The sequence below is a fragment of the Bacillota bacterium genome (assembly GCA_040754315.1).
Classification (GTDB): Bacteria; Bacillota; Sulfobacillia; order DUSP01; family JBFMCS01; genus JBFMCS01.
This window is the reverse complement of the sequence record JBFMCS010000015.1, coordinates 1,823-44,488: the sequence shown is the minus strand read 5'-3', so window position 1 is coordinate 44,488 and position 42,666 is coordinate 1,823. Positions and strand designations below refer to the sequence as shown.

Sequence of the window (42,666 nt, the reverse complement as noted above, 5' to 3'; positions counted from 1 at the left end):
GGGTGCACGACAATTCTGTGAGTAAATAAATGACAGGAATAGGCCCTGCTGAGGCTTGAGACAATACCGGGGCTGGGCAAGAGAACAGCGGAGCTCGTGTTGTAGGCCTACTCCTCATCTTGGAGGCGAGTTGGGGCCGGGGTTGAAATGGGCGAGCGGCAATACCTCCCCACCGAATCCTGCACAGCGGGTTGGGGGTCGTTGCTATTAGCAAAGACTTATGATAGAAGAGCTTTGCGAGTGCCCATGTAGTTGTTGGCCCTGAAGCGGGCCCAGAAATCATCGAATGTATTGCTGAACAGGCTACAGCGCAGGGCGATTATGGCGTTGGCTCCCTTCAGGCTCCAGAACATGCCCGATCTTTTGAGGCGCTGGGTGATGACCACCTTGCAGCCGGATTCCACCACGCCGGAACCCACGCAGAGGCCGAGGGATCGAAAGTAGTCATATCGCATCCGTTGGCGGTTATTGCTGAAGTACTCGAACTCCCTTGAGGCCATGGAACCGATGTCTCCATCGTGTGTATTCTGACAGTGGATTGCCTGTAAGAGGGCATCGAGGTTCCCAGACTCCAGTTCATGATGGCGATCAGCCGCCCACTTCCTGGCCAGGTCGGTGTCGACACCGAAGATGCTGCTGGCGAGTTGGCTGAGGTGCTCCTTGGCGTGGTACAAGTCGACGATCTGGATGGCCTCCGGGACGATCATGGAAGCGAGGTTCCAGATCCATGGGGCCCCGTCGCCGATGAAGACCTGGCGCCGGGCGAGGAAGAAACCGCGCCTCTTCAATTCCCGTTCGACCCGAAGGGCGAAAGGCGGGGTGTTTTTGCAGGTGTTATCCCAGGCGCAGCTTTCTATGGCGGCTGAATAGCTCACCGATCCCGGGTCGCGCACCGGATTGTCCTCGTCGTCCCGATCATCGGCGGTCCAGACAACGCACTGCTTGACCTCCCTGGTCTTCGATGACCCGTCGGCCTGCTTGCCGGGTCTGTCGGCCACCTCGTTCGGGCGCATAGGGATACCGGTTCCGTCCACCCCGGCGTACATGATATCGCTCGGGTTCGGTTTTTCCTCGACGACGGCCACCTCATCGGCGGCAATGGTGACGCCGAGTTTTTTGGCTGTGCGTTCAACCTGCTTGGCGCCAACGAAGATCCCGGCCAATTCGGCCAGGAGTCTGGAGCCCTCCAGGAAAGAGCCTGCCGACGCTACCAGGGCGATCATGCGGGTCACCCCCGGTGACAATGAAGAATCACTGAAGCCCAGTGCCCAATCTCTCGGGCACCAACCGTTACCGCAGGCGGGGCAGTAGTAGTAGGAACGGGCGAGGATGATGTCGCCCAAAGTGGTAGTGAAGGTCTTGGGCCGCCGCTCAATGTGGCGGGCATCCTGACCACAAAAAATGCAGGGTATCCTCTCCCCTGCATGGTCTGAATGATCGTTGTTAAGTTTATCTTCCAGGAATCTAGCGGCGGTGCGGAGAGCAATTCTCCTCGCCTCAGTCTCTAGGTTTTCCAGGTCGAGCCCGCTAGCGATGGCCGGACTCAAGAGGGTGTTGAGTTCCCTGGTGACCTCAGCTTCGATCTCGTTTTCGATGCCCCCTTTTTGGCCGTTGCCCCCGCTTCGGCCTTGGCTTCCGCAAGTTTGGTATCACATAGTTTATCGCTGACTTCTATGAGTTCACGGCTCAACTTACGAAATCGCTTAAACTCCGATAACTGTTGTTTTGTGGTCTCCACGGCAGCATCTGAGGGAATGATCTTAGTGACTGTCTTACCCTTTACTTCCCTGGTCAACGACCAGCTTGGCCCATGTCCTGTCGATCCCTCCCTTGCACAGTGGCAGGTCGGTTTCCCGCACTTGCGAAAGCGGGGAATAAGTGAACCGGGACGCATGTCGCCAATCTTGGCGATTTCGGCTTTAAGATGGTCTCTGTGATGGGTCAGTCTTTCGATTTCAGATAGGTCTTCCAGGGCGCTCACCTCCTGACAGTCCTAACCGCTGTCAGCAGCATAACAAAAAAGCAACTCCCTGTCAAGAAATCCTTGAAATCCACAATGGTGTCGTGCACCCGGTGCCAACAGCAAGTGAGGCAAGTATCGGGCTCGTGAACAACTAAGAACCTAAGACATCCTTACCTGTTCTGGCTCGGGGTCTTTGCTCTTCTGTCTGGGTTTCTTGAGTACAACCGTTGATGATGCTGGAGGTGTCTGGGCTCTGTTCACACATAGATGTAACCGCTGCATCTCCACAACCTGCCTAATCCGCTCCTCAGCCGCATCGAAGTACTCCTGGTCTATCTCAATACCAAGAAACCTACGGCCCAACTCTAAAGCAGCAACTCCCGTTGAACCTACGCCCATGAATGGATCAAAGACAAGATCGCCAGGATTAGACGCAATCTCTATTATCTTCTTCAGGACTTTCACGGGCTTCTGCGTGGGGTGTGTTGGTTTCTTCAATCTTTCCTTGCCCATGCATATAGGTGTTTCCACGAAATTGTGCATCTCGCCTTGCCTGGTGAAATTCCATGTGTGACCTTTGTTCCACATACACACAATCAGCTCGCAACTGTTTAGGAAACCGGCACGCCGGACTTTAGGAGCAGGGTTAGTCTTATGCCATACCATGTACTGAAACGTGTCAAACTTGGGATCGAATGCCTCATGCCATTTTCCAATAAGATTGTAGGTGCAGAACGCAAATATGTTGCCAGTAGGTTTCAATATGCGCATAAACTCATCAAGCAAGTTGGCGGGGTTGAATGCTACTTGGTCCCATCCTGCCAAGTCATTGTTTATGGTCTTGCGCCATTGAAAATGCATGTTACCTGTGGAGTATTGACTAAGATTATATGGAGGGTCTGTGAGTATTAGGTCGATTGAATTATTGGGTATCTCTTTGGCAAATTCGAAGTAATCGCCTCGAACGGTCTCGTAATGCACCATCTCATTCACGCATGAATCAGCCAAAATAGACCTCCTCAATCCAGGTAAATCCTGTAGTAACGGCGCGCACTCTCTCTGTGCGTCGACAAGGCTAATGGTGATAATCTTTGATAATCAGACTAGTGCCTTCTCTCGCATAGCAACATCAAATTAGAAAAGAAGAGTTAAACTTTGATGCTGGAGCTGGCGAAGGGACTTGAACCCATAACCTGCTGATTACAAAACTCAACATAGCCATCCCGTCTCGTCCCACCCTCTCCCTTGGGGCAATTCTCCGTTGGGTTGGGCAGGTCCTTCTTGGGCGGGCTCATCACACTCAATCACTCTCCGTATAATGTTCTCCCCTCTGCGTTGCCACCGGGTTGCCACCAAACCGGGGCGCAGAGGAACATGAAATTCAAGAGGGGAATTTGGTTGTACGACGCTTGACATGCAAACATTATAAGTTATAATTCTCATTAGAGGGTTCGTTATAAGGGCTTGGGAGGTGTCGGCCGTGATTGATCTGGCGCAACTGCGGAAAACTCGGGGGCTGACCCAGCAGGATCTGGCCCAACGGGTGGGCATAAGCCAACCTTTCCTATCTCAGCTAGAACGGGGGCAACAGAAACTGAGCGGGAAGTCGGCCCAAAAGCTCGGGGCCATTTTCGGCATCGAACCTGACGCGCTGATGAGGAACCACGAGGAGTTCAGGGTACTAGCGATGTGGATTGACATCCTAGTGGATGTTGCCGCCTACGACCCGGAGGATTGGGCCTTCGAACTCTTCCACGCGGAATATTCCCCTGCGTTGGGTGCCCTTCACGCGGCGCTGGAGGCTGCCGGCGGCGATGAGAAGGCTCATCCCAGGCTGGAGTGGGCAGTTCGCCGAATCAAGGAGAATCTCGGGGTCGTGTTCAGGTGGGCACGGCTCTTGAGGGTTCCAGGCCACGAGGTGCCCCCCGAGGAATTAAAGAGGAAGAGAGACGCCCTATCAAAGCAAGCGATTGTTCATCTTAGAAAGCAGATCAAAGAAAGTCGGGAGCACAAGCTCGAGGAGATCCGGGCGCGTTTCACCGAGTGCTTCAAGGAACCCAGCGGGGAGTAATGTGGGATGATGGAGCAGCGCGACACCAGGGGGCTCTTGCTCACAATACCGGAGATGGCCAAAATCCTTCGCATTTCCCGGAATCATGCCTACGCTTTGGCACACCGGAAGGATGGCCCTCCTGTGCTTTGCCTTGGCCGTGCTCTCAGGGTTCCAACAGTAGGGCTTGAACGCTGGATTGAGGCCGAAGCCGAAAAACGGGTTTTAAAGTAGCAGCCCGGTCTGCACGCCGGGCTAGGGGGGCGGGAGATATTGCTTCCTCAATGCCAGATTACCATATTTGAGGCGGTCAAGCAAGTTGGACTCCATGACGTGATCTCCTTCTATGCACCCACTCTGGGCCTTCGGAGGCGCGGTTCTCGGTGGTCTGGCGTTTGCCCTTTCCACCCTGAACAAGCGCCTTCCTTCGTGGTGTTCGAGGACAAGCGCTTTCATTGTTTTGGGTGTCAGGCCCACGGAGATGCCGTGGACTTCGTTTCGACTCTCCTGGGCATCTCTTCCCTGGAGGCGGCCAAGCGGATAGGCGTGGACTTCGGCCTCTTGCGGTCCTCCGGGAGGACCCGACACCGGCCTAACCCGGCGGTCCTGGAGGAACAGCAATTGGCGCGGGCTTTCAAGGACAAGGCGAACGCTGTCTACCAGGACCTCTGCCTTCTCTTTCGGGCACTCCACCGAATACGTCCGCACAACATGAAAGAAGTCCCAGGTCTTGTTGCCGATGTGGGTTTCATCGAGCATGTCTTGGACCTCTTGTCCTCCCGCGACCCCGAGGAACAGGTTCATGGCTGGCGGCTTTCCCGGAGGTGGTTGCCTTGGTAGTAAGTAAGTTGCTGACCGCCGAAGAGAAGGCCCTACTGGAAGTGGGCCTGGAGGAGTGTGCCCCTGTCACTAATGAAGAAGAGAAGCTGAACCAGGCCCAGATCCTGATCAGGTTGGCCGAGGGCGTGGGGTTCATTTGCACCCCCAAGGGAGAGGTGTTCGCCGCTATGCCCGTGGGCGGCCACCGCGAAGTCTGGCCTCTAAGGGGCAAGACATTTAGGCGTTGGCTGATACGAAGGTTCGCCGATGCCCACGACAAGCCCCCCGGAGGGCAAGCCCTGCAGGATGCACTTGGCCTCATCGAAGCCCGAGCGGAGGTGGCAGGTAAACAAGAAGAAGTCTATACCCGCTTGGCCGAACAGGACGGCACCATATATCTGGATTTGGCCAATGCCGCTTGGCAGGTGATTGAAGTTACCGCTACGGGCTGGCGCATATCTGAAAGCCCGCCCGTGTACTTCCGCCGGCCACGGGGGATGCTGCCCCTGCCAGTTCCTGTCGGGGGGGGTTCGGTGAACGATCTCCGGGGCTTCGTGAATTTGGAACAGGACCGGGACTGGCTCCTGCTGGTGTCATGGCTGGTAGCGGCCTTGAGGCCTACTGGCCCCTACCCCGTCCTGGTCCTCCAGGGCGAACAGGGAAGCGGGAAGTCCACGGTGGCCCGCATACTGAAATGCCTGTTGGACCCGGCGGCGGTGAACGTTCGGACCCCCCCCAGGGAGGAGCGGGACCTGATGATCGCGGCCACGAATAACTGGGCGTTGGCCTTCGACAACCTAAGTGGGTTAAGATTTTGGCTGTCCGACGCCCTTTGCAGGCTGGCCACAGGGGGTGGCTTTGGAACCCGGGAGCTGTACAGTGATGCCGACGAGATCCTTTTCGATGCACAGCGGCCCGTCATAGCGAACGGCATCGAAGACATAATTACCCGCGGCGACCTCATGGACCGTTCCATCATTCTGCACCTGCCGCCCATAGCGAAGGAGGAGCGCAAGCCCGAAGCAGACTTATGGAATGACTTCAAAAAGGCCAGTCCGCGTATCCTGGGGGCGCTCCTGGAGGCTGTTTGCGTGGCCCTACGGGAATTGCCCGGCGTGAATCTGCCCGCGTTACCCCGCATGGCAGACTTCGCCGAATGGGTCACCGCTGCGGAGGGGACGCTTCCTTGGCCAAAGGGTGCCTTCCTGGCCGCTTACAGTGACAACCGGGCAGGCGCAGTGGAGAGCATCTTCGAGGCCGATACGGTAGCAAGCGCAGTGCGGGAGATGATGGAGATGCGGTCTGAGTGGGCCGGGACGGCTACCGAGTTACTGGAAGTCCTGGAGGGGTATGTTCCTGAGAAAATGCGGAAGACAAAACATTGGCCCAATGGGCCGCGGCAAATGGCGAATCGGCTAAGGCGTGCGGCTTCCTGTCTAAGGCAGGCGGGGGTGGAGGTAGTCTTTGGTGAACGCGAGCCGGCGTCTAGAAGGCGGCTAATTAGAATAGAGTCATTTTCTTTGGGTCCGATAGGTCCGATGGGTCCGGACGAGGAAGACGGGCCACCTACGCTGGGCATTAGCAGGGAAGAGGGCGGGACTAAAGGCGGACCTAAAGGCCTGGAAGAAAATGGGATGGGTCCGGACATGGTCCCGACAAAGCCGCAGGTAGGCGGGTTTCGGACCCAACGGACCCAACGGGACCAAAGAAAACACCTTTATTCTAATGACGAGATCGATGATTCCTGGCCGGAGGACAGCGTGGAGGAAGAACCCCCCGAGGAGGACGTTGGGACGGTTGGGCCGTTTCTGGGAGGTAGGATCCCAACTACTTCCGGCAGATATTCACGTGGCCCCGTTCCGGCCTCTGGTAACCTGGTGTGCCCGGACGACGCTGATGTGCTCTTCTGAGGGGGGGGAGGGAACCCCGATGCATTACCACTTCACCGATAAGGAGCGCGAGGAGCTGGCCTCCTCACTAACCGTGCTCCATGACACCAGGGAGCAGGAGAACGGCCACATCCTTGCCTGGCTGGATGGCCAGGGGATACCCCACCACCGGCGCAGCCTCGAAACCGGGGACTACTCCATCATGCTCCCGGCATGCCCGGGGCTGGGGTTTTTCCGCAAGACCTACTTCGCGGCGGCCATCGAGAGAAAGGGCAGCGTTGATGAGCTGGTGGAGACCCTGAAGGACAGGACCCGGTTCGAGAATGAATGTATCCGTGGCCGGCAGCTGGACTTTTTCGCACTCCTGGTGGAGGATGCTGACGGTTTCGGCAAGATAGTGCGCGGCGACTACCGTTCCCAGTATAACCCAAAGGCACTCCTGGCAAGCCTTACGGCCTTCTCACACAGGTATGGCTTCCCGGTGATCTACCTTGCCCCAGACCTGTCGGCGCGGTGGATACATGAGAATCTCTACCGCCACGCCCTGGAGGGCCTGCGGCATCCCCATAAGGAGTGCGCCAGTGGTTAAAGACCTGTTCACGTCGAAGATTGGGAGGTGATGCGCCGGTGAGGATACGGCCTATTGCTGTGCTGGCCGGCTTCATGGGTCTACTTTGCGGGCTGCTGGTCCGGGGGTAAAGTCTTTCTTCGAAGGTGAGAGGAGTGGTGGGAAATGGCCATGGGTGTTCTGGGGTTACAGGGTTGGCAGAAGCAGCAAGCGGCAAGCCGGGGCCGGATGGATGTTGAGCCCGAGTGGAAGCGCAAGCAGAAAGCGGTGTCGGGGCCTGGGCCTGCGGGATATACAGGCCGGGCGGAGACTATACCGTCAACGCCTACGGGGAAGAACCTGATTAAGACTCCCCCGCCCGTTGTGACCACGCCGACGCCAACACCACCGGCATCTCCATCCCCAACCGGAGTGAAGCAGGGGGCCGGGGCCGGGGTAGATCGCTGGGCTGGGGTAGACCCCCGGGCAAAGATCGAGAGGGACCTCCGCCAGATGCTCCACGGCATACCCCCCGCAGGGCAGCCCATATCAACGCCCGGCGCTGGAGCCGGGGTTGGTACAGGCGAGGCAAGCCCGCTTCTTGAGCGTGGCCCTGCGAAGGCCGGGCCGGGTGGAACCGGGGTAGCTGGAGGCTATACGGACGACATGGCGGGGCGCAGGGCGATAATAGACCAGGCATGGCAGCAGGAACAGATGCGGTACGGCGCCCAGGATGGCGCGGCGGGCCAGCCGTTTGACTATGAAGCGGCAATCTGGAGCGGCGTTAAGGCAGCCCAACAAATCAGCTCGCAAGCCACGACCCCGAGCCTCCAAATGTTTGCGATGAAGTATCTTGATCAGACCCTGGCGGCTTTTGACCAAGCCGAATCCCGGATGATGTCCATGTTCCAGCAGGCCATGGGCGGTATGGACCCGGCAACGCAGAATGCCCTGGCCCTGCTCCGTGAATCCATCGGCGTGGAGAGGGAACGGCTCCAGGCAGACCTCAACCGCCGGGGCCTCCTCCAGTCCGGCATAGCCTTGGAAGTGGAGCAGCGGTTCAGGACGGGAGCCCTTCTCGCTGAAGAGGCGGTAATCGCCGAGCAATTCAGGGGCCTCCAGACCCAGATGTTCAACGCCATGATGGGCTTTGCCCAGCAGAGGTTGAGTGCCATACAGCAGTTTGGCACCCTGGGGGTCCAGGCGGGACTTGGCGAGGCCCAGATGAGGCAGCAGGCTGAGATGGGCGCCATGCAGTACGGCCTCCAGGCGGCGGGCCTGGGGATGCAGCAGCAACAGTTCGGCCAGCAGTTCGGGCTCGAACAGCAAAGGTTCGGCGCCCAGCAGCAGCAGTTCAGCCAGCAGTTCGGCTTGGCGCAGCAGCAAGCCCAGTGGGAACAGGACTACCGGCAGGCCCAGCTGGGCCTCCAGCAGCAGCAAGTGGCCCTTGCGGGCCGGGTTACGCCGCAGCAGGTGTTGGCTAACCAGGCCTACCAGAAGTTGCAGCAGGGGTACACCATGAGCCAGTTGACCGAGGGCGAACGGCTTGCGGTGGGCCAGTATATGCAGCCGCAGCCGGTGGACATGACCTCCATTTACCAGAATGCCACAGCCATGGCCCAGGAGGATGTCCGGGTTCTCACGGGACAGGCCCCGTTGAACCAGGTGATCCAGGAGTACGTGGACTACCTCCAAGGCCGGTTTGGAGCCCAAAGGGGAGGGACGCCGCCTCTTGGTGGGCAACAGGCGAACTACTGGCCGGGGATCTGGAACCAGTATGGCCTCATGAGCCAACAACCGCTGGCACCGTGGATGAGGTGATGCGCCTTGGCAATGTTGCCTGATGCAGTTCAAAAGCACAGGAAGAACGTCATAGCCCAGTTCAGTAGTGAGTTGTGTGTTGAGGACGGTTTCTTACGTCAGAAACCCTGTGGGAGTGGGCAACCAGCATCAGTTTGCGCCAGGGGGGGACCCGGCCCTGGAGGAGAAGCCTCGGGTTGTCGAGCTGAGAGGCAGGGTTAGGCTGGAGTTCTACCGGGAACAGAAAGCACTGAGGATGTATACCTATTGGTATGAGCCGGCGGTTGACGAAGAGCGGCGCGGCAAACCGGTAATCCTATACGCTGAGGAGATCGCCGGGTCCGAGGAGTGCTGGAGGCTACTAGAGGAGTTCGTGGGGAAGGCCCGCCCTAAGGAGCAGGTGGCAACAGTGAAAAAGGAGGCTAAGGCCGTGGCTGAACCCGCAAGGCAGAAACCTTACTCAGAACCTTCTTATTGGGAGCAGGAGGCCGGTGAAGAGGTCCGGACGGGCCGTGTGTACCTGGCCTACTTCGAGAAGGCCGGGAAACTCCAGGTTGGCCATCTCTGGTACGACCATGCGAGCGGGGACCTTAAGCGCAAGAAGGCCACTGTGCTTGACCTGGAGGAACTGCGAAAACATCCCCAGGCGGTGGCCCTTCTCAAGAAGGTGCTGAAGGCCATTGGCTAGTCCAGAGGACATAAGCCCAGTGTCTATCGAAAAACTGTGAGGTGGTGGAGTATGCCCTACAAGGACAAGGCAAAACACCGTGAATATGCCCGTGAGTGGGCGCGGCAAAAGAAGGTTCAAGTGGGTTCAAAGGATGGAAAGGCCAGCGTCACCAGCCGTTTTCCAAACTCAATTCGATTGAAAACCGCCGAGGATGTGCTGGATTTGCTTCGCCAGGCCATCTATGATGTGCAGGCCTCTGACGCCGATGCGCTCCAGAGGGCCCGGTGTCTCGCTTATGTTGCTTCTACGGCTTTGCGGGCCGTGGAGGTTGCAGATCTTGAGGGCCGGGTGGAGGCCCTGGAGAAGCAGGTCAAGGCCGCCGTCATGCGGGGGGTGAGTTGAAGTGGTACTTAAGGGCCGTATACGTTGGCTTGAGGACAAGTTCAGCCCGGATGACAGCGAGGCGCTGCTTGTCCTGGTCTACGCGGGAGTCGAGGGTGGCGGCGCGAAGCTTACCCGGCGTTCCGAACGCCTGCTGGCCGAGGCGCGGGAGCGTGACCCGTTCGTGGGAGTGATAAGATTCCACTTCCATGAGATGCCAGCCGAAATCCAGGCTGAAGAGATCGCCGAGGAGCCGGGCTTGGCGCGGTTCCTGCATCCCCCGGTGGCGGCGGGAGACCGGTGGCCTGCATAGACCAACCATCGTGGGGTTCAACGAGTTGCCGCGATTCTCCTGCGGAATTTTTCCGGGAGCCGCTAAGAAAAACCTTAGGCGCATGCGTGAGGGGGGGTTCTTTCCAAGGCCCCCCGGGGGGGCCGGGCTGCCCACGTCGAACCGGGGCGGCCACCGGCGCCGCGGCATGATGGCCCCGCCACCGAGGAGTGGGCGTAGCCGCCAGGCGATACCCCCTCTCAGGAGATGGCCGCTAAGCTCCGGGAGACACCACTCTTCGGTCGCTCTGAAGGGGTCCGTGGGGGCAGTGAATACCCTAACATGGCCCCGGGAGGAATGCCCCTCCAGGGCTCTAGAAGGGGGCGCCATTGAAAAGTACCTGCTGGCGAGGCTCCTTTAAGTGCCCCCACAACCTCAGCGCCGGACAGGTTCTTGCGCCTCAGGGCGCGCCCTTCCCCTCCTCCGGGAGCCTTAACCTCATGACTACATATCACTTCACCCACGGGATGTTCCTGCTAGATGGCCTGTTTTGGGGGCCGGTGGCAACGGTGCGACAACGGGGCTGGCTTCTGACAAGCTTTCTTGGCACAATACAACATATGGTGTCCTTGCATGTCCTTGCAAGCCGTGGTATAATATGGGTAGGGCAGGGCAGCCCATACCACATGAAAGGAGTCAATTGGAATGGCTAAGACTGATGCCGCGAAGAAGCTGGCTGAGAGGCTCTATGTTGAGCGTACGGGGGTGGCACTGGACCGCCTGGAGGCAACCGATCCCGAATACCAGGAGGAAAAGGGGAAATGCGTTGAACTGGGCCATCTCTTGAAGGGGGCGCTCAATGCTGACGGGTACCGGGTCGTTCTCAATCTGGATAACACATACGCTGCTCTTGCGGTCAAGGAGAGCGAGGCCTTCTACCTACAAGGCCTAATTGACGGGATGGAGCTGGCCGAGCTGATGGCCAAGGGAGAATTTTGCGTGGACCGGGGAGAGACGCTTATTCAGACAGGACCGGCATTGGACAAGGTGCTGGGACAATTCGCCCTGGAGGATATGGAGGAGCCTTCCCACTACATAGCTCGGATCAAGGAAGACCTCAGGAGGCTTATGCCTGGTGTGCGATTCGAAGACGAGGAGGAGGACGCCTCCGCCAGCTAAGGAGAAGCGCCCTCCAGTACCGAGCAAGACCCATAGGGCTTGCCCTGCCCTTTCATTATAGCACACAGTGAAGGAGCGGAACGGCATGAAGGACCAGCAGTTGATGACACTCAAAGAAGTGGCACGATACCTGCGCCTGTCGGAGAGACACTTGAGGCGTTACCTGGCCGATGGAAAGATCAAGGGCATCAAACTGGATTATGCCTGGCGTTTCCGGCCAAGTGATGTGGAGGCTTTCCTGAGGAAGCGAGAGAGAGGGGGCCCCGGACATGGGGAAGAGGAGTAACGGCGAAGGCAGTATCTACCGGCGGCCCAACGGGTCATGGGCAGGCCGTCTCACTACCGGCAGGGACTCGGAAACAGGCAAGTTGAAGAGGGCCAGCTTCTCTGGCAAAACCCGCAAAGAGGTTCAGGAGAAGATGGCCAAGACCCAGGTCGATCTCCAGGCCGGCAATTTCACAGCGCCCACCAAGACAACCGTTGGCGAGTGGATTGACATCTGGCTCCATGAGTACAAGAGGCCAGACCTTCGCCCCACCACGTGGGACAGCTACGCGTATCTTGTCAGGGTCCACCTGAAGCCGGCAATCGGACACATCCCCCTAAAGGCCCTGCGGCCCGAGATGGTCCAACGCCTGTACAACGAGAAGCGGGCAGAGGGCCTCTCTTCTAGAACAGTCAGGTACATCCATGCGGTTCTTCACGGTGCCCTGAAGCAGGCTGTCAGGAATAACCTGCTGGCCAGGAACGTCACCGAGGCCACCACCAGGCCCAAGGAGGAGAAGAAGGAGATCAGGCCGCTTTCCCAGGAGGAGGCGAGGCAGTTCCTCTCAGTGGTTGAAGGGGACAGGCTCTCCGCTGCCTTTCTCCTTGCATTGGGGACAGGCCTGCGCTTAGGTGAGCTGCTGGCCCTTCGCTGGGACGACCTGGACCTCAAGGCAGGCACCCTCACGGTGAGACGGGGGCTTTGCCGGGTGTACGACCAGGAGGACGGCGAGAGGAAGACCCGGCTTGTCTTCCAGGAACCCAAGAGTGCCCGTTCAAGGAGGACAATCCCCATGCCCTCCAACATCCTGGCGGCCTTAAAGAAACACAAGATCCGCCAGAACGAGGAACGCCTTCTTGTGGGTGCGGCCTACGGGGACCAGGGCCTTGTATTCTGTACGCCCATTGGCACGCCCATTGACCCCAGGAACATGGCCAGGCACTTCGACGGGTGTCTCAGGAAGGCAGGTCTCCCCCATGTCAGGTTTCACGACTTGAGGCACACCTTCGCTACCCTGATGCTGGAGCTTGGCCAGTCTCCCAAAACGGTTCAGGAGATCCTTGGCCATAGCACCATCTCAATCACCTTGGATACCTACACCCACGTGGGCATGGATCTTAAAACTCAGGCCATGGAGAAGATGAACGCCGCCCTTCAAGGCTTGAAGGAGGGTCCTTGAAGGAAGAGCGACCGAGAATGAAGGTTGACCATCAAGGAGGCAAACAGGGATGAAAGCGAGAGGGGGCCTGTGGTATCCTATAGTCTGTTGTCTGGCAGTAATCCTTGCCATAATGTTTCGTTGGTCTGCCGTCACAGTCCCGGCCGCTCCTGCTCCCATGTATTTCAAGGTTGACCGATGGACGGGGATGACTTGGGCCGTGTCCGCTTGGCGCGAGGCACCGGCACCTCGGCCGTGGCAAGGGGAACCACCATTGGAGGCGGTGTTGCAGTTTCGAAGTGAGCTGGAGTCAGGCCGGCTTGATGTCGAGATGGTCACCGACAAAGGATGGGAAGCGCTGAAGCAGCTTGATGAATACGAGGCTTGGCCTAAGAGAGCATGGACAGTGCGAAACCTCGCCACCTTCACAGGCTACGCAGCCCTGGGGGGTGCATTATTCTGGCTGTATTCAGCATGGCGAAAACAGCAAAGGGCGGACATGCAGACTACCAATGCTTCGCCACCATCTGAAGATGATGGGCTAAATCACTAACAGGAAAGAGCCTGGGTTTGAGAAGAAACAGGCAAAGAAGGCCCTCTCATAGCGGGGGGCCTTCTACTCTGCGTTGCCACACGGTTGCCACATTTGAGGGGTCTCGCGATGGAGACCCCTTCTTGATTTGCGGTTTATGCTGGAGCTGGCGAAGGGACTTGAACCCATAACCTGCTGATTACAAATCAGCTGCTCTGCCGTTGAGCTACGCCAGCGCTCGCTACGATAGTGTACGATGGCAGATGGGGAGAATCAAGTGCGGTTACTCTCCAGGTCCGTATCGACCAGGGCATCTTCGCAGAGATTCCTGTTATCCAGGTAGCGCTCTAGCTTCCTCTTGACGCGCTGTAGCGCATTGTCAATGGACTTGACATGCCTGGACAGGTCTCCCGCAATCTCCTGGTACGACTTGCCGTCGAGGTATGACATGAGAACCTTCCACTCGAGGTCGCTCAGGAGTTCCCCCATCTTCTCCTCAATGTCCCCGAACTCTTCCCGGTTAATGATAAGCTCCTCTGGGTCGGTGATCTTGGACCCAGAGATCACGTCCAGGAGCGTCCTGTCAGAGTCCTCGTCATAGATGGGCTTGTTCAAGGATACATAGGAGTTCAAGGGGATATGCTTTTGGCGAGTCGCCGTCTTTATGGCCGTTATGATCTGCCGGGTAATGCAAAGCTCGGCGAAGGCACGGAAGGATGAGAGCTTGTCGCTTCGAAAGTCCCTGATAGCCTTGTACAAACCTATCATGCCCTCTTGAATGATGTCCTCGCGGTCAGCTCCTATGAGGAAGTAACTCCTCGCCTTGGCGCGTACGAAGTTCTTATACTTGTTTATCAGGTATTCGAGGGCCTGATTAGACCCCTCCCTGGCCTGCTCCACTATCTCTTCGTCCACGAGCGCCTCGAAAGGGTGGTAGATATCCCTCTGCGGAGCTATACTCACGGGCATCGCCTCCGTCCTCATAGGGGCTTTGTCCATCTATACCATTATAACCACAGACGGGCTAGGAATCAAGAAGTGCATGCCTGCGCTGACGCAGGACCTCATATAACATCACGGCCGTAGCAGCAGACACATTCAACGAACCCACATGACCCTTCATGGGAATGCTCACGGTGAAGTCACACTTGTCCACCACAAGACGACCTAGCCCTGAATGCTCTCCGCCCACAACTATGCCCAGGGGAATATTGAGATCCGTCTCCCATAAGACATTAGATGCCTGGGGTGACGCTCCTATGACCCAGATCCCACGATCCTTTAGGCTATCCATGGCTCTGGGCAGGTTCGTCACCCTGCATATCGCCAGGTGCTCGGAGGCCCCGGCAGAGGCCTTTACAGTTCCGGGAGAGACGTCAGCTGACCGTCTTTTGGGCAGGATTAGGCCGTGAACCCCAGCGGCCTCGGCAGTACGAATTATAGCTCCCAGGTTCTGCGGGTCCTGAACACTGTCCGCCAAGAGCACCAGGGGCATTTCTCCCTGGTCCTTGGCCACTTCAAGGATGTCTTCAATGTCAACGTAGTCCCTTGCCTGAACCATGGCCAATACGCCCTGGTGCATCTTGGAGCCCAGGAGCCTGTCCAGTTCCTTCCTGGCCGTACGCTCCACACTCACTCCCCTAATCCTGGCCGCCTTCAGGATGGGCTCCACTCCAGGGTCGGGTATGCCCTCAGCCAAGAGAATACGGGACACCGGCCTGCCGGATACAAGTACCTCCATCACAGCCCGCCTACCGGCAATCTTCTGGTCCATTGAGGGACACACCGGCCTTTCGCGTCCTCTCCAGTCTACCGCAGGACATGTTCCCCTCTGGGCAGTAGCCCTGCGTGGCACAGGTAGGCCCGCAATCATTGAACAGCACAGGCGCCACCCGGCAGGCCTCCCTCAGCATCCGGTAGGCCAGTGCCCTTATCTCCCACTGGGCCCTGCCGCAGCACCTAAGCCTGAAGAAGTTGATGAGGCTCCTTGCGTTCATTGTGACGATGATGGCAGAGTGGCAGGCGTTAGGCAGGAGATACCTAGCGTCCTCCCGGGTTACCCCCACCCTAATCAAGGAGGCGTAGGCTCTACGGGAGGCCTCCACCGCCTCGTGATAGATACGGGCGGCTTCCGGGCTTCTCTCCACCTTTGGGGGGGTAACGTATTCGAAGGCCTCCTCGGAGACATACCGTTGAGAACGCTGGGAGTACGAGGCAAGCCTGTGCCTTACCAGCTGGTGTGTGAGCGCACGGCTGACCCTCGATATAGAAAAGGAAAAGGTTGCGTGTTCGAAGGGGGACTCGTGGCCCAGGGCCCTCAGTCTCTCTATGAGCCTGGCTGTGGCCTCCGGGGTGAGCCTCTCAGCGAGGTCCTCTGGCAATTCTTCAGCATAGCACAGCCTAGCCGCCAGGGCCACCGCGCCTTCGGGATCAGGGGTGTGTCTCAAGATGGTGACCTTCATAGCTATCTCCTCTTCCACCTGGTCCCGGTGCCTGTGTCTTCAAGATGGATCCCCATCTCCAGGAGGCGATCCCGGATAAGGTCAGCCAGGGCCCATTCCTTCTGGTCCCTTAGCCTACCTCGCACCTCCACAAGGGTTTCGAGTAGTCCTTGGGAGATATCGTCCAGGGATGAGGTATCAGAAGCGGCACCCAAGAGGCCCAGCACCCCTCCCAGTTCCCGGTAGACCTCCAGCGCTGCCGCCTGGTCATCAGGGTGCAATGGACCCCGGGAAATAGCGGTATTCACGTCCCTAGTTAGGTCAAATAGGGAAGCCAGCGCATCGGCAGTGTTGAAGTCATCATCCATGGAGTTCCTGAAGTCGCTCCTGGCCCGGGAGACAGCGCTTTCCATGAAGGGATCCCGCTGGCCCTCCTGCAGCGGTGCCGCCTCCAGTGCAGACACGGCATTGTAGAGGCGGTCCAGGCTGCTCTCCACCGATTGGAGCAGTTCAGGGCTGAAAGCCAGTGGACTGCGGTAATGAGCGGATAGCAGGAAGAACCGTATGGCCTCGGGCCTGTGGATCTTGGCGAGGGCTTCCAGGGTGGATATGTTCCCCAGGGACTTACCCATTCTTTCACCGCCAATGCTGAGGAAGCCATTGTGGAGCCAGTAACGGACAAAGGGCTCCCCGGTGACGGCCTCACTCTGGGCCCTCTCATTCTCGTGATGGGGAAATTTCAGGTCAATGCCGCCCGCGTGTATGTCCACAGTGACGCCCAGGTGCTTCATTGACATGACTGAGCACTCCAGGTGCCATCCCGGCCTTCCGCAACCCCAAGGGCTAGGCCAGGAAGGCTCCCCCGGTTTCTCGCCCTTCCACAGGACAAAGTCCAGGGGGTTTCGCTTGTTCTGGTCCACTTCAACCCTGGCTCCTGCCTCGAGAGCACCCAACTCTTGGCCTGACAAGGCCCCGTAGGACGTAAACTCTGTGGTGTCAAAGTAGACATCCTTATCCACCTGGTAGGCAATCCCCTTCTCCAGCAGACTCTTCACCAGGCCCACCATTTCCGGTATGTGCTCGGTTGCCCGGGGATGCACATCAGCCTTGCGTATTCCCAGGGTTTGAGCCTCCCGGAGGTACACATCGATGTACTTCTCTGCCAGTGCCTCTGTGGTGATGCCCAGTTCTTCCGCCTTCTTAATGACCTTGTCGTCAATATCAGTGAAGTTCTGGACAAACTTGACCTCGTACCCCAGGTACTCCAGGTAGCGACGAACCGTATCAAACACCACGAAGCAGCGCCAGTTTCCTATGTGCGGGTGGTCATATACGGTGGGGCCGCAAGTGTACATGGTTACTCTGCCCGGAGTCAAGGGAATGAAGACCTCTTTTTCCTGGCTCATGCTGTTAAAGACCTGGAGGGTCATGGGTGTTCCTCCCTAATAGCGTGTTCGTCCTATGATCATATACCTCCAACTAGGGGGCCATCAACTACTGCAGACTTTCAGAAACCAGTCTACCACAAAACACCCTTCGCCTGACAGGCGAAGGGTGAGAAAAGTCGTCACTAAAAAGTGGGCTTAGCCAGATTCCGCCCCCATTATCTCTATCTTGACCGGAGCCAGTCCTGAACTCCATAGCCCGATTAGCCTGGCGGCCCCGGCAGATAGGTCTATGATGCGCCCGTGGATAAAGGGGCCCCTGTCATTGATCCGCACGGTGACACTGAGGTTCGTGTTGAGATTTGTCACCCTTACAAGAGTACCGAAGGGTAGGTAGCGATGAGCGGCGGTTGCCAGGTTCTCATTGAAGACCTCGCCACTCGCCGTGTGCCTGCCATTGAACTCACGTCCGTACCAAGAAGCGATCCCCGTCTCTACTTTAAGAGGCTGCAGGCCTTCCACCCCTGTGGCAGTCCTCAGGTTGTCCGCCCATAGGTGAGCCAGGTCTGACGGCTCTAGTTCATTGCTGGCGGCAGTCGAGGGATCTGCCGTGGCCACCAGGCTTTCTCCTGCTACCACCACAGCCTCTCCTTCCATTACCCCAGGCTGGAAGTCAGTCTTTCCTCTCTCCAATGCCTGGGCGAGCCTGGAGGCGATAACTGCCGCTCTCTGGTAGGGATTTAGCCCTCCGGCGGGAGAACTCAAGCGTATCACAACCTGACCTCCCACCACCACTTCGGCAACCTCTCCCGTTATTCCGGTGTCTACACCCTGGGAAACACAGAAGCCTGGGAACAGCACCATTGTTAGAGCCACTAGCAGTGATATAATCGTGGCCCTGAGACCCGACATGAATCTTCACTCCTTCCAGGCACTCACCACCATGGTGCCCAAAAGGAAAGATTCCTATTCTATGATTTTCTTACCATCGCCACAACCATGGCCGCTACTCCTTCCTCACGTCCGATGGCCCCGATACCCTCATTCGTGGTGGCCTTAACCGATACTGGCGCCTCCACCACATCCGAAATACGTTCCCTCATATCCCCGTAGAAGGGGGAGAGCCGGGGTCTTTCCAGGATGACCGTGGCATCAACGTTTACCACTATCCAGCCCTTCTCCATAAGACGTGATGTCACGCGACGAAGTAGTTGCATGCTGTCGGCGCCCTCGAACTCCTGGCTTGAGGGGAAGAGGCATCCAATATCAGGCTCCCCTGTTGCCCCAAGGAGGGCATCCATAATTGCATGGGCCAGCACATCGCCATCAGAATGTGCCTCCGGTCCTGTCATGGAAGGTATCTCAACCCCTCCAAGAATGAGCGGCCTAGGAGAACCCAGGCGGTGGATGTCATAACCAATCCCTACCCTCCACATAGGATTCCACTCACATCCTTGAGATCTTAGGATGGCCTCAGCTAGCCGGATGTCATCGGGACGCGTCAGCTTGAAGTTCTGCTGGGAACCCGGCACCATTGCCACAGCGACCCCCAGGCCCTCCACCAGTGCGGCGTCGTCAGTGGCAGGTCCGGCGTACTCCTCATGAGCTCGGAGCAAGATATTCCGAGCGAAAGCCTGGGGGGTCTGAGCCTGGTATACCCCATCCCTGGGCACCGTGGCCCTAACCATGCCATCATGTCTTATTCGCTTGAGGGTGTCACTCACGGGTACAGCACATAGAGCCGCCCCGTGCTCCCTAGCGGCATTAAGTACAGAATCAATGAGCCTCGGATCTAGCAGTGGCCTTGCGGCGTCGTGAACCACGATCCATGAGTGAAAGGACTCCGTGGACATCAGGCCATTCCAGACCGACTCTCGCCTCAGCTGGCCCCCTTGGGCGAGTAGAACCTTGCGGAATCCCTCCGCAGATACCAGGTCTCTGGCTCTCACCATATCCTCGTTGGACAACACAAGAACCACCCTATCGATGGAGGGGTGGTCCTCAAACACCCTAAGAGCCCAGGCAACGACTGGCTTCCCGCAAAGGTCTAGCCAAACCTTGTTGCGGGCCAGTCCCATCCTCTCTCCCCTGCCTGCGGCGGGGAGTATGGCGGCAACCTTTGAGGGTTCCATCTTAGGAAATAGCCTTTTCCGCGGCGGATTTCGGCTTTGCGAATATCATCCTGCCGGCGGCCGTCTGAAGCACGCTGGTAACAGATACGTCTATGGTCTCGCCTATGTGTTTCTTGCCGCCATCCACGACAATCATGGTCCCGTCGTCAAGGTATCCCACGCCCTGCCCCGACTCTTTGCCGTCCTTGATAATGTGGACCACCATATCCTCACCGGGAAGCACGACCGGTTTCACGGCATTGGCCAACTCGTTGATGTTTAAGACCTCCACACCCTGAAGCTCGGCTATCTTGTTGAGGTTGAAGTCGTTCGTCAGCACCTTGCCGTCAAGGATCTTGGCCAGCCGCACCAGCTTGCTGTCCACCTCGGATGCCCCTGTTACATCCCTGTCATGGATAACAACGTTCGTGCCTATTTCCTTCTGAATGCGGTTGAGAACGTCCAGGCCTCTTCTTCCCCTGTTCCTCTTGAGGGTGTCCGAGGAATCAGCTATGTGCCTTAGCTCCTCAAGGACGAAACCTGGGATCACCAGGGTACCCTCGATGAACCCTGTCCTGCATATATCGGCTACGCGCCCATCAATGATCACACTGGTGTCCAGGATCTTGGGCTGGCAGAGAGCCGGCTTTTCCTGCTTTTCCCGGCTCTTGAGCTTGGGAATTAAAGGCAGTAGGGCCGCGATGTCCTCTCGCTTCCTCAGGGCAATCACAATTCCCAAGTAGCCGAATACCACACTGAAGATGGTTGGCACGAATGTGCCCAGGGCGGGCAGTCGCGAAAAGGCAGAGCCAAGAAGATTAGCTATTATGAGTCCAATAATCATGCCCACGGCTCCCGCCACTATATCCTGAAAAGGGGTTCTTTGAAGCCTACCTTCTACCCATCCCGCTAGGGCCACGGTTCCGGAGACAATCCAAGGAGAAATCAAATGCATGATCACCAGCCCGGCAGCGGTGCCAACAATCAACGCTATGACTGTCTCTGACGGGGTTAGGGCAAACCCGAAGAACTCGCTGGCCGTGGGAAGCAAGTAGTGTGCGGCCGCAAACCCCATTCCTAACCCCAGGATGGAAAAGAACCAGCGGAGAACTTTCAACATTATTAGTCCTATCTCTCCTTTTCCAGGGTCCTGGCCCGGGTTCCACACTCCCGGAGCCCCATAAAAAATACCTGTGCACCCAGGCGGAGCCGGCTTCCAGGCTTAGCTTCCCCTTTTTGGATGGATCAATACTGGCCTTAGGCCAGCACCTCGTCAAGAATTACGTTGGCCTGGGATTCCTCTATGCCTTTGGCCAAGACCAACTCGCTAACCAGGATCTGTCTGGCACTGTCCAGCATCTTGCGTTCGCCTGTGGATAGTCCTTTTTCCTTGTCCCTGATGGCCAGGTTACGGACAACCTCGGCGACTTCATAGATATCACCGCTCTTAATCTTCTCCAGGTTTGCCCTGTACCTGCGGTTCCAGTTGGTGGACATCTTGCCCTTGCTGGCCTTCAGGACATCGAAGACCTTTTCCACCTCTTGCTCGTCTATCACCTCTCTCAGGCCGATGCCCTCTACGTTACTGGTCGGGATCATTACCTTCATTTCACCAATTGGCAGGCGCATGACGTAGTAACGCTTGTACTCCCCTAGTATTTCCTTCTCTTCGATGGCCTCGATGACACCGGCCCCGTGCATTGGATAAACAACCTTGTCACCGACCTTGAACATCAGTGCGCCTCCTGTGTCTTGTGACTATCCCTGAAATTGAAGATACCATATGGTCCCTGCGGTGTCAAGGAACGTCTGTTCCCCCAGGGTTAGAAAGTAGCCATTTTGCAGGGAGTATTTCATGGCACTGTCCTTGGTATCTCTGACTGCAAGTTCCGTGCCTACGCCGGGCTACCCGCCTGGAGGGTGCACGACACTTCTGCAAGGCAAAAATGGTAGGAATGAGTGCCTTTCCCCAATTAACGCATCGCAACTGCTTATCTTGAGGGCGTGTTGGGCGGGCTAGATAGGATGCCAGGGCTGAAATGGGTAAGCGCAATACTTCCCCACCCACCCCAGCACACCGGGTGGAGATGCGTCACTGTTGCCAAAGTTTATGATTGAAGGGCTTTACCGAGTGCCCATGTACTTGTTGTCTCTGAAGCGGGCTCAGAAATCACCGAATGTATTGCCGAAACAGACTGGGGGCGCAGGACGATTATGGCGCTGGCTCCTTCCTCGGCTGGAGGCTCCCTTGACTGTCCGAGAACACATGATATAGAATGTAGGCGTGATCAAGGGCTGCTAGTAGTACTGAGGGGCGGGTAGCTCAGTTGGGAGAGTGCCGCCTTCGCACGGCGGAGGTCGCGGGTTCGAATCCCGTCCCGTCCACCAAGATTGTCTGGTACTGCTGAAATGACCACGAAGGCCTCTACCCACAACGAAGAGTCGCTTCGCCGCCGGCCCCACGAAACCGGCGAAACCTGTCCCAAGGAGTGATCTCGCTCCATGAAGGATATCCTCTGTGATGGCTTCCAGCACACTGTAGACGAGTACCTGGTCCGGCACAGAAGCGTAATAGATATCATGTCGAAGCTTCAGGAGGCTAATGCCCGCGTCAACCGGGCAGTCTCCAAGGCAGTCACCGCCTGTGGGTGCATTCGGGTAGCAGCAAACCGCCAGTCGGCTCCCATGGATGTATCCATAGAGGAAGTCAGGAATCACATGGATAGCCACCTGGAAGGCGGTCTTTGCGAGCACTGCAAGGAGATCATCGAGACCGAGATGGGCAATCACCTCTTCTACCTCACTGCCCTGTGTAACAGCCTCCACCTAAACCTGTACGATGTCCTCCTGAAGGAACACAAGAAGCTGAGCACTCTCAGGTTCTTCAATTTCTCCTAGTTGGCGGAGGGACCCGCCTCCCGGCGAAAACGTGACAGCCCTTGGCTTATGGCCTTTGCCCTGGCCTCACCGATCCCGTCCACCCTGTCTAGTTCCTGTGGGGTAGCCTTCATAATGTTCAGGAGATTCCCGTATGCCCTGACGAGGTTCTCCCGGGCATAGCCTGGCAGCCTGGGCACCCTCCTGAGGGCGCGGTGACCCTTGGGAGAGACCGGAAGGCTGAGGTAGTCCGCACGGATGCTGTATCCAAGTGACTCTGTGATGTGGCTTGCCTGGGGCACATCTTCTGCATGTGACCTGTATTCGCGTATGGTTTCCTCAGGGCTTGCGTCGCTAAGCGTGTAGTCCCGGATGATCATGCTGTGCTCCGTCCACAAGTCCCCCACCATTTCGTCCACCTGCATCTTGACGAGGTGGCCCTCGGAGCCCAGCTCCACCACATACCTTTCAATGTCTTCCACTATCCTCCAGAGCATCTCCAGCCTCCGGAGCACTGATGCCACATCCCCCAGGCATACAGAAGACTCCATCTCCGCATGATCAAGGTCTCGAATAACCTTGTCCACCGCCGAGCGATAGTGGGAGAGGGTCTGCAGTGCCTGGTTGGCCTTGGCTAGGATGAACTCTATATCCCTTAACACGTACCGGCACTGGCCCTTGTACAGGGTTACAACGTTCCTCCGCTGTGAAATGGCGACGACAACCTCTCCCGTCTGAATGGCCACTCTCTCACCTGTCCTGTGCCGGATGCCCCTTTCTTGGGAGGGGATCTCCTTTCTTGGCCAGAGGCTGGCGTTGGCGTAGACCACCCGTTCAACATTCCTGTCGAGAATTATGGCACCATCCATCTTGGCCACCTCATACAGAAGGGATGGGGTGAATTCGGCGTCAAGCCGAACCCCCCCATCCACGAGATCCATGATCTTGGGCCCGTCCCCTAGCACTAGCAGGGCACCTGTACGGGCACGTATGATGTTATCCAGGGCCTCACGCAAGGGAGTACCCGGTGCTACCTTCTTGATGGCCTCCAGGAGTTCAGGGTCCGCCAAGGGCCTCTGCCTCCTTTGGGTATCTGGGAGCAAGGCTACACTTCGCTCGCCGGCTTGAACACTAGATGCTGGCCTTCGGAGTCCAGCGCAACCAGGACTCTGTCGTTTTCCTTGACTCTTCCCCTGAGAACCTCTTCGGACAGGGGGTCCTCCACGAACCTCTGGATTGCCCTGCGGAGGGGCCTTGCACCGTATACCGGGTCAAAACCCTCTTTAACCAGGTACGACTTGATTTCCGCGGATACGTCAAGTTCAATGCCCATCTCTTTGAGCCTTCTTGCCACTTTCTCAAGCATTAGATCCACTATCTCCGAAACATTCTCTTGTGTCAGGGCATGGAACACGATGAACTCATCTATCCTATTGAGAAACTCAGGGCGGAAGGTCTTCTTCACCTGTTCCATAATGGTGTCCTTCATCTCCGAGTACCCCGTCTCGGCCTCTCGGTCGGCCCGGAAGCCGACGGTGGCTTGCCGCCTGATGAGATCAGCCCCCACATTGGAGGTCATGATGATGACGGTGTTCCGGAAGTCCACCGTTCTCCCCTTTGCCTCCGTGAGCCTCCCATCTTCCAGTACTTGCAGCAGCACGTTGAAGACCTCTGGATGAGCCTTCTCTATCTCGTCTAAGAGGATCACCGAGTAGGGGCGACGCCGGACCGCCTCGGTAAGCTGTCCTCCCTCTTCATAGCCTACGTATCCCGGGGGAGCCCCCACGAGCCGGGACACCGTGTGCCGCTCCATGTACTCGGACATGTCAAGCTGCACCATGGCGTCCTCATCACCGAAGAGAGCCTCAGCCAACGTTCTTGCCAGTTCTGTCTTCCCGACACCGGTGGGCCCCAGGAAGATGAAGGATCCAATGGGCCGTCGAGGGTCTTTGAGACCTGCCCTAGCCCTTCTGATAGCTTTGGCCACTGATTGCACGGCTTCATCCTGGGCAACCACACGCTTGTGCAGCTCCGCCTCCAGGTTTAACAGGCGCTCAGCCTCGGTCAACGCTAGCCGGGAGACGGGAATTCCAGTCCACGATGAGACTATGTCGGCGATGTCTTCATCATTCACCGTGGACTGTAAACGCACCTTTTGCTGCTCCCAGTCCTTCTTGAGGCTCTCCAGCTGTTCCTTTATCTTCTGTTCCTCGTCCCTCATGCGGGCGGCCTTTTCAAACTCCTGGCCTTGAATGGCAGCCTCTTTTTCCTTGCGGGCTTCTTCCAGGCGCTGCTCGAGAAGTTTTATGTCTTCAGGCGCCACCATGGACCGAAGCCTTACCCTGGATGCCGCCTCATCTACGAGGTCGATGGCCTTATCCGGCAGGAACCGGTCCGTGACATAGCGGTCCGACAGCCTTGCGGCAGTTTCCAGGGCCGCATCAGTGATTTCCACCCTGTGGTGGGCTTCGTAGCGGTCCCTCAGACCCTTGAGGATCTCAGTGGTTTCCTCGACCGAGGGTTCTTCTACCATTATCGGCTGGAAGCGCCTCTCCAGAGCGGCATCCTTCTCAACGTGCTTGCGATACTCATCCAGGGTGGTCGCGCCGACGCACTGGAGTTCACCCCGGGCCAGAGCAGGCTTGAGGATGCTCGATGCGTCTATGGCTCCCTCAGCGGCACCGGCCCCCACAATGTTGTGCATCTCGTCAATGAAAAGGACTATATTCTTGGTGTTGCGGATCTCGTCCATTACCTTCTTGAGTCTCTCCTCGAACTCCCCGCGGTACTTAGAGCCAGCCACCAAAGCCGCCAGGTCAAGGGTCACCACCCGCTTGCCCGCCAAGAGCTCGGGGACCTTGCCGTCCACCACCATCTGGGCTAAGCCCTCCACTATGGCTGTCTTGCCCACTCCTGGCTCTCCAATGAGGACTGGGTTGTTCTTAGTGCGCCTAGAGAGGATCTGCACGACGCGTTCGATCTCCTTCTCCCTGCCAATGACAGGATCCAGCTCCCCCTCCCTGGCGAGTCTCGTCAGGTCGCGTCCATAGGTGTCCAGGTTTGGAGTGGGACTGGTCTGGCGTGCCTTCGCCCTCCCAGGGCTAGCCGCCTGCCCCTGCGTGGGAAGGAGCTGGCCCACCTCGGCCCTGACCTTCTCCAAGTCCGCCCCGAGAGATGTGAGGACCCTCGCGGCCACACCCTCATCCTCCCTTATCAATCCAAGGAGAATGTGCTCGGTGCCAACATAGTTGTGACCGAGCAAGCGAGCCTCTTCGGATGCCAGCTCCAGGACCACCTTCTTGGCTCTGGGGGTGAAACTAATCTCTGCCGAGGCAGAGGGTTGTCCATGCCCTATGAGTTTCTTCACCTCTGACCTTACCGTCTCCAGGCTGATTCCCAGGCTCTCCAGGGCCCGGGCTGCAATGCCTCCCCCTTCTCGAATGAGCCCCAGGAGAAGGTGTTCGGTACCTATGAAGTCATGGCCCGATTGCCTGGCTTCCTCTTGAGCCAGGAGTATCACACGATGGGCCCGCTCCGTAAATCTCCCAAACATGCTTGCTTGATACCTCCGTTCTTCATTGCCCGCCGAGTCTCTCTCTGATGTTCGCGGCACGGACCTCGTCTCTCTCGGCGGGAGCAAGCTCCCGCCCTGCGAGGCGTGATACAAAGGCCGGGCGGCTAAGCACTATTAGCTCGTTAAGGTTCGACCTGTCTATCTGGAGGAGACCCAAGTCAGCCCCAAGCCGCACATTGGACCAGAGCCGGATGGCCTCCTCGGAGGTAATGGACCTGGCATTGGCCAGGATCCCATAGGACCTCCAAACCCTGTCCTCCAAGGCCACCCTGCTCTCCATGAGGCTGGTTCGAGCGGCCTTTTCCTGCTCGATTATCTGCTCGCTGATATCGTGAAGATTACTGATGATCTCCTCCTCGGATTTGCCAAGGGTAACCTGGTTCGATACCTGGAATATGTTCCCGGCGGCCTCGGTCCCCTCTCCGTAAAGACCCCTTACTACCAATCCCAGCTGGCTTATGGCTGGGATGACCCCGCCTATCCTGTTGGTTAAGACCAAAGCTGGCAGGTGAGTCATCACCGATGCCCTCAATGCAGTGCCCACATTGGTGGGGCAGGCGGTAATGTAGCCGCGCCGCTCACCGAAGGCATAGGTCAGTGTGTTCTCCAGGGAATCATCGAGCCGGGTTGCCATAGCCCAGGCTTCCTCAAGCTGCAAGCCTGGCAACAGGCACTGTATTCTCAGGTGATCTTCCTCGTTCACCATTATGCTCACTTCTTCGTCCGGGCATATTACCACAGCCCCCAGGGGGTTCTGGGCATGCTGGGGGCTGATAAGGTGCTTCTCAACGAGGACCTGCCGTTCCAGAGACCCCAATTCCCCTAGCCTGAAGACCTCGAGATTGCCGCCCTCTTTATTGATGCTCTCGATGGCCCGGGCGACCTCACCAATTACCTCAGAGGCCTGTTCAGGACTGCTTCTATGGGGAAACGCCCTTCCCGCCAGGTTCCTGGCCAGTCGTACTCGGCTGGATATCACTGTATCGGCGTGAGGGCCATCCCCCTCCATCCAGCGGGATAGTGCCTTAGTGAAGATGTTGTTCATTCGTCTCCATCTCCCCGATCTTCCCTGCGGCCTTCGAGCTCCTTCAGCCTGTCCCTGATGGATGCTGCCTTCTCATACTCCTCCCTGGAGACAGCCGTGGTGAGTTCTTCCCTGAGTCTGTCCATCTCCCGCCGCAGCAGGACACCAGTACTGGCCTTCCTGGGGACCTTTCCGGTATGGGTCCCCGCAGCGTGTATCCTCTTGATAAGGGGCTCGAGCCTTGCATCAAAGTGAGTGTAGCACACATCACACCCAAGCCTTCCCAGCCGGGCGAACTCGCCGTAGGTAAGCCCGCAATTCGGGCAGGGACCCTCCTTTTCCTCTCGCCGTGTCCTAGGCGCGGGTGTATCGTGGTAAACGAGGCCCGCCAGGAGCTGGTTTATGGAAAAGCAAGGTTCCACCACGAACCCAACCTGGCTCTTCGCTTGGGCACAGGCCTCGCAAAGGTGAGTCTCCTCCTTGTTACCGTCAACTATCTTCGCGAAATGGACTGTAGCAGGCTTCTGCTTACACTCGTCACACAACACTCGCTTTCACCTCCTCACACCCACCTCACCAGGGTTTGCACTACAGATGTCAGCAATCTCTTGCGGACATGATCAGCTTCTTGGGAATTTCCCAGCACGCTCCTACTCATATTCGCCCTCAACAGGTCAGCCTCGCGAGGAGTGATGAAGCGCTCTTCCTGGAGGCGTGCCAGTATGTGGGTGGCCACCTCCTCGGAAATGCCCGGGCCTTGTACCTGCCCCACCAGGTCCAGTAAAGCGGTGGCTGAACCAAGGTTCAGCCTCACAATGCGGACGTAACCGCCCCCTCCCCTCCGGCTCTCAATGAGGTAGCCCCGCTCCATCACGAATCTGGTATCCAGGACATAGCTGATTTGTGAGGGAACGCAGCGGAATCGCTTGGCGAGCGAGTTCCGCTGGACCACAAGTATCCCGTTGCTGGACCTGACCATGTTCTTGAGATATTCTTCGATCTCGTCAGAAAGGCTGCCCATGAGTCCCTCCCAGATATGTGTCCCGATGTGGCCCTCGCCATAGACAAGGGGTCACCTGACTTTGTCTTTCCTTGACTATCATAACTCAATGTTTCTCGTTTGCCAAGAAAAAGCCGGTGGCTCACCGCCACCGGTACCTGCCCTGAGGACTTCAGTGCCCTTCCAGGAACCTCCCTGCCTGTACTGCTGCCAGGGCTCCGTCGCCCACCGCCGTCGCCACCTGGCGCAGGGACTTCGAGCGTACATCTCCGGCAGCGAAAACACCCGGGGCTGAAGTCTCCATGTCCTGCGTTGTGATAATGTACCCTTGCTGGTCCATATCAACCACGCCCCTGATAAACTCCGTATTCGGCTCAAGCCCAACGTACACGAATATCCCGCTTGCGGCGATAGTGCGTGTCTCGTGAGTCTTCACATTGGTCACCTCAACACCCTCAAGGCGGTCCTTACCCTTCAAGCCGGTCACAACAGAGTCAAGGACCATGTAGATCTTGGGGTTCTGTCTAGCCCTCTCCACCAGGCTCTTGGCTGCCCTCAGCTGGTCTCTCCTGTGGACAAGGTACACCCGGGAGACGAAGCGAGTCAGGTAGCCGGCCTCTTCGACGGCGGAATCACCGCCGCCCACCACCACAACGTCCCTGTCTTGGAAGAAGGCGCCGTCGCATGTAGCGCAGTACGATAAACCCTTACCGCGTAGCTCGTCCTCCTCCGGCACGCCCAGGCGCTTCTGACGAGAGCCGGTGGCCACCAACAGTGCCTTGCTCTTTATCACACCGTCAGAGGTCTTTATGAGGTACCAGCCCTCACCTTGAGCCACGGAGGAGACTTCGGCCATGAGTACTTCCACTCCGAACTCCCGGGCGTGTTCCTCCATCTTCTGGGCTAGTTCAGGGCCTCCTATCCCGCCTGGGAACCCCGGGTAGTTAGCTATCATGTGGCTGGTGGCTGCTTGACCCCCGGGAAGCCCCCGTTCCAGGAGTACTGCGTTGACTAGAGCCCTTCCCGAGTATATAGCAGCCGTGAGGCCAGCCGGCCCCCCCCCGATGATGGTCAATTCGTAGGTTTTAACCGCCTCCAAGGAACCTCACTTCCCCTCGGCTTCCTTGTCCTTCTTAGCCTGCGCTATGATCTCCTGGGCCAGGTGTGAGGGAACCTCCTCGTAGTGAGAGAACTCCATTGTGTAGAGCCCCCGGCCCTGGGTAATGGATCTCAGGTCTATGGAGTACTTGAACATCTCAGACAAGGGAGCCATTGCCCTGATGACCTGGACCGTACCCCTGGGCTCCATGCCAAGGATCTTGCCCCTCTTCTTGTTCAGGTCTCCCATAACATCACCCATGAAATTGTCCGGCACCGTTACCTCCACCTTCATTATGGGTTCCAAGAGTGCTGGGCTTGCCTCGGCGAACCCCTTCTTAAAGGCCATGGATGAAGCGATCTTAAATGCCATTTCCGAAGAATCCACCGTGTGGTACGAACCGTCCACCAGGGTCACCCGGACACCGCTCACTGGATACCCGGCAATGACGCCCTCCTGCATGGTTTCCCGGACACCCTTCTCCACAGCGGGTATGTACTGCCTGGGAACCGCCCCACCGAATATCTTGTCCACGAACTCGAAGTCCGTTTCAGCTTCAGGCCCCAGGGGCTCCATGTCGATGAATACGTGACCGTACTGGCCCCTTCCACCCGTTTGCTTCTTGTGCTTGCCTTCAACCCTTGCAGTGCCCCTGATGGTTTCGCGGTACGGCACCTTGGGCTGCTCTAGCACGACATCCACCCCGAACTTCCTCTTTAGGCGGTCGGTGATAACATCCAGGTGCAAGTCCCCCATACCAGATATGAGGGTTTGAAGGGTTTCCGCGTTCTTTTCCACCTTGAAGGTGGGGTCCTCCTCCGCCAGCCTTGCTAGCCCAGAACCTATCTTGTCCTCATCCCCCTTGGCTTTGGGGGCAACGGCCACTGAATAGACAGGTGCTGGGAAGGAGACCGGTTGGTAGACAATGGGGTGGTGCTCATCGCACAGGGTATCTCCGGTACCCGTTTCCTGGAGCTTGGCAACGGCTGCAAGATCCCCGGCAATGGCCTGCGCAACAGCTTCCTGGTGCTTTCCCTTCATCACGAAGAGCTGCCCGATCCTCTCGGTTCGCCCCTTTGAAGCGTTGTAGGCGTGGGAATCCGAACGCAAAACCCCTGAATAGACCCGGAAGACCGTGAGTTTTCCAACGTATGGGTCGGCCATGGTCTTGAACACCAGCGCTGAGAAGGGTTCCTCGGTATTGACAGCGCGGGTCGCTTCATTCCCGGACTTGGGCTCCGTCCCTTTGACGGATTCGGCATCCACGGGAGAAGGCATAATGGATGTCACCGCATCCAAAAGCGCTGCTGTCGCCTGGTTTCTGATGGCAGAGCCCAACAGGACAGGGAATACTTGCCCTTTAGAAACCCCTTTAAGGAGTCCCCGTACTATCTCTTCCGGTAACAGTTCCTCCCCCTCCAGGTACTTCTCAATGAGCTCGTCATCACTCTCGGCGGCGGCCTCCAGCAGGGGCTCTCTCAAGGATTTCGCCTGCTCCGCCAGGTCCGCGGGAATATCCTCTACAAGCACCTTACCGTCACCCTTGTCTAGCATGGCCTTCATTGACACCAGATCTACTACGCCCTTGAAGGAGGCCTCGTGGCCTATGGGCATCTGCATAGGAACCACGCTGTTGCCGAAGGCCTGCCTCAAAGAATCCAGGGTGTTTGAGAAGCTGGCGTTCTCCCTATCTATCTTGTTCACATATATCATGCGAGGGAGTCTGTACTCATCAGCAAACTCCCAGAAGAGTTCCGTACCCACCTCAACCCCTGCAACCGCATCCACCACCACAATGGCTCCGTCGACCACTCTGAGACCCGCACGAACATCGCCTACGAAGTCGAAGTAACCTGGGGTATCCACGATGTTTATCTTGGTATCCTTCCAGTGGCAGGGCGCTATGCTCAGGGAAATGCTCATCTTCCGCTTTATCTCTTCCGGATCGTGGTCCATGACGGTGTTCCCGTCATCGGACTTGCCCAGGCGATCCGTCATGCCGCTAGTAAAGAGCATGGCCTCGGCCACCGAGGTCTTCCCAGCCCCTCCGTGAGCGATAAGGCCAATATTTCTCAAAGAACCGGGACTATAGCTTTTCATCGTCTTTCCTCCCTCAAGGTGGCTATAAGGCCCTCCCGCAAAGTCACCGTTCTACGTTCGACAGGAGGTTTGGGAATCCTGCCCTATCTTCCTGGGCCATGGGCCTTACCCATACCCTATACTTTCCTCTAAAGGTACATCTCACCCGTACTCGTCAGGTTCTCCCGGTCACACAGCGGGTCTTTAGTATCCCGGGCCGTGCTTGGACATGGTTTCCGCCCACTCCGCCAGCCTCCGGTCGACCCTGCCATGCACAGTGTCTTTGGGATACTCCCCGTCTGGACCCATGATACCCGCAGGCACCCCCGTGAGTATCTCCAGTCCCTCGTCGATGGTATCCACTGACCAGACCCGGAAGAGCCCTTGCCTGACAGCCTCAAGGACCTCCTCTTTGAGCATGAGGTTATCTACGTTACGGCTGGGGATGATGGCTCCATGGCTCCCGTCCAAGCCTCTCGCCTTGCACACAGCGAAGAATCCTTCGATCTTCCTGGTGACACCACCAACGGGCTGGATCTCACCCCTTTGATTCACGGACCCGGTCACTGCAATGCTTTGCTTTACAGGCAGCCCGGAAAGTTCCGAGAGGAGAGCGTACAGCTCCGTGCTGGACGCGCTGTCCCCGTCCACCCCCTCGTAGTTCTGTTCAAAGCAAAGGCTGGCTGAGAGGGCCAGAGGCTTGTTGTGGGCGTACTTGGCCCCTAGGTACCCTGCGAGGATCAAGACGCCCTTGGAGTGAATGGTGCCGGACATCCTGATCTCGCGTTCTATGTTGACCACTCCTGCCCTCCCGATGAAGGCCTTGGCTGTAATGCGGCTTGGTCTCCCAAAGGAGTAGTCGCCCATGTCGTAGATGGAGAGCCCATTTATCTGCCCGACCGCCTCCCCGCTGGTGTCCACCATGATCTTGTCGCGGAGGATCATTTCCTGGATCTTCTCCTCAACCAACATGGACCGGTAGGCCTTCTCTTCCAGGGCCTGGTCCACATGACTGGCGCTGACCGCGTGTGAGTGTTCCTTCTTGGCCCAGGCGTTGGCCTCGTAAAGGAGTTCCACAATGTCATTAAAGCGTGTGGAGAGCTTCTCCTGGTCCTCCACGAGCCTCGAACTGTACTCAATCACCCTGGCCACAGCCTCCCGGTCAAAGTGTATAAGGCCCTCCCTGGAACACACAGACCCGATAAAGGCCCCATACTTCTCCGCGTGCTCCTGCGTGCGGGCCATGGACATGTCAAAGTCCGCTCTCACCTTGAAGAGCTTCCGGAAGTCCTCGTCCATAACATAAAGGGCCTGGTATATCCAGGGGGAGCCGATCATGATCACCTTGACGTCCAGGGGAATGGCCTCGGGTTGGAGTCCCACCACTGCGTCAGCTCTTAGTTGCTCTCCCATGTTCTCTATCTTGATCTCCCTGTTTCTCAGGGTCCTCTTCAGACCATCCCACGCCAGAGGGTACTTCAGTACGTCCGCCGCATGGAGGATCAGGTATCCACCGTTGGCCCTGTGGAGGGCACCAGGCTTGATCATGGTGAAGTCGGTGACCATTATCCCCAGCTGGCCTTTGTATTCTATCTTACCAAGGAGGTTGTAGTACGTTGGGTTGGTTTCGAATATGACAGGGGCCCCTCGGCACTCGGCGTTGTTGACCAGGACATTCACCTTGTACTTGTTGAAGACTGCCTGTGGGTCCCTGGTCCTGGCCCAGGGCGCCTGGGGGGAGGAGCTTGGCTGTTCCTCTAGGCCCCGAAAGTCGTCTATGTGGGAGACAACCTCGTCCTTGAGGCTGTCCATGAACTTGCCGATCTTGGGGTAGTCCCGGTACTTCTCCTTAATATCATTCACATGATGGCCAACGGCAAAGAGTGCCATTTGCTCGTCCAGGCCCTTCAGCCTCTCCCTGGCCTTCTTCTCCAGGTCCTTTACCTTCCTGACCATGGCCGCTATCTCGGTCTGGAGCTCCTGGCTCTTGGCCTCCAGGTTCGCCTTGGAGTCCCCATCAAGGGCTTCGAACTCCTCCGGGGTCATGGCCCTATCTTGCATCATCGGGATGGTGCCAAAACCGGTAGTCGTTCTCACCAGCGAGAACCCCTTCTCCTTCACCATTGCCTCCGTGTGGTTCAGTACTTGCTGTGTGACCTCCTGGAACTTCTTCATGAGCGCATCCTTGCGCCGGGCATACTCGTCGGACTCAAAGGCCTTCTTGACCTCTCTCTTGAGCTCTTCAATGAGGTCATCTACTTCCTGGGCAAACCCATGGCCCATCCCGCAGGGCAGCGCAATGGCTAGAGGCCTGTCGGGCTCTTCGAAGTTGTTCACGTACACCCAGTCACCAGGGGTCAGGCCCTCGCCAGCCACCTTCTGCACAGCCGACCTGGCATAGGTTGTGCGACCGGTGCCGGTGAGGCCGGAGACATAGATGTTATAGCCTGGGCTAGACACGCTCAAGCCGAAATCAAGGGCCCTCACGGCCCGTTCCTGGCCAATTATCCCTTCGATTAGGGCAATGCTCTCCGTGGTATCAAAGGGAAAACTCGATGGGTCGCTCCGCCTCCTGAGTCTCTCGGGGGGAATCTCTTTAACCACACACATCACCTTCTCCCGTTTCTGTGTTAACAAGACCCGCTGGATGGCTCTCAAGCGGCACTCGCCGCCTGCACACTGGTGAACAAGTGAACCTTTCAGGCATCACCTCCAGAGCGGCTCCTCCCTGTCAAAGGCCTGCTTGATCCGGGCTTACACCCCAGGCCTTATGCATCTTTTCCCTTGGCCGACCAACCCTATTAGACCTCCCTTACCGTGAGTAGCACACCTGACTCGAAACGGATGACTGCCTTCCCCCCCATGAACTCGTTGCTGATGCCCCGGGTATCACCGAAGCGCAGCGTCACATCATGGATCTCGTACTTGAGTCCCTCTATGGAAAGCCCCTTCAAAGTCCGCGAAAGGGATAGAAGTGATACAATCCTGCCTGGCTCTGATGCAAAGTGCAGCTCCTGGGGTCCCCCCAGCACCCTTGCCTCTACGCCGGGCCCCCTGAGGATGAAGCGAAACCCCTTGCGGGCATACCTTTCTAGGATAAAGAGGTTCGCCAGGGTCTGGTCCAGGCGTTGCCCCAGCCCCCCCAGGATGAGCACCTCGGGGCCAGCATTCAAGTTAGGCCTAAGCGCCCTGCAAAGGAACTCCAGCCCCAGTTCCATGTCGGTCTTATCCTTCTCGGCCGGGTACCTCAGGACGTTCACTTGCCCCGACAACACGACCTTGGCTGCCTCGCTCCCCAGGGAGTCCAGGTCTCCCACTATCGCATGGGGGAGAACCCCAGCTTGGCAAGCCCTGTTTGTTCCCCCGTTAAGGCACAGCACGTAGTCTCCTGAGCCCACACTCACCTCCGGGCACTCTCCGTTGGCAATGATGACTATTCTCTTGGCGTCCCGCTGATGCACCCTAGTCAAGCCTCCTTGAGGAAAGGGTTTCGGCTCCTCAGCCTCTGTTACCTGCGCATGGCAACAAAAAACCCCGGGAGAGGCCGGGGTTACCGTTTTGTCGTCTATCCCGCAAGAGCGGAAGAGCCTCTCTCGATAAACGCCTTGAAGATGGTGGAGGAGTCTTGAGGACCCGGGCCGCCTTCTGGGTGGAACTGAACGGATACAACGGGCATCCTCCAATGTGCAAGCCCCTCCACGGTACCGTCGTTCAGGTTTCTGTACAAAACCTTTAGTCCTGTGCCCTTGAGGCTCTCTTCGCTCACAGCGTAGCCATGGTTCTGAGAGGTTATGAGGATACGCCCGGTGGAGCCTTCCTTGACTGGGTGGTTCCCTCCCCTGTGTCCAAACTTCATCTTGTACGTGTCCGCGCCTAGGGCCAGTGCCAGGATCTGGTTCCCCAGGCATACCCCTAGCAAGGGAACACGGCCGATCAGGTGCCCCACCTCGTGGACGATTTCCGGCAGGTCCTTGGGGTCACCCGGCCCGTTGGACAGAAGCACACCGGCGGGGGAAAGCCCCAGCACTTCCCTGGCTCGGGTGAAGGCAGGGACAACGGTAATCCTGCTTCCGGCCAACCGGAGATGCCTTAGTATGCTGGCCTTCAGTCCAAGATCGAGCACGACTATGTGAGGGCCATCGCCTTCCAGGGTGTAGGGTACCCCGGTGGTAGCCTCCTTGACATGGTCCGCCCTGTGGCAGCCAGATGCCTCTTGGCTGAGCCTTTCCACGTCTGGAGCGTGTTCCTGGAAGACTATGACCCCCTTCATGGAGCCCATCCTCCGGAGGCGCCTCACCAGCGCTCGAGTATCCACCCCCTCAAGGTAGGGTGTCTGGCGGTCGCGGAGGTAGTGCCCCAGGGTTCCTGAGAGTTGCCAGTGACTGGGTTCGGTACAGGCCTCCCGGACCACCAGGGCGGAGGGCGCCACCCGGTTGGACTGGTTGTCGAAGGGATTAACCCCGTAGTTGCCTGTCAGGGGATAGCACAGCACAAGGATCTGGCCGGTGTAGGACGGGTCTGTGAGCATCTCCTGGTACCCGGTCATGGCGGTATTGAAGACCAGCTCCCCCTGGATTGCCCTGCTCACTCCGGAAGACCTGCCAGCATAGACCTCCCCATCCTCCAGCACCAGCCATCCCTTCATGGGCGCACCTCCCCCGGTTTGTACATTAGTATACAGGGAAGTGCATACTTATGCAATGCCCTCCGGCATGCCTCCCTGCAGATCAGATAAAGAGGTTGACATTGGCTTCCTCTGCCTCGCCCAGATAAGTGGCGACCCCGCCTGTTTCAATGCCGTCAATCAACTCGCTTTCATCCAGGCCCATGACATCCATGGACATACTGCAGGCTATCAACTTCACTCCCATGTCCCTGGCTTGGCTCATGAGTTCCTCCAGGGTCTGCACGTTCTTCTTCTTCATGACAACCTTCATCATCTTGGCTCCAAGACCACCGAAGTTCATCTTGGAGAGCCCGAGCCTCCCTGGCCCCTTCGGCATCATCCATCCAAAGAGCGCCTCCACCGGGCTTTTTTTCACCCGAGGGGCAACGGGCTTACGCAGTACGTTGAGCCCCCAGAAGGTAAAGAACATCGATACTGCATCTCCCATGGCAGCAGCCCCTGTGGCTATGACGAAGGCAGCCATGGCCTTGTCCATGTCCCCGCTAAAGACGATTATGGTCTTTTTCACTTCGCTTTCCCCCTCAGCTCTTCCTTATACGGGCAACCAGCACACCGTTGTCATCTGACAGGTCCAAGAGCTCATTGCCCGTCTTCTTGCACCAAGCGACAACGTCTTTCTTGAAGCCATAGTCCGTAACCTGGATTACCAAGACTTCTCCAGGGGAGCACTTCCGGGCCTCCTCAAATAACTTGACGATGGGGCCCGGGCACTGGAGGCCCTCGGCGTTTATGACCCTCTCTGTCATGTCTGCTGCCTCCTTTCACTCCATCTCAAAGGGGTAGGCCTTGACTCCGCCCTCAAGGACAGCGACACTGTCAAAACCCAGCCGTTTTAGGGTCAGGTACGCCTGGTAGGCGCGCTTTCCCACCTTGCAGGCTATTATGATTTCCTTGGAGCCGTCTATCTCCTGGTGCCTTGCCTCCAACTGCGACAGGGGTATGTTGAGGGATCCGGGTATGGCGTAGAGCGTGAACTCCTCAGGGGTCCTCACATCCACAACAACCGTGCCGGGGTCGTCCACCCTGTCCCGGACGCCCTCCGCGGAAATGCCCCTGAAGCGCCCTTCCAGCTTGTTTTCCAGGACATTGGCAGCAACAAGCGTAGATGCCATGGCGGAGGAGAATGGAGGAGAGTATGCAAGGTCAAGCTGGGTTAGATCCTTTACGGTTGCGCCAAAGGTTATGGCCGTGGCCAGAATGTCGATGGGCTTGTCAACAACACCCTCTCCAAGTACCTGACCCCCCAGCACCTTGCCGCTGGCCTTGTCCGCAATGAGCTTCGTAATGATCTCCTTATTACCGGGGTAGTAGTGGGCCCTGTCAGGAGACGGGGCCAGTACGGTCTCCACATCGAACCCCTTGATTCTGGCCTCCTTCTCGGAGAGCCCTGTCCGGGCCACAGTGCACTCAAAGACCTTGACAATGGAGGTGCCCAGAACCCCTTTAAGGACCTGCTTGGGCCCGTCTTTCCTGGCAACATTCGTACCTGCGATTCTCCCTGCCTTGTTCGCAGTGGATCCCATGGGATACCAGACAGCGGCCCCGGTAACCAGGCTGGAATTCTCCGCGCAGTCCCCCACGGCATAGACGCCAGGGACGCTGGTTTCCATGGCCCCATTCACGCTGATGGCCCCTGTGGGGCCGAGGCTTATTCCTGCTTCCGCGGCGAGACTGGCGTTGGGCCTGATGCCCACCGAGAGGATAACGGTGTCTGCCGGGAGATCGCCCTTGTCAGTGGAAACAGACGATACCTCTCCATCACCCAGGAGGCCAAGAACCCTGGTACCGGTGTGCACCGTGACGCCTTGCTCCCTGATGTGCTTCTCTACGAGCCGGGCGACATCCCGGTCATAACCCGGGAGAATCTGGGCATCAAGTTCCACCAGGGAGACATCAATGCCTCTAAGGTGAAGGTTCTCCGCCACTTCCAGCCCGATGAGCCCCGCGCCTACAATCGCGGCCTTCCTGCAGTGCCCCGCGTCAACGCGGTCTCGAATGGCCACGGCGTCCTCAACGGTACGGAGGGTGAACACGTTTTTTAGTCCAGCACCGGGGATGGGCGGGATGAAGGGGGTTGCCCCTGTGGCTAGCACCAGGCGATCGAAGCTGACTGCACTCTTCTCGCCGGTCCTGTTGCTGACGACCTCCACTATGTGTTCTCCAGGAAGGACCGATACAGCCTCATGCTCAGTGAGAACCTTAACATTCATCTCGGCTTCGAACTCCCTGGGGGACTTGACGAGCAGTTCCTTCTTGTTCTTGATGATACCCCCCAGGTAGTATGGCATGCCGCACCCTGCGTACGATATGTGGCTCTCCCTGGTAATCAAGGTAATGTCAAGCTCAGGGTTCTCCCTGCGCGCCCTGGCGGCCACCTTTGTTCCCGCCGCCACTCCACCGATGATTACCAACCTATTGCCGTCCATCTCCAGCCCTCCCTGTACTGGCGCTCCCTTTCTGCGCTTTGTCCCACACAAAAGGTACGTCATTCTCAAAAAGCACCGATACGATCTCCCTGGCCTTGTCGTTGCCCACGGAGTACCTTACCTCGGTCCCGGAACGCTCTGACCGGACTATTCCCTTCAGCCTGAGAATTGCCAGCTGCTGGGACACCGTGGACTGGGGCATTTCCAGGCAGTGCTGGATACCAGCTACATTGCACTCTCCCCTGGATACCAATCCGTGGACAATACAGAGGCGGGTAGGGTGGGCCAGAGCCTTAAGCAACTCCACCTTATCGTGGTAGGGTCCAGTGTCCATGAGAGCCACCTCGTTATATAGTGCTATCGCTATATTAGGATATATAGACACTGGTGTCAATCTATTATCATTGAGGAAGAATGTTGAGGGGTAAAAGGACCCAGGCCCGTCTTCAGTAGGCAGGGTTCATGGCGCGATGGATGAGAATGGAGTACCGGTGAGACATGATGTAGACTACTGTATCCCCTTCCCTGACCCTGTCGTAGAGTCTCTCGGCATCGCGAATGCCCATCCTGATACACCCTGCAGACTCATGGCCGCCCAGGGTTCCGGGCTGCCCGGTCCCGTGAATGCCGTAGACATCACCCTTCTCCCCGCCGGGCACACCCAATCCCATCCACCTGGTGCCGAACAGGTACCGTTGTTCAGGCTCATTGGGAACCAGCGACTTTGATACTACGTAGAACCTGCCCTCCGGAGTCATGTCTGGACGTCGCCCGGTAGCCACGTTAAAGCGCTCCACGAGCCTGCCCTGTTCGTAAAGGAACATCTCGTTTTTCATCTTGTCCACGATGAGGTGTTGCGAAGGCTCCATGGCCAAGGGGGGCAATCCCATAATGAAGGCGTGCCCCGTGACTAGGATGATACCAATGGGAAGTAGGGCTGTTCGCAGCTGAATCCCCCAAGACAGTAGGATTCCCACTCAAGGCACCCCTGATGCCACAAGAAATGAGATAACAGCCCCCGTTAGAGTGTGTAACGGGGGCTGTTAGAAAGGCATTCCGGCGGCGACCTACTCTCCCGGGCGGCGACCCGCCGAGTACCATGGGCGCAGGAGGGCTTAACTTCCGTGTTCGGGATGGGAACGGGTGTGGCCCCTCCGCAATGGCCACCGGAAAGGTTAGGGCAAAGGGGGGAAGAGGGGATTAGAGCGTTTGGGCGGGGAGTTACTGGCAAGTCCTCGACCTATTAGTACCGGTAAGCTGAAGGCATTGCTGCCCTTACACCCCCGGCCTATCGACCAGGTGTTCTACCTGGGGTCTTACTCCGCTAACCGGATGGGAAACCTCATCTTGGGGCAGGTTTCGCGCTTAGATGCTTTCAGCGCTTATCCCGACCGGACATAGCTACCCGGCTTATGCCGTTGGCACGACAACCGGTACACCATTGGTCCGTCCGCCCCGGTCCTCTCGTACTAGGGGCGGCCCCCCTCAAGTTTCCTGCGCCTGCGGCGGATAGGGACCGAACTGTCTCACGACGTTCTGAACCCAGCTCACGTACCGCTTTAATCGGCGAACAGCCGAACCCTTGGGACCTGCTTCAGCCCCAGGATGCGATGAGCCGACATCGAGGTGCCAAACCTCCCCGTCGATGTGAACTCTTGGGGGAGATAAGCCTGTTATCCCCGGGGTAGCTTTTATCCGTTGAGCGACGGCCCTTCCACTCGGAACCGCCGGATCACTAAGCCCGACTTTCGTCCCTGCTCGAGGTGTCCCTCTCACAGTCAGGCTCCCTTCTGCCTTTGCACTCTTGGCGCGATTTCCAACCGCGCTGAGGGAACCTTTGGGCGCCTCCGTTACCTTTTGGGAGGCGACCGCCCCAGTCAAACTGCCCGCCTGACACTGTCCCTGGACCGGATAACGGCCCACGGTTAGAACTCCGATACTCCAAGGGTGGTATCCCACCGCTGGCTCCGCCGGGACTGGCGTCCCGGTTTCCAAGCCTCCCACCTATCCTGTACATGCAGGACCAAAATCCAATGTCAGGTTACAGTAAAGCTCCACGGGGTCTTTCTGTCCAGCCGCAGGTAACCTGCATCTTCACAGGTACTTCAATTTCACCGGGTCCCTCGTTGAGACAGCGCCCAAGTCGTTACGCCTTTCGTGCGGGTCGGAACTTACCCGACAAGGAATTTCGCTACCTTAGGACCGTTATAGTTACGGCCGCCGTTTACTGGGGCTTTGGTTCAGAGCTTCGAGCTATTGCCCTAACCCCTCCCCTTAACCTTCCAGCACTGGGCAGGCGTCAGCCCCTATACTTCGGCTTTCGCCTTAGCAGAGACCTGTGTTTTTGGTAAACAGTCGCTTGGGCCGTTTCTCTGCGGCCCCAACCGGCTCATGAAGTTTAACAATCACCAGTCAGGGCACCCCTTCTCCCGAAGTTACGGGGTCATTTTGCCGAGTTCCTTAACGAGGGTTATCCCGCGCGCCTTAGGATCCTCTCCTCGCCTACCTGTGTCGGTTTGCGGTACGGGCACCCGGCGACTCGCTAGAGGCTTTTCTCGGCGGCATGGGTTCAGCCAGTTCGGTACTGTAATTTCCCTCCCCATCACCTCTCGGGATTGAGAAAGCGGATTTGCCTGCCTCCTCTCCCTACGGGCTTGGACGCGCACGACCAACGGCGCGCTGTGCCTACCCTTCCGCGTTACCCCTTCGCTCAAGCGCCGCCAAGGTGGTACCGGAATATCAACCGGTCATCCATCGTCTACGCCCTTCGGCCTCGACTTAGGTCCCGACTAACCCTGAGTGGACGAGCCTTGCTCAGGAAACCTTAGGCTTGCGGCGGGAGGGATTCTCACCCTCCTTTTCGCTACTCATACCGGCATTCTCACTTCCCTGGGCTCCACCGCTCCTTACGGTACGGCTTCGATGCCCAGGGAACGCTCCCCTACCACCCACTTTGGGGTCCGTGGCTTCGGCGGCGGACTTGAGCCCCCTTGGATTTTCGGCGCAGGGCCACTCGACCAGTGAGCTATTACGCACTCTTTCAATGGTGGCTGCTTCTAAGCCAACATCCTGGTTGTTTGGGCAACCCCACATCCTTTACCACTTAGCCCGCTCTTTGGGGCCTTAGCCGACGGTCTGGGCTGTTTCCCTTTTGACTGCGAAGCTTATCCCCCGCAGTCTGACTCCCGAAGTCTCCATGGAGGCATTCGGAGTTTGAATGGGTTCAGTAACCTTGTGGGGCCCCTAGCCCAATCAGTGCTCTACCTCCTCCATTTATCCTCGAGGCTAGCCCTAAAGCTATTTCGGGGAGAACCAGCTATCTCCGAGTTCGATTGGCATTTCACCCCTACCCACAACTCATCCCATAGCTTTTCAACGCTAATGGGTTCGGGCCTTCACGTGGGTTTAGCCACGCTTCACCCTGGCCATGGGTAGATCACTCGGTTTCGGGTCTATGAACTGCAACTATGTCGCCCTGTTCGGACTCGCTTTCGCTTCGGCTCCGGAGCTTTTGCCCCTTAACCTCGCTGCAACTCATAACTCGCCGGTTCATTCTTCAATAGGCACGCCCTCGGCCTCTTATGGGCCTCGGACTGCTTGTAGACACACGGTTTCAGGTTCTATTTCACTCCCCTTCCGGGGTTCTTTTCACCTTTCCCTCACGGTACTTGTCCGCTATCGGTCGCAAGGAGTCTTTAGCCTTGGAGGGTGGTCCCCCCTGATTCCCACGGGATTCCTCGTGCCCCGCGGTACTCGGGTATCCGCCCCAGGGAGAGTCATGCCTTTAGCCTACAGGACTCTTACCTCCTACGGTAGGGCTTTCCAGCCCCCTTCGGCTAGACATGACTTTTGTAACTCCCCGGAAGTGCCGCAGCACCCCCCGGACGAACCCCTCTACACCCAAGTGGCAACGCCTGCGGGCTATCACACCCCTTGGGTTTGGGCTCCTCCCCTTTCGCTCGCCGCTACTTGGGGAATCTCGTTTGATTTCTTCTCCTCGGGGTACTTAGATGTTTCAGTTCCCCCGCTTACCCTCTCACGGCCTATGTGTTCAGCCGTGGATGACACGGTACTACCCGTGCCGGGTTTCCCCATTCGGATATCCCCGGATCTATGCCCGCTCGCGGCTCCCCGGGGCTTTTCGCAGCCTGCCACGTCCTTCTTCGGCTCCTTGCGCCAAGGCATCCACCGTGTGCCCTTCCTAACTTGCCAGTAACTCCCCGCTCAAACGCCCCTCGCGGGTCGCTACAGGCTCCTCGCTTCTTCACTCTTCCCTTCCCTATGCCCTTGTCAAGGTGCAATATTGAACTAAACAGCGTATGAGGGACTGTGAGGCAAGGGATCGACCTAGGAGAAGAACTCCTTAGAAAGGAGGTGATCCAGCCGCACCTTCCGATACGGCTACCTTGTTACGACTTCACCCCAATCATCAGCCCCA

At 57.6% G+C, this 42,666-nt stretch carries 39 protein-coding genes, 2 tRNA genes, 2 rRNA genes and 1 pseudogene; 15 read left to right on the top strand and 29 right to left on the bottom strand.

Annotation, left to right across the window (positions count from 1 at the left end; genetic code table 11):
• Nucleotides 1-218 precede the first annotated feature (218 nt).
• From AB1576_03545 to AB1576_03535, 3 genes are all read right to left on the bottom strand, one after another.
• Complete coding sequence (locus tag AB1576_03545) at nt 219-1,547, bottom strand: ISKra4 family transposase (protein ID MEW6080850.1); 1,329 nt, start codon at nt 1,545-1,547, stop codon at nt 219-221.
• Nucleotides 1,544-1,981, bottom strand: a complete 438-nt coding sequence (locus AB1576_03540; GenBank protein ID MEW6080849.1) for a DUF6788 family protein — start codon at nt 1,979-1,981, stop codon at nt 1,544-1,546. Before AB1576_03540 ends, AB1576_03545 begins: the two co-directional genes overlap by 4 nt.
• A 141-nt stretch (nt 1,982-2,122) precedes the next feature.
• Nucleotides 2,123-2,971 carry a site-specific DNA-methyltransferase gene (locus AB1576_03535; protein MEW6080848.1) on the bottom strand — a complete coding sequence of 283 codons (849 nt, stop codon included), beginning with the start codon at nt 2,969-2,971 and terminating at the stop codon, nt 2,123-2,125.
• A 472-nt stretch (nt 2,972-3,443) separates the two neighbouring features.
• Between AB1576_03535 and AB1576_03530 the strand changes: the two genes are divergently transcribed.
• The 13 genes from AB1576_03530 to AB1576_03470 all read left to right on the top strand — a co-directional run bounded on the left by AB1576_03530 (nt 3,444) and on the right by AB1576_03470 (nt 13,546).
• A complete protein-coding gene (locus AB1576_03530; protein ID MEW6080847.1) occupies nt 3,444-4,034 on the top strand; it encodes a helix-turn-helix transcriptional regulator in 591 nt (196 codons plus the stop codon).
• Between the two features lie 6 nt (nt 4,035-4,040).
• Entirely contained in the window at nt 4,041-4,247 is a 207-nt protein-coding gene (locus AB1576_03525; GenBank protein MEW6080846.1) for a helix-turn-helix domain-containing protein, read from the top strand.
• Between the two features lie 99 nt (nt 4,248-4,346).
• The gene (locus tag AB1576_03520; protein ID MEW6080845.1) at nt 4,347-4,853 is read left to right on the top strand and encodes a CHC2 zinc finger domain-containing protein; all 507 of its coding nucleotides are present in this window, start codon (nt 4,347-4,349) and stop codon (nt 4,851-4,853) included.
• Nucleotides 4,847-6,742, top strand: a complete 1,896-nt coding sequence (locus AB1576_03515; protein MEW6080844.1) for a hypothetical protein — start codon at nt 4,847-4,849, stop codon at nt 6,740-6,742. Before AB1576_03520 ends, AB1576_03515 begins: the two co-directional genes overlap by 7 nt.
• Before the next feature lie 19 nt (nt 6,743-6,761).
• Nucleotides 6,762-7,310 (top strand): ERCC4 domain-containing protein, encoded by a 549-nt coding sequence (locus AB1576_03510; GenBank protein ID MEW6080843.1) that lies wholly within the window; start codon nt 6,762-6,764, stop codon nt 7,308-7,310.
• A 144-nt stretch (nt 7,311-7,454) separates the two neighbouring features.
• Nucleotides 7,455-9,089: a hypothetical protein gene (locus AB1576_03505; GenBank protein ID MEW6080842.1), complete on the top strand. Its 1,635-nt coding sequence runs from the start codon at nt 7,455-7,457 to the stop codon at nt 9,087-9,089.
• Nucleotides 9,090-9,168: 79 nt separating this feature from the next.
• Nucleotides 9,169-9,756: a hypothetical protein gene (locus AB1576_03500; protein MEW6080841.1), complete on the top strand. Its 588-nt coding sequence runs from the start codon at nt 9,169-9,171 to the stop codon at nt 9,754-9,756.
• A gap of 51 nt (nt 9,757-9,807) precedes the next feature.
• Nucleotides 9,808-10,140: a hypothetical protein gene (locus tag AB1576_03495; protein MEW6080840.1), complete on the top strand. Its 333-nt coding sequence runs from the start codon at nt 9,808-9,810 to the stop codon at nt 10,138-10,140.
• Between the two features lies 1 nt (nt 10,141).
• Nucleotides 10,142-10,432 (top strand): hypothetical protein, encoded by a 291-nt coding sequence (locus tag AB1576_03490; GenBank protein MEW6080839.1) that lies wholly within the window; start codon nt 10,142-10,144, stop codon nt 10,430-10,432.
• A 663-nt stretch (nt 10,433-11,095) separates the two neighbouring features.
• The gene (locus AB1576_03485; protein MEW6080838.1) at nt 11,096-11,569 is read left to right on the top strand and encodes a hypothetical protein; all 474 of its coding nucleotides are present in this window, start codon (nt 11,096-11,098) and stop codon (nt 11,567-11,569) included.
• Nucleotides 11,570-11,654: 85 nt separating this feature from the next.
• Nucleotides 11,655-11,855, top strand: coding sequence for a helix-turn-helix domain-containing protein (locus AB1576_03480; protein MEW6080837.1), 201 nt, complete (start codon nt 11,655-11,657; stop codon nt 11,853-11,855).
• The gene (locus AB1576_03475) at nt 11,839-13,014 is read left to right on the top strand and encodes a site-specific integrase (GenBank protein MEW6080836.1); all 1,176 of its coding nucleotides are present in this window, start codon (nt 11,839-11,841) and stop codon (nt 13,012-13,014) included. The genes AB1576_03480 and AB1576_03475 overlap by 17 nt, the downstream gene beginning before the upstream one ends.
• A 253-nt stretch (nt 13,015-13,267) precedes the next feature.
• Nucleotides 13,268-13,546, top strand: coding sequence for a hypothetical protein (locus AB1576_03470; GenBank protein ID MEW6080835.1), 279 nt, complete (start codon nt 13,268-13,270; stop codon nt 13,544-13,546).
• Nucleotides 13,547-13,686: 140 nt separating this feature from the next.
• On the opposite strand, the gene AB1576_03465 is transcribed toward AB1576_03470, so the two are convergent.
• The 9 genes and pseudogenes from AB1576_03465 to AB1576_03425 form a co-directional block, all read right to left on the bottom strand.
• Nucleotides 13,687-13,761, bottom strand: a tRNA-Thr gene (locus tag AB1576_03465).
• Between the two features lie 37 nt (nt 13,762-13,798).
• The gene (gene sigH, locus AB1576_03460) at nt 13,799-14,488 is read right to left on the bottom strand and encodes an RNA polymerase sporulation sigma factor SigH (protein MEW6080834.1); all 690 of its coding nucleotides are present in this window, start codon (nt 14,486-14,488) and stop codon (nt 13,799-13,801) included.
• A gap of 61 nt (nt 14,489-14,549) precedes the next feature.
• Entirely contained in the window at nt 14,550-15,299 is a 750-nt protein-coding gene (gene rlmB, locus AB1576_03455; protein MEW6080833.1) for a 23S rRNA (guanosine(2251)-2'-O)-methyltransferase RlmB, read from the bottom strand.
• Nucleotides 15,277-15,987, bottom strand: a complete 711-nt coding sequence (gene thyX, locus AB1576_03450) for an FAD-dependent thymidylate synthase (GenBank protein MEW6080832.1) — start codon at nt 15,985-15,987, stop codon at nt 15,277-15,279. Before thyX ends, rlmB begins: the two co-directional genes overlap by 23 nt.
• Nucleotides 15,988-15,989: 2 nt before the next feature.
• On the bottom strand, nt 15,990-17,396 hold the full coding sequence (gene cysS, locus AB1576_03445; GenBank protein ID MEW6080831.1) for a cysteine--tRNA ligase: 1,407 nt from the start codon (nt 17,394-17,396) through the stop codon (nt 15,990-15,992).
• A 153-nt stretch (nt 17,397-17,549) separates the two neighbouring features.
• A pseudogene (locus tag AB1576_03440) lies at nt 17,550-17,852 on the bottom strand (septal ring lytic transglycosylase RlpA family protein).
• Between the two features lie 470 nt (nt 17,853-18,322).
• The gene (gene ispD, locus AB1576_03435) at nt 18,323-19,483 is read right to left on the bottom strand and encodes a 2-C-methyl-D-erythritol 4-phosphate cytidylyltransferase (GenBank protein MEW6080830.1); all 1,161 of its coding nucleotides are present in this window, start codon (nt 19,481-19,483) and stop codon (nt 18,323-18,325) included.
• A 1-nt stretch (nt 19,484) separates the two neighbouring features.
• Nucleotides 19,485-20,585 (bottom strand): PIN/TRAM domain-containing protein, encoded by a 1,101-nt coding sequence (locus AB1576_03430; GenBank protein MEW6080829.1) that lies wholly within the window; start codon nt 20,583-20,585, stop codon nt 19,485-19,487.
• A gap of 134 nt (nt 20,586-20,719) precedes the next feature.
• Nucleotides 20,720-21,196 carry a CarD family transcriptional regulator gene (locus AB1576_03425; GenBank protein ID MEW6080828.1) on the bottom strand — a complete coding sequence of 159 codons (477 nt, stop codon included), beginning with the start codon at nt 21,194-21,196 and terminating at the stop codon, nt 20,720-20,722.
• Nucleotides 21,197-21,774: 578 nt separating this feature from the next.
• On the opposite strand from AB1576_03425, the gene AB1576_03420 reads away from it, so the two are divergent.
• Nucleotides 21,775-21,850 (top strand) — tRNA-Ala (locus AB1576_03420).
• Nucleotides 21,851-21,964: 114 nt separating this feature from the next.
• Nucleotides 21,965-22,360: a DUF1573 domain-containing protein gene (locus AB1576_03415; GenBank protein MEW6080827.1), complete on the top strand. Its 396-nt coding sequence runs from the start codon at nt 21,965-21,967 to the stop codon at nt 22,358-22,360.
• On the opposite strand, the gene disA is transcribed toward AB1576_03415, so the two are convergent.
• From disA to AB1576_03330, 17 genes are all read right to left on the bottom strand, one after another.
• The gene (disA, locus tag AB1576_03410) at nt 22,357-23,409 is read right to left on the bottom strand and encodes a DNA integrity scanning diadenylate cyclase DisA (protein MEW6080826.1); all 1,053 of its coding nucleotides are present in this window, start codon (nt 23,407-23,409) and stop codon (nt 22,357-22,359) included. The two genes, AB1576_03415 and disA, sit on opposite strands and share 4 nt — an antisense overlap.
• A 35-nt stretch (nt 23,410-23,444) precedes the next feature.
• Nucleotides 23,445-25,892 carry an ATP-dependent Clp protease ATP-binding subunit gene (locus AB1576_03405; protein MEW6080825.1) on the bottom strand — a complete coding sequence of 816 codons (2,448 nt, stop codon included), beginning with the start codon at nt 25,890-25,892 and terminating at the stop codon, nt 23,445-23,447.
• Between the two features lie 22 nt (nt 25,893-25,914).
• Entirely contained in the window at nt 25,915-26,958 is a 1,044-nt protein-coding gene (locus AB1576_03400) for a protein arginine kinase (GenBank protein ID MEW6080824.1), read from the bottom strand.
• Nucleotides 26,955-27,485, bottom strand: a complete 531-nt coding sequence (locus AB1576_03395) for a UvrB/UvrC motif-containing protein (GenBank protein MEW6080823.1) — start codon at nt 27,483-27,485, stop codon at nt 26,955-26,957. Before AB1576_03395 ends, AB1576_03400 begins: the two co-directional genes overlap by 4 nt.
• Nucleotides 27,486-27,499: 14 nt before the next feature.
• Nucleotides 27,500-27,958, bottom strand: a complete 459-nt coding sequence (locus AB1576_03390) for a CtsR family transcriptional regulator (GenBank protein ID MEW6080822.1) — start codon at nt 27,956-27,958, stop codon at nt 27,500-27,502.
• Between the two features lie 151 nt (nt 27,959-28,109).
• On the bottom strand, nt 28,110-29,036 hold the full coding sequence (gene trxB, locus AB1576_03385; protein ID MEW6080821.1) for a thioredoxin-disulfide reductase: 927 nt from the start codon (nt 29,034-29,036) through the stop codon (nt 28,110-28,112).
• 6 nt (nt 29,037-29,042) lie between these two features.
• On the bottom strand, nt 29,043-31,136 hold the full coding sequence (gene fusA, locus AB1576_03380; GenBank protein MEW6080820.1) for an elongation factor G: 2,094 nt from the start codon (nt 31,134-31,136) through the stop codon (nt 29,043-29,045).
• A 183-nt stretch (nt 31,137-31,319) separates the two neighbouring features.
• On the bottom strand, nt 31,320-33,725 hold the full coding sequence (locus AB1576_03375; protein ID MEW6080819.1) for an AAA family ATPase: 2,406 nt from the start codon (nt 33,723-33,725) through the stop codon (nt 31,320-31,322).
• Nucleotides 33,726-33,916: 191 nt separating this feature from the next.
• Nucleotides 33,917-34,576 carry a thiamine diphosphokinase gene (locus AB1576_03370; GenBank protein ID MEW6080818.1) on the bottom strand — a complete coding sequence of 220 codons (660 nt, stop codon included), beginning with the start codon at nt 34,574-34,576 and terminating at the stop codon, nt 33,917-33,919.
• Between the two features lie 104 nt (nt 34,577-34,680).
• A complete protein-coding gene (locus AB1576_03365) occupies nt 34,681-35,760 on the bottom strand; it encodes a carbamoyl phosphate synthase small subunit (GenBank protein ID MEW6080817.1) in 1,080 nt (359 codons plus the stop codon).
• A gap of 82 nt (nt 35,761-35,842) precedes the next feature.
• Nucleotides 35,843-36,310: a DsrE/DsrF/DrsH-like family protein gene (locus AB1576_03360; GenBank protein ID MEW6080816.1), complete on the bottom strand. Its 468-nt coding sequence runs from the start codon at nt 36,308-36,310 to the stop codon at nt 35,843-35,845.
• A 13-nt stretch (nt 36,311-36,323) separates the two neighbouring features.
• Nucleotides 36,324-36,548 (bottom strand): sulfurtransferase TusA family protein, encoded by a 225-nt coding sequence (locus tag AB1576_03355; GenBank protein ID MEW6080815.1) that lies wholly within the window; start codon nt 36,546-36,548, stop codon nt 36,324-36,326.
• Between the two features lie 15 nt (nt 36,549-36,563).
• Nucleotides 36,564-38,228 carry an FAD-dependent oxidoreductase gene (locus AB1576_03350; GenBank protein ID MEW6080814.1) on the bottom strand — a complete coding sequence of 555 codons (1,665 nt, stop codon included), beginning with the start codon at nt 38,226-38,228 and terminating at the stop codon, nt 36,564-36,566.
• Nucleotides 38,215-38,562 carry a metalloregulator ArsR/SmtB family transcription factor gene (locus AB1576_03345; GenBank protein ID MEW6080813.1) on the bottom strand — a complete coding sequence of 116 codons (348 nt, stop codon included), beginning with the start codon at nt 38,560-38,562 and terminating at the stop codon, nt 38,215-38,217. Before AB1576_03345 ends, AB1576_03350 begins: the two co-directional genes overlap by 14 nt.
• 112 nt (nt 38,563-38,674) lie before the next feature.
• Nucleotides 38,675-39,205, bottom strand: coding sequence for a L,D-transpeptidase (locus AB1576_03340; protein MEW6080812.1), 531 nt, complete (start codon nt 39,203-39,205; stop codon nt 38,675-38,677).
• A gap of 77 nt (nt 39,206-39,282) precedes the next feature.
• Nucleotides 39,283-39,399: ribosomal RNA gene (rrf, locus tag AB1576_03335) — 5S ribosomal RNA — on the bottom strand.
• Between the two features lie 52 nt (nt 39,400-39,451).
• A 23S ribosomal RNA gene (locus AB1576_03330) occupies nt 39,452-42,440 on the bottom strand.
• Nucleotides 42,441-42,666: the final 226 nt, after the last annotated feature.

Excerpts from the sequence above, each read along its gene's own strand:
- AB1576_03415 (MEW6080827.1), top strand. The coding sequence starts at position 21,965 with ATGAAGGATATCCTCTGTGATGGCTTCCAGCACACTGTAGACGAGTAC.
- thyX (MEW6080832.1), bottom strand. The coding sequence starts at position 15,987 with ATGAAGGTCACCATCTTGAGACACACCCCTGATCCCGAAGGCGCGGTG.
- AB1576_03495 (MEW6080840.1), top strand. The coding sequence starts at position 9,808 with ATGCCCTACAAGGACAAGGCAAAACACCGTGAATATGCCCGTGAGTGG.
- AB1576_03525 (MEW6080846.1), top strand. The coding sequence starts at position 4,041 with ATGATGGAGCAGCGCGACACCAGGGGGCTCTTGCTCACAATACCGGAG.
- AB1576_03355 (MEW6080815.1), bottom strand. The coding sequence starts at position 36,548 with ATGACAGAGAGGGTCATAAACGCCGAGGGCCTCCAGTGCCCGGGCCCC.
- AB1576_03350 (MEW6080814.1), bottom strand. The coding sequence starts at position 38,228 with ATGGACGGCAATAGGTTGGTAATCATCGGTGGAGTGGCGGCGGGAACA.
- AB1576_03375 (MEW6080819.1), bottom strand. The coding sequence starts at position 33,725 with ATGTGTGTGGTTAAAGAGATTCCCCCCGAGAGACTCAGGAGGCGGAGC.
- AB1576_03390 (MEW6080822.1), bottom strand. The coding sequence starts at position 27,958 with ATGGGCAGCCTTTCTGACGAGATCGAAGAATATCTCAAGAACATGGTC.
- AB1576_03405 (MEW6080825.1), bottom strand. The coding sequence starts at position 25,892 with ATGTTTGGGAGATTTACGGAGCGGGCCCATCGTGTGATACTCCTGGCT.
- AB1576_03475 (MEW6080836.1), top strand. The coding sequence starts at position 11,839 with ATGGGGAAGAGGAGTAACGGCGAAGGCAGTATCTACCGGCGGCCCAAC.
- cysS (MEW6080831.1), bottom strand. The coding sequence starts at position 17,396 with ATGACCCTCCAGGTCTTTAACAGCATGAGCCAGGAAAAAGAGGTCTTC.
- rlmB (MEW6080833.1), bottom strand. The coding sequence starts at position 15,299 with ATGGACCAGAAGATTGCCGGTAGGCGGGCTGTGATGGAGGTACTTGTA.
- AB1576_03480 (MEW6080837.1), top strand. The coding sequence starts at position 11,655 with ATGAAGGACCAGCAGTTGATGACACTCAAAGAAGTGGCACGATACCTG.
- AB1576_03485 (MEW6080838.1), top strand. The coding sequence starts at position 11,096 with ATGGCTAAGACTGATGCCGCGAAGAAGCTGGCTGAGAGGCTCTATGTT.
- AB1576_03510 (MEW6080843.1), top strand. The coding sequence starts at position 6,762 with ATGCATTACCACTTCACCGATAAGGAGCGCGAGGAGCTGGCCTCCTCA.
- AB1576_03345 (MEW6080813.1), bottom strand. The coding sequence starts at position 38,562 with ATGGACACTGGACCCTACCACGATAAGGTGGAGTTGCTTAAGGCTCTG.
- ispD (MEW6080830.1), bottom strand. The coding sequence starts at position 19,483 with ATGGAACCCTCAAAGGTTGCCGCCATACTCCCCGCCGCAGGCAGGGGA.
- fusA (MEW6080820.1), bottom strand. The coding sequence starts at position 31,136 with ATGAAAAGCTATAGTCCCGGTTCTTTGAGAAATATTGGCCTTATCGCT.
- AB1576_03400 (MEW6080824.1), bottom strand. The coding sequence starts at position 26,958 with ATGAACAACATCTTCACTAAGGCACTATCCCGCTGGATGGAGGGGGAT.
- AB1576_03425 (MEW6080828.1), bottom strand. The coding sequence starts at position 21,196 with ATGTTCAAGGTCGGTGACAAGGTTGTTTATCCAATGCACGGGGCCGGT.
- AB1576_03365 (MEW6080817.1), bottom strand. The coding sequence starts at position 35,760 with ATGAAGGGATGGCTGGTGCTGGAGGATGGGGAGGTCTATGCTGGCAGG.
- AB1576_03505 (MEW6080842.1), top strand. The coding sequence starts at position 7,455 with ATGGCCATGGGTGTTCTGGGGTTACAGGGTTGGCAGAAGCAGCAAGCG.